Origin of the sequence: Streptomyces virginiae (genome assembly GCF_000720455.1) — a bacterium.
Lineage (GTDB): Bacteria > Actinomycetota > Actinomycetes > Streptomycetales > Streptomycetaceae > Streptomyces > Streptomyces virginiae.
This window is the reverse complement of sequence record NZ_JOAK01000034.1, coordinates 1-55,907: the sequence shown is the minus strand read 5'-3', so window position 1 is coordinate 55,907 and position 55,907 is coordinate 1. Positions and strand designations below refer to the sequence as shown.

53 protein-coding genes, 2 tRNA genes and 1 pseudogene are annotated in these 55,907 nt (G+C 73.6%); 29 read left to right on the top strand and 27 right to left on the bottom strand.

All coding sequences use genetic code 11. The features are described from left to right. Window positions 1-26 precede the first annotated feature (26 nt). On the top strand, window positions 27-416 hold the full coding sequence (locus IG86_RS0133265) for a GntR family transcriptional regulator (RefSeq protein WP_244306219.1): 390 nt from the start codon (window positions 27-29) through the stop codon (window positions 414-416). 79 nt (window positions 417-495) lie between these two features. Here the strand turns inward: IG86_RS0133265 and IG86_RS0133260 are convergent, their stop codons facing one another. Then, window positions 496-1,626 (bottom strand): DUF5925 domain-containing protein, encoded by a 1,131-nt coding sequence (locus IG86_RS0133260; protein WP_385873539.1) that lies wholly within the window; start codon window positions 1,624-1,626, stop codon window positions 496-498. A gap of 169 nt (window positions 1,627-1,795) precedes the next feature. Between IG86_RS0133260 and IG86_RS0133255 the strand changes: the two genes are divergently transcribed. After that, window positions 1,796-2,599, top strand: coding sequence for an SGNH/GDSL hydrolase family protein (locus IG86_RS0133255; RefSeq protein WP_030901966.1), 804 nt, complete (start codon window positions 1,796-1,798; stop codon window positions 2,597-2,599). On the opposite strand, the gene IG86_RS0133250 is transcribed toward IG86_RS0133255, so the two are convergent. After that, a complete protein-coding gene (locus IG86_RS0133250; protein WP_051785552.1) occupies window positions 2,569-4,281 on the bottom strand; it encodes a serine/threonine-protein kinase in 1,713 nt (570 codons plus the stop codon). The two genes, IG86_RS0133255 and IG86_RS0133250, sit on opposite strands and share 31 nt — an antisense overlap. Window positions 4,282-4,571: 290 nt before the next feature. Between IG86_RS0133250 and IG86_RS0133245 the strand changes: the two genes are divergently transcribed. Next, a complete protein-coding gene (locus tag IG86_RS0133245) occupies window positions 4,572-4,841 on the top strand; it encodes a hypothetical protein (protein WP_172671376.1) in 270 nt (89 codons plus the stop codon). Between the two features lie 50 nt (window positions 4,842-4,891). On the opposite strand, the gene IG86_RS0133240 is transcribed toward IG86_RS0133245, so the two are convergent. From IG86_RS0133240 to IG86_RS0133230, 3 genes are all read right to left on the bottom strand, one after another. Then, window positions 4,892-6,088, bottom strand: a complete 1,197-nt coding sequence (locus tag IG86_RS0133240; protein ID WP_030901961.1) for a CaiB/BaiF CoA transferase family protein — start codon at window positions 6,086-6,088, stop codon at window positions 4,892-4,894. A 101-nt stretch (window positions 6,089-6,189) separates the two neighbouring features. Beyond that, on the bottom strand, window positions 6,190-6,978 hold the full coding sequence (locus IG86_RS0133235) for an ABC transporter permease (RefSeq protein WP_030831708.1): 789 nt from the start codon (window positions 6,976-6,978) through the stop codon (window positions 6,190-6,192). Then, window positions 6,975-7,943: a daunorubicin resistance protein DrrA family ABC transporter ATP-binding protein gene (locus tag IG86_RS0133230; protein ID WP_030831710.1), complete on the bottom strand. Its 969-nt coding sequence runs from the start codon at window positions 7,941-7,943 to the stop codon at window positions 6,975-6,977. Before IG86_RS0133230 ends, IG86_RS0133235 begins: the two co-directional genes overlap by 4 nt. 74 nt (window positions 7,944-8,017) lie before the next feature. On the opposite strand from IG86_RS0133230, the gene IG86_RS0133225 reads away from it, so the two are divergent. After that, window positions 8,018-8,743, top strand: a complete 726-nt coding sequence (locus IG86_RS0133225) for a TetR/AcrR family transcriptional regulator (RefSeq protein ID WP_030831714.1) — start codon at window positions 8,018-8,020, stop codon at window positions 8,741-8,743. A gap of 219 nt (window positions 8,744-8,962) precedes the next feature. Here IG86_RS0133225 and IG86_RS0133220 read toward each other — a convergent pair whose 3' ends face one another. Beyond that, a complete protein-coding gene (locus tag IG86_RS0133220) occupies window positions 8,963-10,087 on the bottom strand; it encodes a type ISP restriction/modification enzyme (RefSeq protein WP_157854956.1) in 1,125 nt (374 codons plus the stop codon). Window positions 10,088-10,234: 147 nt separating this feature from the next. Here IG86_RS0133220 and IG86_RS43790 point away from each other — a divergent pair, with 147 nt between their 5' ends. Then, on the top strand, window positions 10,235-10,396 hold the full coding sequence (locus IG86_RS43790; protein ID WP_167344737.1) for a hypothetical protein: 162 nt from the start codon (window positions 10,235-10,237) through the stop codon (window positions 10,394-10,396). Between the two features lie 38 nt (window positions 10,397-10,434). Here the strand turns inward: IG86_RS43790 and IG86_RS0133210 are convergent, their stop codons facing one another. Both IG86_RS0133210 and hmgA read right to left on the bottom strand, forming a co-directional pair. Continuing rightward, window positions 10,435-11,184, bottom strand: a complete 750-nt coding sequence (locus IG86_RS0133210; RefSeq protein WP_030831725.1) for a GntR family transcriptional regulator — start codon at window positions 11,182-11,184, stop codon at window positions 10,435-10,437. A 68-nt stretch (window positions 11,185-11,252) separates the two neighbouring features. Then, the gene (gene hmgA, locus IG86_RS0133205; RefSeq protein ID WP_030901955.1) at window positions 11,253-12,596 is read right to left on the bottom strand and encodes a homogentisate 1,2-dioxygenase; all 1,344 of its coding nucleotides are present in this window, start codon (window positions 12,594-12,596) and stop codon (window positions 11,253-11,255) included. 210 nt (window positions 12,597-12,806) lie between these two features. Between hmgA and IG86_RS0133200 the strand changes: the two genes are divergently transcribed. The 8 genes from IG86_RS0133200 to IG86_RS0133165 all read left to right on the top strand — a co-directional run bounded on the left by IG86_RS0133200 (window position 12,807) and on the right by IG86_RS0133165 (window position 24,652). Next, window positions 12,807-14,975 carry a right-handed parallel beta-helix repeat-containing protein gene (locus tag IG86_RS0133200; protein ID WP_078906120.1) on the top strand — a complete coding sequence of 723 codons (2,169 nt, stop codon included), beginning with the start codon at window positions 12,807-12,809 and terminating at the stop codon, window positions 14,973-14,975. 107 nt (window positions 14,976-15,082) lie between these two features. Further along, window positions 15,083-15,901, top strand: coding sequence for a cupredoxin domain-containing protein (locus IG86_RS0133195; protein WP_030901951.1), 819 nt, complete (start codon window positions 15,083-15,085; stop codon window positions 15,899-15,901). A 214-nt stretch (window positions 15,902-16,115) separates the two neighbouring features. Continuing rightward, window positions 16,116-17,420: a hypothetical protein gene (locus IG86_RS0133190; RefSeq protein WP_030831737.1), complete on the top strand. Its 1,305-nt coding sequence runs from the start codon at window positions 16,116-16,118 to the stop codon at window positions 17,418-17,420. A gap of 35 nt (window positions 17,421-17,455) precedes the next feature. Next, window positions 17,456-18,082, top strand: coding sequence for a TetR/AcrR family transcriptional regulator (locus tag IG86_RS0133185; RefSeq protein ID WP_030831740.1), 627 nt, complete (start codon window positions 17,456-17,458; stop codon window positions 18,080-18,082). Window positions 18,083-18,251: 169 nt separating this feature from the next. Further along, entirely contained in the window at window positions 18,252-20,450 is a 2,199-nt protein-coding gene (locus IG86_RS0133180; protein ID WP_030901948.1) for a molybdopterin-dependent oxidoreductase, read from the top strand. 73 nt (window positions 20,451-20,523) lie between these two features. Beyond that, the gene (locus IG86_RS0133175) at window positions 20,524-22,026 is read left to right on the top strand and encodes a CitMHS family transporter (protein ID WP_030901946.1); all 1,503 of its coding nucleotides are present in this window, start codon (window positions 20,524-20,526) and stop codon (window positions 22,024-22,026) included. A gap of 98 nt (window positions 22,027-22,124) precedes the next feature. Further along, entirely contained in the window at window positions 22,125-23,537 is a 1,413-nt protein-coding gene (locus IG86_RS0133170) for an aldehyde dehydrogenase family protein (protein ID WP_030901944.1), read from the top strand. Between the two features lie 35 nt (window positions 23,538-23,572). Then, entirely contained in the window at window positions 23,573-24,652 is a 1,080-nt protein-coding gene (locus IG86_RS0133165) for a Zn-dependent alcohol dehydrogenase (protein WP_030901943.1), read from the top strand. 102 nt (window positions 24,653-24,754) lie between these two features. Here IG86_RS0133165 and IG86_RS0133160 read toward each other — a convergent pair whose 3' ends face one another. After that, entirely contained in the window at window positions 24,755-25,405 is a 651-nt protein-coding gene (locus IG86_RS0133160) for a TetR/AcrR family transcriptional regulator (RefSeq protein ID WP_037943469.1), read from the bottom strand. 59 nt (window positions 25,406-25,464) lie between these two features. Here IG86_RS0133160 and IG86_RS0133155 point away from each other — a divergent pair, with 59 nt between their 5' ends. The 3 genes from IG86_RS0133155 to IG86_RS0133145 all read left to right on the top strand — a co-directional run bounded on the left by IG86_RS0133155 (window position 25,465) and on the right by IG86_RS0133145 (window position 27,730). Next, window positions 25,465-26,625 (top strand): acyl-CoA dehydrogenase family protein, encoded by a 1,161-nt coding sequence (locus IG86_RS0133155; RefSeq protein ID WP_030831753.1) that lies wholly within the window; start codon window positions 25,465-25,467, stop codon window positions 26,623-26,625. 85 nt (window positions 26,626-26,710) lie between these two features. Beyond that, window positions 26,711-26,998, top strand: coding sequence for a YiaA/YiaB family inner membrane protein (locus IG86_RS0133150; RefSeq protein WP_030831758.1), 288 nt, complete (start codon window positions 26,711-26,713; stop codon window positions 26,996-26,998). A 96-nt stretch (window positions 26,999-27,094) separates the two neighbouring features. Further along, the gene (locus tag IG86_RS0133145) at window positions 27,095-27,730 is read left to right on the top strand and encodes a TetR/AcrR family transcriptional regulator (RefSeq protein WP_030831764.1); all 636 of its coding nucleotides are present in this window, start codon (window positions 27,095-27,097) and stop codon (window positions 27,728-27,730) included. Here IG86_RS0133145 and IG86_RS0133140 read toward each other — a convergent pair. Then, on the bottom strand, window positions 27,721-28,182 hold the full coding sequence (locus tag IG86_RS0133140; protein WP_030901938.1) for a MaoC family dehydratase: 462 nt from the start codon (window positions 28,180-28,182) through the stop codon (window positions 27,721-27,723). The genes IG86_RS0133145 and IG86_RS0133140 overlap by 10 nt on opposite strands. Window positions 28,183-28,290: 108 nt before the next feature. On the opposite strand from IG86_RS0133140, the gene soxR reads away from it, so the two are divergent. Continuing rightward, the gene (soxR, locus tag IG86_RS0133135; RefSeq protein WP_030661486.1) at window positions 28,291-28,734 is read left to right on the top strand and encodes a redox-sensitive transcriptional activator SoxR; all 444 of its coding nucleotides are present in this window, start codon (window positions 28,291-28,293) and stop codon (window positions 28,732-28,734) included. On the opposite strand, the gene IG86_RS0133130 is transcribed toward soxR, so the two are convergent. From IG86_RS0133130 to IG86_RS0133115, 4 genes are all read right to left on the bottom strand, one after another. Then, window positions 28,731-29,507 (bottom strand): 3-keto-5-aminohexanoate cleavage protein, encoded by a 777-nt coding sequence (locus IG86_RS0133130; protein WP_030831778.1) that lies wholly within the window; start codon window positions 29,505-29,507, stop codon window positions 28,731-28,733. The two genes, soxR and IG86_RS0133130, sit on opposite strands and share 4 nt — an antisense overlap. Then, complete coding sequence (locus IG86_RS0133125) at window positions 29,504-30,085, bottom strand: hypothetical protein (RefSeq protein WP_030901934.1); 582 nt, start codon at window positions 30,083-30,085, stop codon at window positions 29,504-29,506. Before IG86_RS0133125 ends, IG86_RS0133130 begins: the two co-directional genes overlap by 4 nt. Before the next feature lie 95 nt (window positions 30,086-30,180). After that, window positions 30,181-31,524, bottom strand: a complete 1,344-nt coding sequence (locus IG86_RS0133120) for a hypothetical protein (RefSeq protein WP_051785553.1) — start codon at window positions 31,522-31,524, stop codon at window positions 30,181-30,183. A gap of 83 nt (window positions 31,525-31,607) precedes the next feature. Next, complete coding sequence (locus IG86_RS0133115) at window positions 31,608-32,891, bottom strand: exo-beta-N-acetylmuramidase NamZ family protein (RefSeq protein ID WP_030901929.1); 1,284 nt, start codon at window positions 32,889-32,891, stop codon at window positions 31,608-31,610. Between the two features lie 95 nt (window positions 32,892-32,986). Here IG86_RS0133115 and IG86_RS0133110 point away from each other — a divergent pair, with 95 nt between their 5' ends. The 3 genes from IG86_RS0133110 (at window position 32,987) to IG86_RS0133100 (ending at window position 36,157) form a co-directional block, all read left to right on the top strand. Continuing rightward, entirely contained in the window at window positions 32,987-33,751 is a 765-nt protein-coding gene (locus IG86_RS0133110; protein WP_030901926.1) for an SDR family oxidoreductase, read from the top strand. Further along, on the top strand, window positions 33,736-35,484 hold the full coding sequence (locus IG86_RS0133105; protein ID WP_030901923.1) for an AMP-binding protein: 1,749 nt from the start codon (window positions 33,736-33,738) through the stop codon (window positions 35,482-35,484). Before IG86_RS0133110 ends, IG86_RS0133105 begins: the two co-directional genes overlap by 16 nt. A 67-nt stretch (window positions 35,485-35,551) precedes the next feature. Next, on the top strand, window positions 35,552-36,157 hold the full coding sequence (locus tag IG86_RS0133100) for a TetR/AcrR family transcriptional regulator (RefSeq protein WP_030661506.1): 606 nt from the start codon (window positions 35,552-35,554) through the stop codon (window positions 36,155-36,157). On the opposite strand, the gene IG86_RS0133095 is transcribed toward IG86_RS0133100, so the two are convergent. Beyond that, window positions 36,096-37,268 (bottom strand): alkene reductase, encoded by a 1,173-nt coding sequence (locus tag IG86_RS0133095; protein ID WP_030831796.1) that lies wholly within the window; start codon window positions 37,266-37,268, stop codon window positions 36,096-36,098. The two genes, IG86_RS0133100 and IG86_RS0133095, sit on opposite strands and share 62 nt — an antisense overlap. A gap of 53 nt (window positions 37,269-37,321) precedes the next feature. Between IG86_RS0133095 and IG86_RS0133090 the strand changes: the two genes are divergently transcribed. After that, window positions 37,322-37,693 (top strand): MerR family transcriptional regulator, encoded by a 372-nt coding sequence (locus tag IG86_RS0133090; RefSeq protein WP_030831799.1) that lies wholly within the window; start codon window positions 37,322-37,324, stop codon window positions 37,691-37,693. 9 nt (window positions 37,694-37,702) lie between these two features. Here IG86_RS0133090 and IG86_RS0133085 read toward each other — a convergent pair whose 3' ends face one another. The 7 genes from IG86_RS0133085 to IG86_RS0133055 form a co-directional block, all read right to left on the bottom strand. Continuing rightward, complete coding sequence (locus tag IG86_RS0133085) at window positions 37,703-38,917, bottom strand: acyl-CoA dehydrogenase family protein (protein WP_030831802.1); 1,215 nt, start codon at window positions 38,915-38,917, stop codon at window positions 37,703-37,705. 10 nt (window positions 38,918-38,927) lie between these two features. Then, on the bottom strand, window positions 38,928-39,986 hold the full coding sequence (locus tag IG86_RS0133080) for a phosphotransferase family protein (RefSeq protein WP_030831805.1): 1,059 nt from the start codon (window positions 39,984-39,986) through the stop codon (window positions 38,928-38,930). Window positions 39,987-40,126: 140 nt separating this feature from the next. Next, window positions 40,127-41,038, bottom strand: a complete 912-nt coding sequence (locus tag IG86_RS0133075; RefSeq protein ID WP_030831806.1) for an MBL fold metallo-hydrolase — start codon at window positions 41,036-41,038, stop codon at window positions 40,127-40,129. Between the two features lie 147 nt (window positions 41,039-41,185). Continuing rightward, window positions 41,186-41,482, bottom strand: coding sequence for a hypothetical protein (locus IG86_RS0133070; protein WP_030831809.1), 297 nt, complete (start codon window positions 41,480-41,482; stop codon window positions 41,186-41,188). Between the two features lie 82 nt (window positions 41,483-41,564). Next, complete coding sequence (locus IG86_RS0133065; RefSeq protein WP_030831812.1) at window positions 41,565-41,882, bottom strand: DUF202 domain-containing protein; 318 nt, start codon at window positions 41,880-41,882, stop codon at window positions 41,565-41,567. After that, on the bottom strand, window positions 41,879-42,277 hold the full coding sequence (locus IG86_RS0133060; protein WP_030661533.1) for a YidH family protein: 399 nt from the start codon (window positions 42,275-42,277) through the stop codon (window positions 41,879-41,881). The genes IG86_RS0133065 and IG86_RS0133060 overlap by 4 nt, the downstream gene beginning before the upstream one ends. A gap of 9 nt (window positions 42,278-42,286) precedes the next feature. Then, entirely contained in the window at window positions 42,287-42,808 is a 522-nt protein-coding gene (locus IG86_RS0133055; RefSeq protein WP_030831815.1) for an NUDIX hydrolase, read from the bottom strand. Window positions 42,809-42,892: 84 nt separating this feature from the next. Between IG86_RS0133055 and IG86_RS0133050 the strand changes: the two genes are divergently transcribed. Then, window positions 42,893-44,548, top strand: a complete 1,656-nt coding sequence (locus tag IG86_RS0133050) for an FAD-binding dehydrogenase (RefSeq protein ID WP_030901916.1) — start codon at window positions 42,893-42,895, stop codon at window positions 44,546-44,548. A gap of 42 nt (window positions 44,549-44,590) precedes the next feature. Here the strand turns inward: IG86_RS0133050 and IG86_RS0133045 are convergent, their stop codons facing one another. Next, window positions 44,591-45,016: an ASCH domain-containing protein gene (locus IG86_RS0133045; protein WP_030831820.1), complete on the bottom strand. Its 426-nt coding sequence runs from the start codon at window positions 45,014-45,016 to the stop codon at window positions 44,591-44,593. A gap of 435 nt (window positions 45,017-45,451) precedes the next feature. Between IG86_RS0133045 and IG86_RS0133040 the strand changes: the two genes are divergently transcribed. The 3 genes from IG86_RS0133040 (at window position 45,452) to IG86_RS0133030 (ending at window position 49,695) form a co-directional block, all read left to right on the top strand. Beyond that, entirely contained in the window at window positions 45,452-46,399 is a 948-nt protein-coding gene (locus tag IG86_RS0133040; protein ID WP_030831822.1) for a hypothetical protein, read from the top strand. Between the two features lie 99 nt (window positions 46,400-46,498). Beyond that, a complete protein-coding gene (locus IG86_RS0133035) occupies window positions 46,499-48,043 on the top strand; it encodes an APC family permease (RefSeq protein WP_030831825.1) in 1,545 nt (514 codons plus the stop codon). Window positions 48,044-48,252: 209 nt separating this feature from the next. Then, window positions 48,253-49,695 (top strand): amino acid permease, encoded by a 1,443-nt coding sequence (locus IG86_RS0133030; protein ID WP_030901913.1) that lies wholly within the window; start codon window positions 48,253-48,255, stop codon window positions 49,693-49,695. Window positions 49,696-49,781: 86 nt separating this feature from the next. On the opposite strand, the gene IG86_RS0133025 is transcribed toward IG86_RS0133030, so the two are convergent. Together IG86_RS0133025 and IG86_RS0133020 are read right to left on the bottom strand one after the other, a co-directional pair. After that, a tRNA-Leu gene (locus IG86_RS0133025) sits at window positions 49,782-49,866 on the bottom strand. 77 nt (window positions 49,867-49,943) lie between these two features. Then, a tRNA-Leu gene (locus tag IG86_RS0133020) sits at window positions 49,944-50,028 on the bottom strand. Between the two features lie 172 nt (window positions 50,029-50,200). Here IG86_RS0133020 and IG86_RS0133015 point away from each other — a divergent pair. From IG86_RS0133015 to IG86_RS44800, 3 genes and pseudogenes are all read left to right on the top strand, one after another. Beyond that, on the top strand, window positions 50,201-51,526 hold the full coding sequence (locus tag IG86_RS0133015) for a M20/M25/M40 family metallo-hydrolase (protein ID WP_030655868.1): 1,326 nt from the start codon (window positions 50,201-50,203) through the stop codon (window positions 51,524-51,526). A 131-nt stretch (window positions 51,527-51,657) separates the two neighbouring features. Beyond that, window positions 51,658-51,891, top strand: coding sequence for a chaplin ChpH (chpH, locus tag IG86_RS0133010; protein WP_030655871.1), 234 nt, complete (start codon window positions 51,658-51,660; stop codon window positions 51,889-51,891). A gap of 198 nt (window positions 51,892-52,089) precedes the next feature. After that, window positions 52,090-52,772: pseudogene (locus tag IG86_RS44800) on the top strand (chaplin). A 40-nt stretch (window positions 52,773-52,812) separates the two neighbouring features. On the opposite strand, the gene IG86_RS0133000 reads toward IG86_RS44800, so the two are convergent. Next, window positions 52,813-53,001, bottom strand: coding sequence for a DUF5703 family protein (locus tag IG86_RS0133000; protein ID WP_030037337.1), 189 nt, complete (start codon window positions 52,999-53,001; stop codon window positions 52,813-52,815). Between the two features lie 47 nt (window positions 53,002-53,048). Here IG86_RS0133000 and IG86_RS0132995 point away from each other — a divergent pair, with 47 nt between their 5' ends. Further along, window positions 53,049-53,729, top strand: a complete 681-nt coding sequence (locus tag IG86_RS0132995; RefSeq protein ID WP_037849590.1) for a hypothetical protein — start codon at window positions 53,049-53,051, stop codon at window positions 53,727-53,729. 59 nt (window positions 53,730-53,788) lie between these two features. Here IG86_RS0132995 and IG86_RS0132990 read toward each other — a convergent pair. Then, window positions 53,789-55,907: ATP-binding domain-containing protein (locus tag IG86_RS0132990; RefSeq protein ID WP_030901907.1), on the bottom strand; the 2,119-nt coding region annotated here is incomplete at its 5' end.

Sequence of the window (55,907 nt, the reverse complement as noted above, 5' to 3'; positions counted from 1 at the left end):
ACCGCCGATGGTGGACAATCACCCCCGTGAGCTCGACGAACCTGAAGATCACCATCGACGGCTCGGCCGGGTCGGCCGCCCCGTACGAACAGCTGCGCGCGCAGATCGCCGCCCGGGCCCGCTCCGGGAAGCTGCCGGCCGGCTTCAAGCTGCCGACGGTACGGGGGCTGGCGGAGGAGCTGGGGCTGGCCGCCAACACCGTCGCGAAGGCCTACCGGGCGCTGGAGACCGACGGGGTGATCGAGACGCGGGGCCGCAACGGGACCTTCGTCGCGGCGGCGGGGGAGGGTGAGGCGCGCGAGGCGGCATCGGCCGCGCAGGCGTTCGCGGAGCGGGTGCACCGGCTGGGGCTGACGGAGGCGGAGGCGATCGCCGCCGCCACCGCCGCCCTCCGGGCCCGGTACGCCGCGAAGTAGCCCGGCGCGGCCCGGCGGCCCGGCACCCGGGGGCTCCGCCCCCGGACCCCCGCGCCTCGGACGCCGGCGGGGCTGTCCCCTAGAGGTAGAGCCCCGCCTCCGAGTGGGACTGGGGCGGCAGAACCGCCGCCGGGCCCGTGCCGCGGCGCAGGGCGAAGAGTTCCGCCAGGGTGGCGCCCTCGCGGGGGACGCCCTCCTCGGTGCCCAGCCAGTCCACCGCCTCCCCGTGGGTCAGCCGGCCGACCTCGATGCGGGCCAGGCAGCGGCCCGGGCGGACCACCGCGGGGTGGAGCCGCTCCAGGTCCTCGTTGGTCGTCACGCCGACCAGGACGTTGCGGCCCTGCCCCAGCAGGCCGTCCGTCAGGTTCAGCAGCCGCGACAGCGCCTGGCCCGCCGTGTGCCGGGCCTCGCCGCGGATCAGTTCGTCGCAGTCCTCCAGCAGCAGGAGCCGCCAGCGGCCCTTCGCCGTGCCCTCGTCCTCGCCGATCGCGATGTCCATCAGGTAGCCGACGTCGTTGAACAGCCGCTCCGGGTCCAGGACGCAGTCCACCTGGCACCAGTCCCGCCAGGACCGGGCCAGCGTGCGCAGGGCCGAGGTCTTGCCCGTGCCGGGCGGGCCGTGCAGCAGGAGCAGCCGGCCCGCGATGTCGTCCGGGGTCACCTTCATCAGCCGGTCCATGGCCGAGGCGACCGGCGCGGTGTAGTTGGGCCGCACCTCCGCCCAGGTCCCGGCGGCGATCTGGCGGGTCGTCCGGTACGGGCCGCGGCGCGGGGAGACGTACCAGAAGCCCATCGTGACGTTCTCCGGCTGCGGTTCCGGCTCGTCCTGCACGCCTTCGGTGGCCTGGCCGAGCACGCCGGCGGCGAGTTCGTCGCTGACCGCCGTCACGGTGACGTCCGCGCCCCGGCTCCACCGGGAGACGAGCATGGTCCAGCCCTGTCCCTCGGCGAGGGTGGCGCTGCGGTCGCTGTCGCGCGCCGAGCGCAACACCGTGGCCTCCGGCGGCAGGAGGGTCGCCTCCGCCTTGACCCGCTCGATCGACACGCTGTGCGAGTAGGGCTGCTCGCCCGAGGCGAACCGGCCGAGGAACAGCGCGTCGACGACGTCCGACGGTGAATCGCTGTCGTCGACGTTGAGCCGGATCGGCAGCGCGTCATGCGGGTTGGCTGGCATGGCGCCCATGATCCGGCACGAGGTGCCCTCGTGCACCCGTGTTTCGCCGGATCGGGTGCCAAGTTCCCCCTTCAAACGCAGGGGGAGTGAAGATTCCGGCCGCAACTCCGCCCCGAACATTCTTGGCATGGACACTTCCGGCAACCCTCGGCTGCTTGTACCAACAACTCAGGAGTAACCCCCACAAGGAGCCGCACACATGAGCATGAGAATGTCGCGCTTCGCTGCCCTGACCTCCTCCCTCTTACTCACCGCGAGCGCCGCGCTGTTCGGCGCCGGCCAGGCGTCCGCCGCCCAGGCCGACTTCGGCTACGTCGCCCTCGGCGACTCGTACTCCTCCGGACTCGGCGCCGGCAACTACGACGGCGCGAGCGGCAACTGCAAGCGCACCACCCGCGCCTACCCCGCCCTCTGGGCCGCGGCCCACTCCCCCCAGACCTTCGCCTTCACCGCCTGCTCCGGCGCCCGTACGGGTGATGTGCTCTCTGGCCAGCTCGGCCCGCTCAACTCCGGGACCGACCTCGTCAGCATCACCATCGGCGGCAACGACGCCGGATTCTCCGACGTCATGACGACCTGTGTGCTCCAGTCCGAATCCACCTGCGTCAACCGCGTGAACCAGGCCAAGGCCTACGTGGACTCCACCCTCCCCGGCCAGCTCGACCAGGTCTACGACGCCATCGACAGCCGGGCACCCGCCGCCCGCGTCGTCGTCCTCGGCTATCCCCGCTTCTACAAGCTGAACGGCACCTGCACCACCGGTCTGACCGAGGGCGAGCGCGCCGCCATCAACGGCGCCGCCGACCACCTCAACGCCGCCATCGCCAAACGCGCCGCGAACCACGGCTTCGCCTTCGCCTCCGTCGCCGGCGCCTTCACGGGCCACGAGATCTGCTCCGGCAGTCCGTGGCTGCACAGCGTCAACTGGCTGAACATCGCCGAGTCCTACCACCCGACCGCCTCCGGACAGTCCGGCGGCTACCTGCCCGTCCTCACCAACGCGGCCTGATCCGGCCCGCCGTCCTGCGGGGTCGCCGCCGGACCGGCCGTCGGCGACTGCGCAGACGGGCTCGCGCCGGGGGAGGAGGCCCCGCCCGTCGGGGTCGCCTCCTCGCACGTCACGGAGGTCGCCACCCACTCGGTGGCGACCTCCGCCGGTCCCCGCACCTCCAGCCGGACCGCGTCCTCGGAGACCGCGCCGGGCACGTGCGTCAGCTCGGTGTGCTCCAGCCGCCGGCTCTTCGGCCCGGCCGCCTCGTACGTGACGGTCTGCCAGCCGGGCCCGGAGGTCCGTCCGCTGCGCGTGGCCCAGCGGTACTCCAGCGCCACCGGGACGCTCTCCACCTCGACGGTCGCGGTGAAGAAGGGTGCGCGCCCGGCGGGCGGCGGACAGCTCCCGGTGTACGCGGTGCGCACCGCGTCCACGTACACGGAGACGTGCGGGCCCGCGGTCGGCGAGGCCGGGGTCGGGGCCGATGGCGACGCGGGCGCGGAGGTCGGCGCGCCGGACGCGGGCGCCGTGGTGGCGGCCGGGGCGGTGGCCGAGCCCGTCGGGGCACCCCCGTTCCCGCCGCGGCCGTCCTTGTCCCCGAGGTCCCCCAGCAGCACCCAGCCCAGCGCGGCCAGGGCGAGCAGCAGCAGGGCGATCCCGACGGCGAGCACCGGCCCGGCCGCGCCCCGCCCCTCCCCGGACCCGGCCGAGGGCAGCGGACCGCCCGCCGGCGCCGGCGCCGGCCCGGGTACGCGGGTCGTCGGCGCCCGCGGTCCGTACGGCCCCGCACCGCCGCGCGGTTCGTGCCCGTGGCGGGCCGTCGACATCGGCGCGTCCGGTCCCGACACCGGGCCACCGGACGCCCGTACGGCTCCGCCCGCGCCCACCACCCGCAGCATCCGGGCGGCCTCCGCCGCGTCCAGCCGCTCCGCGGGGTCCTTGCGCAGCAGCCCCTCCAGTACGGGCGCCAGCGGTCCGGCCCGGCGCGCCGGGGGCGGCTCCTCGTCCGCAACCGCCCGCAGCGTGTCCAGCGGGGTCGCCCGCCGGAACGGCGTGACCCCCTCGACGCAGGCGTAGAGCATCACCCCGAGCGACCACAGGTCCGACCCGGGGCCCGGTTCGCGCCCCAACGCCCGCTCGGGCGCCAGGAATTCGGGGGAGCCGACCACCTCGCCCGTCATGGTGATGGCCGAGGAGCCCTCCAGGCTCGCGATCCCGAAGTCGCTGAGCACGACCCGGCCGTCGTTGGCGATCAGCACGTTGGCCGGCTTCACGTCCCGGTGCAGCACCCCCGAGTCGTGAGCGCACCGCAGTGCGGCCAGGACCTGCTCGCCTACGTGCGCGGCACGCTGCGGGGTCATCGGTCCCTCCGCCTCCAGCACGTCCGCCAGCGACAGTCCGCGCACCAGCTCCATCACGATCCAGGGCCGGCCGTCCTCGGAGGCCACGTCGTAGACCGTGACCACCCCCCGGTGCGAGACCCTGGCGGCGGCCCAGGCCTCCCGCTCCAGCCGCCGGTACATGCGCTGGAGTTCGGCGGCGTCCAGGCCGGCCGGTGCGCGTACCTCCTTGACGGCGACGTCGCGGGCCAGCACCTCGTCCCGGGCCCGCCACACCACGCCCATCCCGCCGCGGCCGATCTGCTCCAGCAGCCGGTAGCGGCCCGAGACGACACGATCGGAGTTGGCTTCCTCACTCACGCGAGCCCCCCGAATGCTTCTGTGCGCCCATGTGTCATCGACCGGTCACTCCAAGTTAGCGCAGTGTGCGTCGCGTGACCCCTGTCGTGACGAGACTCGCGCCGAGCTCTTCCGGAGCGTGATTTTCGCGCCCGCTCCTGTGCGGAGAGTAATGGGCGACTCCGCTGAGTAATCGTCAACTGCCCGTCGCCACAGGGGTAATTCACACCACCGGGATACCCGCGGGCAACGCGGGGGCGATAGGGTTAACCTGCCCGGGCCGGGTGCCCTCGTACGGGTGGGGAGAGATCATGGAACAGATAGCAATGCGCAGCAGGCCGCCTCGCGTGCCTGCCATCACCTGCGGCAGTAGTGCGACCAGTTCGCGCCTCGACCGCCACCTCGCCGTGCTGGGCGGACCCGCCGTCCCGCACCGGGAGGCCGCGGAGGCGACGCTGCTGATGCGCGAGCTCACCTCCCGCGACCACACGCACCGTCTGCGGAGCCGGAGCGCGCGCGTCTCGCTCTTCGCCCCGCTGCGCCGTCTGCGTCGCACGCTCTTCGGCAGCCGCCGCTCGTAACAGACCCCGCACCCGCGGCCGTTCGCCTTCCCGGCCTCCGGCCACCGGCCCTACGCGATCACACCGTCCCGGCGCAGTTCCGAGATCCGTGCGCCCGCCATCCCCAGGGCGTGCAAGAGGTCATCGGTGTGCTCACCCAGCGCGGGCACCGCACCCATGTGCGGTGCCGCGCCGCCCGGCAGCCCGATCGGCGGCAGCAGGGCCCGCAGCGGACCCGCCGGCGATCCCACCTCCCGCCACCGGTCCCGGGCCGCGAGCTGCGGATGACCGGCCAGTTGGGCCACCGAGTTCAGCCGCGCGCAGGCGATGCCCGCCGCCTCCAGGCGTCCGATCGCCTCGTCCGCGTCCAGCCGGCCCAGCGCCTCCGCCACGACCGCGTCGGTCTTCTCCCGGTTCCCGGTGCGTGCCGTGTTCGTCGCGTACTCCGGATCCTCGGCCAACTCGGGTCGCTCCAGCACCTGTTGTGCCAGCCGCCGCCACTCGCGGTCGTTCTGCACCGACAGCAGCACCCGGTCCCCGTCCGCCGTCGCGTAGGCGTCGTACGGGGCGATCACCGCATGCGCGAGTCCCGTGCGCTCGGGCTGCTCCCCGCCGTGCATCGTGTGGTGCAGCGGATGCCCCATCCACTCGGCGAGCGCGTCCAGCATGGACACCTCCACCCTGCCCCCGCGCCCGGTGACACCGCGGCGCAGCAGTGCGGCCAGCACCCCCGAGAAGGCGTACATGGCCGCCGCGATGTCGGCCGCCGGGATCCCCGCCTTGACCGGCTGCTCCGGGGTGCCCGTCACCGACACCAGCCCCGCCTCGCACTGCACGAGCATGTCGTAGGCGCGCTTGTGGGCGTACGGGCCCTCCGCGCCGTAGCCGGACACGTCCACGGCGACCAGCCGCGGGTAGCGGGCGCACAGCGCGGTCGAGTCGAGCCCGAGGCGGGCGGCGGCCCCCTGCGCGAGGTTCTGCACGAAGACGTCCGCACCGGCCAGCAGGCCGTGCAGCACCTCACGGCCGCGCGGGTCCTTCAGGTCGAGCGCGATCGACTCCTTGCCCCGGTTGGCCCACACGAAATGGGAGGCCAGGCCGTGCGCGGCGGTGTCGTAGTCACGGGCGAAGTCGCCGCCGTCGGGACGCTCGACCTTGATCACCCTGGCGCCGAGGTCGGCGAGCTGACGGGTGGCGAAGGGGGCCGAGACGGCCTGTTCGACGGCGACGACGGTGATGCCGTCCAGGGGCAGCGGTTCGGTGGTCATGAGGCCCTGCCTACCGGGTCGGACGGGGGTCTGTCACCACTCGGCGGCCGATATGCGCCGTTGATCGCCTATGAGGGCCCGCGTGATCGCCCGAGGGCCCGTCAGGCTCCGCCGCGTCCGAACCTCCGCGTGGTCGGCGGCACGAACACCACGAGGAGCACCACCGACCACAGCAGCGCCCCGGCCACCGGATGCGCGACGGGCCAGGCGGCGTCCGGCGCGGTCCGCGCCCCGGCGTTCCCGCACAGTTCGCGCACGGCGGTGGCGACGGCGCTGATCGGGTTCCACTCGGCGACCGTGCGCAGCCATCCGGGCAGGCCCGCCGTCGGCAGGTACGCGCTGGACAGCATCGGCAGGACGAAGGTGGCGCCGCCCAGCTGGCCCGCCGCCTCCTCGCTGCGGCTCAGCAGGCCCAGGTACGTGCCCACCCATGCGGTGGCGAAGCGGAACAGCAGCAGCACGCCCAGGGCGCCCAGCGCGCCGGGCAGGCCGGTTTCGATCCGCCAGCCCATCGCCAGTCCCACCAGCATCAGCGGCACCATCGACACGCCGGTGGTGAGCAGGTCGGCCGCGGTCTGGCCGAGCGGGACGGCGGTCCGGCTCATCGGCAGGGTGCGGAAGCGGTCCGTCACCCCGCGGTGGGCGTCCTGCGCGGCGGTGAACATTCCGGCCATCAGGCCGTTCGCGGCGGTGGCGGCGAGCAGCCCCGGTACCAGGAACTCCCGGTACTCGGCGCCGGGCATGGCGAGCGCGCTGCCGAAGACGTAGCCGAAGAAGAGCAGCATTGTGATCGGCATGGTCTGGGTGAGGATCAGGAGCGCCGGTGCGTGGCGGGCCTTCTGGAGCTGGCGGGTCAGGACGGCGGCGCCGTCGTACAGCAGGGTGCTCATGCGGCGGGCTCCTGTTCCGGGCGGGCGGTCCGGGCCCGCGTGACGCGGAGGAACACCTCGTCGAGGGTGGGCGGGCGCAGCCGGGCGTCGGTGACCGGGACGCCGGCGGTGTCGAGTTCGCGAATGATCCGCGGCAGGGTGATCCCGCCGTCGAGGACGGTGACGCCGACCGTCAGCCGTTCCTCGTCGAGCACGGGCCGGGCGCCGGTGAGCCGGTCGAGTACGGCGGCGGCGCCCGCGAGTTCCTCCCGCGCGGTCACGGCGACCTCGGCGCGGGACCCGATCAGGGCCTTCAGGCGGGCCGGGGCGCCGCCGGCGAGGACCCGGCCCTCGGAGACGACCGCGATGTCGTCGGCCAGGCGGTCCGCCTCCTCCAGGTACTGGGTGGTGAGCAGCACCGTGGTGCCCTCCTCGGAGAGCGCGCGCACCGCGGTCCAGATGTGCTCGCGGGCGGCCGGGTCCAGGCCGGTGGTGGGTTCGTCGAGGAAGAGCACCCGGGGGCGGGTGACGAGCCCGGCGGCCAGGTCCAGGCGCCGCCGCATGCCGCCGGACCAGGTGGAGGCCACCCGGTCGGCGGCCTCGCCGAGCCCGAAGCGCTCGATCAGGCCGTCGGCGGTGGAGCGGGCCCGCGAGCCGCGCAGTCCGGCGAGCCGCGCGAACAGCCGGAGGTTCTCCCGGCCCGTCAGGTCCCCGTCCACGGAGGCGTACTGGCCGGTCACGCCGATGGCGCGGCGGACCGCCGCCGGGTCGCGGGTGACGTCGTGGCCGGCGACGAGGGCGCGGCCGCCGGTGGGCGCGGTGAGGGTGGTCAGGATCCGGACGGCTGTGGTCTTGCCCGCGCCGTTGGGGCCGAGGAGGCCGCAGACCGAGCCCTCGGGGACGGCGAGGTCGAGCCCGCGCAGGGCGTGGGTCCGGCCGTAACTCTTCTCCAAGCCCTCACTAAGTACAGCGTACGTAGTTGTCATACGCGTCACCGTACCCCATTACGTACGGCGTACGTAACTAAGATGGTGTCGAGACGACTGAGGTGATCTGAGCGATGACAGCCGGCGGGCGACCCGCTGAACCCGAAGTGATCTGGTCCCGCCCCCAGCGGGCCGGCCGCGGCCCCAGGCCCGCGCACAGCCGCGAGTCGATCGCGGCGGAGGCGGTGCGGATCGCCGACGCGGAGGGGATCGAGGCCGTGTCCATGCGGCGCGTCGCCGCCGGGATCGGCGCGGGGACCATGTCCCTCTACAACTACGTGCCGCGCAAGGAGGAGCTCTACGAGCTGATGGTCGACGCCGTCAGCGGCGAGTACGAGTTCACCGCGCCGACCGGCGACTGGCGCGCCGACCTGCTGGCCCTCGCCCGCCAGACACGGGCACTGATGCACCGCCATCCGTGGCTTCCGCGCCTGCTGAGCCCCGTGTACGGCTTCAGCCCGAACGCCCTGCGCTACCTGGAGCACAGCCTGGAGTGCCTGGCGCCGCTGGACGTGCCCGACGCCGAGAAGCTGGAACTCGTGGCCGCCGTCAACGGCACCGTCGCGACCTACGTGGCCGGGGAACTGGCCCTGGCCGAGCGGGCCCGAGCGCTGCCCTGGAGCGAGGACGAGGAGCAGGGCGTACGGACGGCCTGGCTCGGCTCCCGCCTGGCCTCGGGGGAGTACCCGCGGTTGGCGGCGGCCGTCTCGGGCACCGGCCCGGTCCCCGGCGCGGGCCTGGACATGGCCGCGGTCTTCGACCGCTCGGTGTCCCGGCTGCTGGGCGCCTGGGGGACGTAGAACCGGGGCCGGGGCCTGCGGTCCGTGGCGTACGGTCCGGGCCTGCGGTGCGTGGCGTGCGGTGCGTGGCGTACGGTCCGGGCCTGCGGTGCGTGGCGTACGGTCCGGGCCTGCGGTGCGTGGCGTGCGGTGCGTGGCGTGCGGTCGTGGCCTGCGGTGCGTGGTGCGGTCCGGGCCTGCGGTCCGCGGTCCTTGGCGTGCGGGCCGGGGTCCGGCCGGTCAGAGCAGCGCGAACTGGCCGCCCGGGCCCTCCTCCTGGTGGTCCAGCACCGAGGCCGGGCGCCGGCTCCACGCCGGCGGCGGCAGCACCCCGGCCGCGCGCAGCTCCGCGGTGGGCAGACCCGGGCCGGGCTCGAACGCGGCCCGTTCCGGGGTCAGTTCGGCCAGCAGCGCCAGGGTGGTCACCAGCGCGAGCAGCTCCGAGGTCCAGCTCTGCGGCCACTCGGCCGGGCCCAGCGCCGCCAGGCCGTCCGCCTCGGGTCCGCGGTGCGCCGTACGCGCGGCGAACCAGCTCTCCAGCACGCGCACGCCCTGCACCTCGTACTCCCACGCCCCGGCCGGAACGGGGGAGACCGTCCCGCTCCCGAGCGCCAGCGTCTCGGTCTCCGCGTCGTACGCGAGCCCGCCCGGCCACCCCCCGACCGCCGAGCGGACGTACGGGCGGCGGCCGCCGGGCAGCCGCGGCGCCTCCCCGCCGCGAGCCCCGCGCAGCTGGACGGTGAGCATCCGGTGCCCCAGCTCCAGCCCGGCCCGCCAGCGCCCGGGATCGGCGGCGAGCGGGACCTCGTACCCCCGCGGCCCGGGCCGGCCGGCCGCCAGGATCCAGCACAGCACGTCCTCCGGGGTCACCCAGCCGCCGTGGCGCTCGCCCAGCAGCGTCAGCAGGCCGGGGGCGAGGTTCGGCTCGGCGCCGCCCGGGCGCCGGTGCAGGGGACGGATCCGGCCGAGCCGGCCGGCCGGGAGGTGCGCGGTGACCAGCGGATCCGGGGCCTCGACGAGGAACAGCTGGTGCTCGTCGAGGACCCGCCACAGCTCCGGGCGGGCGGTGTCGATCAGTCGCTGGTCGGGCAGGAGCCACTGCTCGTCGAAGGGCTCGCGCAGCACGCGTACGGGGTCTGGGCAGGGGCCGGGAGCGTCGGCGAAACGTGCCGTCCCCGCCGAGCGCTGCCCCGGCAGCGCGGCCGCCGAGGCGGTGGGCGTGCGGCTGCGGCTCGGGCGGAACAGCCGGTCCCGCTCGGCGCCTTCGGCGCCCGCCAGGACGGACCAGCGGGTGCGCAGGGCCGCCGGATCGGGCGAAGCCACCCAGTCCCGGCCCAGGCGCAGGCCGCCCACGGCCCAGGGCATCAGATCGTCCAGCAGCGGGTCCGGCTGCGGTGTGTCAGCGCTCACGCCGCCGATGGTAGCGACGGGCTCCGATGCCCGGGCTGCGTCCAGGCCGACGAGCTACGCTGCTTATGTATGGATACGTACGGTATCGACCGAGGAGCGGTCATGAGCCAGTACGACGAATACTCGACTCCGTCCCAGGCCGAGGGCGAACGCCTCGACGAGGACATGGACGAGGCGCAGCGCAAGGAACGCCACCCCCAGACGATGCGCACCACGCCGTCCCAGGCGGAGGGCGAGCGCACCGCCGACGACGAGAAGAAGTGACGACGAGCGGGAGCGGTGTGGGGACGTGACGCCGCCGGTCAGTGCGCGTCGACCGTCACCGTGAAGGAGAACCGGTCGCCCCGGTAGCGGATCCGCGCCACGTCCACCACCCGGCCGTCCTCGTCGTAGGTCACGCCCGTGTAGTGCAGGATCGGGCTGAGCAGCGGGACCTGGAGCAGTTCGGCCGTCTCCGGGTCCGCCAGCCGGGCCTCCACGGTGTCCGTGATCCGGCTGATGCGCACCCCCACGACGTCCCGCAGCACCTTCGTCATCGGCCAGCGCTCCAGGTCGGCGAGGTCGACGGCCTCGGCGAACTCCGGCAGGACCGCGTTCTCCGCCCAGTTGGTCGGCTCGCCGCTCTCCCGGTCGCGCCGCAGACGCCGGTAGGTGACCACCTCGGGCGTGCCGGGGAAGTGCTCCAGCAGCTCCCCGGCCACGGGTGTGCGTCCGTGGCCGAGGACGGTGGTGCTGTCGCCCGACTGCTGGGCCACGATCGCGTCGACCGAACCCAGCAGCCGGACCGGGGTGCTGCGCAGTGCGCCCGGCTCGATGAAGGTGCCGCGCCGCCGGTGCCGGCTGATCAGGCCCTCGCCCTCCAGCTCCTTGAGCGCCTGCCGCATGGTCAGCACGCTCACCCCGTAGTGCTCGGCCAGCTGCTCCTCGGTGGGCAGGCGCAGCGAGGCGTCCGGGGTCCGCCCCAGTATCGAGGCGCGCAGTGACTGCGAGACCTGGTACCAGAGCGGGAGCTTCCGGTTCAGTACCAGCGAGTCGGGGGCGAAGGCGGTCACGGGTGGATCTCCGAACGGCTGGACGGTGCTGACGTGCGGCGGCGCATGCGCAGGGTATGCAGTGCGGGTCAGGCGCGGAAGTGGCGCTGCAGACCCTGCCACACGTCGTCGTAACCACGCTGGAGGTGGTCCGCGCCGGCCGCCTGGGCGGTGGCGGTGATCGGCCAGCGGGTCTCGAACATGAAGGCCAGGCCGTCGTCGATCTTCTGCGGCTTCAGGTCGGCGGCGCTGGCCCTGTCGAAGGTCTCGTGGTCGGGGCCGTGCGCGGACATCATGTTGTGGAGCGAGCCGCCGCCGGGGACGAAGCCCTCCGCCTTGGCGTCGTAGGCGCCCTCGATCAGGCCCATGTACTCGCTCATCACGTTGCGGTGGAAATACGGCGGACGGAAGGTGTCCTCGCCGACCAGCCAGCGCGGCGCGAAGACCACGAAGTCCACGCCCGCCAGGCCCGGGGTGTCCGACGGCGAGGTCAGGACGGTGAAGATCGACGGGTCCGGGTGGTCGTAGCTGATGGAGCCCAGGACGTTGAAGCGGCGCATGTCGTACACGTACGGGACGTGGCTGCCGTGCCAGGCGACCACGTCGAGCGGGGAGTGGTCGTAGGTGGCGGACCAGAGGTTGCCGCAGAACTTGTTGATCACCTCGGTCGGGCGCTCGATGTCCTCGTACGCCGCCACGGGGGCCTGGAAGTCGCGCGCGGCGGCCAGGCCGTTGGCGCCGATCGGGCCCAGGTTCGGCAGCTCGAAGGGCTGGCCGTAGTTCTCGCAGACGTAGCCGCGGGCATCGGCGTCCAGCAGCTCGACGCGGAAGCGGACGCCGCGGGGAACGAGGGCCATGTCGCCCGGGTGGGCGGCGAGCAGCCCCAGCTCGGTGCGCAGGAGCAGTCCCCCGCGCTCGGGGACGATCAGCAGCTCGCCGTCGGAGTCGCTGAAGACCCGGTCGGTCATGTCGGCGTTGGCGGCGTAGAGGTGGATGGCCATGCCGGCGCGCTGGGCGGCGTCGCCGTTGCCGCCGAGGGTCCACAGGCCGGACAGGAAGTCGGTGCCGGGGGCCGGGTCGGGCAGCGGGTTCCAGCGGAGCCGGTTGGGGTCCGGTACGGCCTCGGTGAAGGGGGCGGAGCGCAGGGCCCCGTTGTCGATCCGGGTGAAGGGCGGGTGCGCGGCCGAAGGACGGATCCGGTAGAGCCACGAGCGGCGGTTGTGGGTGCGGGGCTCGGTGAAGGCGCTGCCGCTGAGCTGTTCGGCGTAGAGGCCGAGGGGGGCGCGCTGGGGCGAGTTCCGGCCGATCGGCAGTGCGCCGGGGACGGCCTCGGAGCTGTGTTCGTTGCCGAAACCGGTGAGGTACTCCAGTGCCTCGGCCGTCTTCCTGGCCTGCTCACTGCCGGCGTGCGCGCTGTCGGCCTGCTCGCTCATGTGCTGCTCCCGCTCCGTCGAAGGAATCCTATGGTCGACAGTAGGATTCCCCGGCCCGCGCGTCAACGGCGTCCCTCGGGGGTCCGGGGGCGGCCGGGCGGGAGGAAACGGCGGGATCCGGGAGGAAGGGGCGCGGGGCGTCCGGGAGGGGGTGCGGATTCGCTCCCGGGGGGGATCACAAAAGATGAACATTGCTCTACTCTCACGCGCATGTCGTGGACCCGCAGGTTCCCTGCCGTGCCGGCGGCGCTCCTCGCCGCCCTCCTCGCCCTCCTGTCCCTCTTCGCCGCCGCCCCCGCCGCCACCGCGCACGAAGAGCGCCCGGTCACCTTCCCGGACGGCTCCGGATCCGTCCCGCAGTACCGCGAGGCCGACCCCGACCTCATCGTCTGCAAGACGGACCGGCCCGCCTTCGAACGCCGGATATCCGCCTTCCCCGAGGAGCTCAAGGCCCGCAACCTCGCCCTGTACGAGCGGTGCGAGAAGAACGGCTACCGCCACCTCCAGGAAGCCGTCGACGCCGTCGACCGCCCCGGGATGAACATCGCGATCCTCCCCGGCCTCTACGAGGAGGAGCCGTCGCTGCCCGAACCGGCGGGGGAGTGCGCCGCGCTCAAGGCACCCGACTCCGCGCTCGGCTACCAGATCCTGACGTACGAGCAGCAGACGCAGTGCCGGCACAACCAGAACCTCGTCGCCGTCCTCGGCAAGAAGAACCTGCAGATCGAGGGCACCGGCGCGTCCCGGCTCGACGTGGTGATCGACGCCAAGTACCAGAAGCTGAACGCCATCCGCGCCGACAAGTCCGACGGCGTCTACTTCCGCAACTTCACCGCCCAGCGCACCACCTTCAACTCGCTGTACGTCCTCGCCGCCGACGGCTTCGTCATCGACGACGTGCTGACCCGCTGGAACGACGAGTACGGCTTCCTGACCTTCGCCAGCGACCACGGGCTCTACAAGAACTGCGAGTCCTACGGGAACGGCGACTCCGGCATCTACCCCGGCAGCGCGTCCGACATCAACGACGGCCGCGGCTACGAGGTCCCCCGCTACTCCATCGAGATCACCGGCTGCCGCAGCCACCACAACATGGTCGGCTACTCCGGCACCGCCGGCGACTCGGTGTGGGTGCACGACAACGAGTTCGACCACAACATGGGCGGCGCCTCGATGGACAGCGCCTTCCCCGGACACCCCGGACTCCCGCAGAACCACGCCAAGTTCCAGCGGAACCTGATCCACGACAACAACCAGGACTACTACCGCCACGTCGCCGACGGAACGTGCGCCAAGCCCCCGATCGAGCGCGGCTACGAACGCGGAGTGGTCTGCCCGCAGATCTCCATGCCGCCGGGCACCGGCATCATCACCGCGGGCGGCAACTGGAACCTCTACGAGGACAACTGGGTCTACGGGCACGAGCGCGCCGGCTTCTTCCTCAGCGCCGTCCCCGCCTTCATCCGCGGCGAGGAGGCCTGGTCGAAGCAGACCGACACCTCCCACCACAACCGGTACGCCGGCAACGTGCTCGGCAAGGACAAGTCCGGCGCCGCCCGCCCCAACGGCATGGACGTCTGGTGGGACGGCCAGGGCAGCGGCAACTGCTGGCAGGACGGCCCCGACGGCTCCACCCCGGGCACGGTCCCGCGGTGCGGGGAGCGACGGGGCACCGTCTCGGGGGCGTCGGCCCGCCTGGTCGGCGAGCCGGTCAAGCTGGTCCAGCTCCTCGTCTGCGCCGACTACAACGTCCAGGCGCGCAAACTCCCGGCCGGCTGCGACTGGTACGGCGCGCGCGGACTGCAGCGGGTCGAGACCCAGCTCGCCCTGGCCGTGGCCGCGGTGCTGCTCCTGGTCGGCGGGGTCCTGTGGTGGCGCCGCCTGCGCGGCTCCCGCCTGGGCACGGCCGCCACCCTGGCCGGGCTGGCGGGCCTGGTCCTGGACGTGGCCGGCTCCACCATGCCCCTGACCGCCACCTTCGTCCCGGCGCTCGCCCTCCTGCTGCTCGGCCTGTGGTGGACGGGAGCCGGCCTGGTGCTGCGCCCCACGCGCCCCTGGCTGGCCCGCCTGACCCTGCTGCTGGCCGGACTCACCCTGCTGGACGCCTTCGACAAGGCCGTCCTGATGATCCCGTGGACCCCCCTCAGCCCCGCCTGGGTGCGGTCCCTGGTGGCCGTGGTCTGGATCCTGTGGACGGTCGTCGCCTCGGCCCGCCCGGCCGCCACCCCCGATCCGGGCGCCGCCCGCGGTCCGGCTGCCACCCGCGAGGGCGGCGACCCGCCCGTCCCGGCCGGCAGGGCCGCGGCCCCGCACGAGCCCCAGGCGGCCGAGGCGGCTCAGGAACCGCAGACGCCCGAGGCAACCGGAGGCCAGGCGTGACCGCCCGGACCGACGACCGGATCCCGTGCGACGCCGGCCGCACGCCGCCCCGCGCGGCCCGCGGGCCCCGCGGGGCGGCGCACCGCCGACCCGCCCGCGGCGCGGCCCTGCTCGCCCTCGCCCTGCTCCTCGCGGGCGGCGCGGCGACGGGCTGCGGCGGGCGGGCCACCACCCACCACAAGCCCGGCACCAGCCACGAGCAGGCCTCCGGCAGCGTCGGCACCCTGCTCCCCGCCGCCGACGCGGCCGGCCACAAGCTCCGCGAGGTCCCGGCCGAGGGCGCCCCGGAAGTCCAACTGGCCACCCGCCCCGACTCCGAGGACGGCTGGAACCTCCAACTGAGCGTGAAGAACTTCCGCTTCACCCCCGACAGCACCGGCGGCGCCGCCCTCCCGGGCGCCGGCCACGCCCACCTGGAACTCGACGGACGCAAGATCGCCCGGCTGTACGGCCCCTGGTTCCACCTGCCCGCAGCGCAGGTCCCCGAGGGCGCGCACACCCTGACCGTCCGCCTCTACGCGGACGACCACACCGCCTGGGCGGTGTCCGGCAAAGCCGTCGAGGGCACGACGCAGCTCACCGCCCCCGCCCCGGGCCGGTCCGGAGGCCACGGTCACGGCGACTCCCAGCCCACGCAGTCGCCGACGCCCGGCCAGGAGCAGGCGGACCGCACGGTCAGCATCACCGTCCGGGACGGCAAGGTCAGCCCCGCCCCGGCCCGCACCGAGCTGCGGCGCGGCGAACGCGTCGCCCTGCGCGTCACCAGCGACCACGCGGACACCCTGCACGTCCACGGCTACGACAAGGAACTCGCCCTGCCCGCAGGCCAGGAGGCCACCCTGATCCTGACGGCCGACCGCACGGGCCTCTTCGAGGTCGAGACCCACGAGTCCGCCCTCGTCCTGACCCAGCTCCTCGTCCGATGACCGCCCGCCACCCCCGTCCCGACCCCGCCGAGCCCCCGGCCCCCACGCGCGAACCCTCGCCCCCACACCACCCCGGGGCCCTGCCGGGGCCCGGGCCCAGGCCCGGCGCGCTCGGCCGGTCCCTCGGCGGTGGCGTGCGGTGGCCGGCGGTCCGACGGTGAGCGCGGCCCCGCTCGGCCCGGGCGCCTCTCCGGTGACCGGCCACGGCCAGGGCGTGGTCCTTCACCCGGCCGAACCGTTCACCGTGCTCGCGCACGGAATCGGCTCCCAGCACGATCTGCCGATCTCTCCCTTCTACGCCTTCGCCGGAGCCTTCGCCGCGTTGTTCGTCTCCTTCCTCGCGCTCGGCCTGCTCTGGTCCACCTCCCGCTTCCGCGGAGAGCGCTCGGGCCTCGCCCTGCCCGCCGCCCTCCAGCGGGTGGCCGACGCGCCGGCCACCCGAACCACGCTGCGCGGGCTGGGACTCGCCGCCGCGCTCCTCGTCCTGCTCCACCTCCTCCTCGGTCCCGACGACCCCGCTCACAACCCCGCTCCCGGAGCCGTCTACGTCCTCCTCTGGGTCGGACTCGTGCCCGCCTCCCTCCTCCTCGGCCCCGTCTGGCGCCTGCTCAACCCGCTGCGCACCCTGCACCGCCTGCTCTCCCGGGCCCTGAACCGTTCCGGTACCGGCCACCACCCCCTCCCCGCCCGGCTGGGGCTGTGGCCCGCCGCCGCCGGACTCCTCGCATTCACCTGGCTCGAACTCGTCTCACCCGATCCCGCATCCACCACCACCCTCCTGATCGCGCTCGCCACCTACACCACCGCCCACCTGCTGCTCGCCGCCCGCTACGGCGAGAGCTGGTTCGCCGAAGGCGACGCCTTCGAGGCGTACTCCGCCCTCCTCGCCCGCCTCTCCCCCCTCGGCCGCCGCGACGACGGCCGCCTCGTCCTGCGCAACCCCTTCCACGGACTCGACGCGACGCCCGAGCGGCCCGGACTCGTCGCCACCGTCTGCGTCCTCCTCGGGTCCACCGCCTACGACGGCTTCTCCGACAACCCCTCCTGGATCAACACCCTTCAGACCTCCCCCCTCGGCCGCACCCCCACGGCCACACTCGGACTGCTCGGCTCCATCGCCCTCGTCGCCACCCTCTACTGCCTGTGCGCCGCGGCCACCCGCCTCGTCAGCGGCCCGCACCCCGGCCCGCTGACCGCCTTCGCGCACTCACTCGTCCCGATCGCCCTCGGCTATCTCATCGCCCACTACTTCTCCCTCCTGGTAGTCGAAGGACCACGCACGGTAAGCATGGCAGTCGGCACTGACAACGCCCCCGGACCCGCTCCACCACTGGGCCCCGGCGGCCTCGCCGCCCTCCAGGTCATCGCCGTCGTCACCGGCCACGTCCTCGGTGTGGTCGCCGCCCACGACCGCTCCGTACGCCTCTTCCCGCCCGCCAAGGCGGTGGCCGGACAGCTGCCGCTGCTCGCGCTGATGATCACCTACACGATCGGGGGCCTCAGCCTCCTGCTGAACTGAGGCCCCCGCCCGACCCGGAAGCGAGGAGCGGCATGATGGACCCCGTGCCTCCCGCCCACTCCCTGCGCCGTACGCCGATCCAGCAGCGCAGCGCCGACCGGCTCGCCCGGATCCTCGACGCCTGCGCCGAACTGCTCGACGAGACCGGGTACGAGAACCTCAGCACCCGCGCCGTCGCCCAGCGCGCCGGTGTGCCGATCGGCTCCGTCTACCGCTTCTTCGGCAACAAGCGGGCCATGGCCATCGCCCTCGCGCACCGCAACCTGGACCGTTACGCCGACGGCATCGCGGACCGCCTCGCCGGCCTCCCCGCCACCCACTGGCGGCCGGTGGTGGACGCCGTACTGGACGAGTACCTGGCGATGAAACGCGGAGTGCCCGGTTTCGCGCTCGTCGACTTCGGCGTGCCCGCGCCGCCGGCCGACGACCCCGAAGGCGACGGCGACCCCAACCACCAGGTCGCCGCCCGGCTGACCGAACTGCTCTCCGCGCACCTCGGCCTGACCCCCGACGCCACGCTGGAACGCGCGGTCCTCGTCGCGGTCGAGGCCACCGACGCGCTGATCCAACTGGCCTTCCGGACCGACCCGGCCGGAGACCCCGGCATCGTCGCCGAGACCCGCGCGATGATGCACGCGTACCTGGCCCGCGTCCTGGACTGAAGCCGCACCTCCCCACCCGTCCCCGAGCGCCCCACCTCCTGCCGGGTACCTGCCCCCGCACGCCCCGCGTGCCGCCACCGCGCACGCCCTCGCCACCGTGCCTACCGGTCGGTATGCTCGGTGGTCCCCGCATGCCCGTGCCGCCGCCTGCCGCCGCCCTGGAGGGCCCATGCCCCGCACCGCCCTGCGTATCTGCCCCCTCTGCGAAGCCACCTGCGGCCTCACCCTCACCATCGAAGGCACCACGGTCACGGGCGCCCGCGGTGACCGCGACGACGTCTTCAGTCGCGGCTTCATCTGCCCCAAGGGCGCCGCCTTCGGGCAGATCGACGCCGATCCCGACCGCCTGCGCACCCCCCTCGTCCGCCGCGACGGCCGGCTCCGGGAGGCCACCTGGGAGGAGGCCTACGACGCCATCGCCGCCGCCGTACCCGGCCTGGTCCGGGAGCACGGGCCCCAGTCCGTCGGCGTGGTCCTCGGCAATCCGAACGTGCACACCATGGCCGGCGCCCTCTACCCGCCGCTCCTCCTCAAGGCCCTCGGCACCCGCAACCTCTTCACCGCCAGCACGCTCGACCAGATGCCCAAGCACGTCTCCAGCGGCTTCCTCTTCGGCGACCCCCTGGCCATCCCGGTCCCCGACCTCGACCGGACGGACTTCCTGCTGCTCTTGGGCGCCAATCCGGTCGAGTCCAACGGCTCCCTCTGCACGGCCCCCGACTTCCCCGGCAGGCTCAAAGCCCTGCGCGCCCGCGGCGGCACCCTCGTCGTCGTCGACCCGCGCCGCACCCGCACCGCAGCCCTCGCCGACCTCCACCTCGCGCCGCGCCCCGGCAGCGACGTGCTCCTGCTCGCCGCCCTCGCGCACACCCTGCTCGCCGAGCGGCTCGCCGCCCCCGGAGGGCTGGAGGAACACGTCGAAGGACTCGGGGAACTCGGCGCCGCCCTCGGGAGTTTCACTCCTGAGGCCGTCGCACCCGCCTGCGACCTCACGGCCGACGAGATCCGCAGCCTCGCCCGCGAACTCGCCGCCGCACCCACCGCCGCCGTCTACGGGCGGATCGGCAGCTGCACCGTCGAGCACGGCACCCTCGCCAGCTGGCTCGTCGACGTACTGAACATCCTCACCGGCAACCTCGACCGGCCCGGCGGAGCCCTCTTCCCGCTCTCCGCCACCGACCGCACCCCACGGCCGGCCGGTCCCGGCAAGGGCTTCACGACCGGCCGCTGGCACAGCCGGGTCAGCGGTCACCCCGAGGCCAAGAGCGAACTGCCCATCGCGGCACTGGCCGAGGAGATCGAGACGCCGGGGGAGGGGCGGATCCGCACCCTGATCGCCATCGCCGCCAACCCCGTCCTCTCCGCACCCGACGGCGACCGCCTCGACCGGGCGCTGGCCGGCCTCGACTTCATGGTCTCGGTCGACCCGTACCTGAACGAGACCTCCCGTCATGCTCACGTCGTGCTGCCCCCGCCGCCGCCCGCGCAGAGCGCGCACTTCGACTTCGCGTTCAACGCCTTCGCCGTACGCAACCAGGCCCGCTACTCGCCGCCCGCCATCCCCCTGGAAGAGGGGCGGATGGACGAGTGCGAGATCCACGCGCGCCTGATCCTCGCCGTGTCGGGGCTGCACGGAGCCCCGCCGGAGGCCGTGGACGAGCGCGTCATCGACGACACCCTCGCCCGGGCCGTCACCGATGCGCACTCGCCGCTGCACGGCGCCGACCCGAACGCGCAGGCGCTCCGGTTGGCGGGGCGCACCGGCCCGGAGCGGCGGCTGGACCTGATGCTGCGTCTCGGACCGTACGAGCTGGGCCTGGAGGAGCTGCTGGAGGCGCCGCACGGCATCGACCTGGGCCCGCTGCGGCCCCGCCTCCCGGAGGTGCTGAGGACGTGCAGCGGCAGGATCGAGCTGCTCCCGGAACCGATCGCGGCCGAGCTCCCCGCGCTGCGCGCGACCCTCGCCGACCGCCCCGCCGCCCTGGTGCTCGTGGGCCGCCGCCACCTGCGGTCCAACAACAGCTGGTTGCACAACGTCCCGGCCCTCACCGGAGGTTCCAACCGCTGCACCCTCCACGTCCACCCGCAGGACGCGGCCCGGCTGGGTCTCACCGACGGCGGACGGGCCAGGATCGCCGCCGACGGGGGCAGTCTGGAGGTCCCGGTCGAGGTCACCGACGCCGTCCGCACAGGAGTGGTGAGCCTCCCGCACGGCTGGGGCCACGACCGCGCCGGCGTCCGCCTCGGCGTGGCGTCCGCCGCGCCCGGAGCCAACGTCAACCAGCTCCTCGACGGCACCCGGATCGACCGGCTCTCCGGCACGGCGGTGCTCAACGCCTTCCCCGTCGAGCTGACACCCCTGCCCTGAGCTGGGGTTTTGCTCGTATTGCTCACGCGTCGACGTCTTGTTGGCGAAAGGAGGCGGCACCTACCTTCCCCCCATGCTGACCTTCCTCGGCTTCGCCATGATCGCGACCTTCCTGGTCCTGATCATGATGAAGAAAATGTCGCCCATCGCGGCGCTCGTCCTCATCCCCGCACTGTTCTGCGTGTTCGCAGGAAAGGGCGCACACCTCGGCGACTACGTCATCGAAGGCGTCGGCAAGCTCGCACCGACCGCCGCCATGCTGATGTTCGCCATCGTCTACTTCGGCCTGATGATCGACGTCGGCCTCTTCGACCCGATCGTCCGGGGCATCCTGCGCTTCTGCAAGGCAGACCCGGTGCGCGTCGTGGTCGGCACGGCCGTCCTCGCCGCGATCGTCTCGCTCGACGGCGACGGGTCGACCACCTTCATGATCACGGTCTCCGCCATGTACCCGCTCTACAAGCGGCTCGGCCTCAGCCTGGTGGTCATGACGGGCGTCGCGGCCACGGCCAACGGCGTGATGAACACCCTGCCCTGGGGCGGCCCCACGGCTCGCGCCGCGACCGCCCTCAAGCTCGACGCCGCCGACATCTTCGTCCCGATGATCCCGGCCCTCGCGGTGGGTCTGCTCTTCGTGTTCGCCCTGGCGTACGTCCTCGGCCTGCGGGAACGGCGCCGCGTCGGAGTGCTGGCGCTCCCCGGCCAGAAGACGCCCGAGGACGTCGATGACGTCGAGGGGGACCTGGTCGGGGCCACCGCAGGGAGCACAGACCAGTCGGTCCCCGCCGCTTCCGCCGCTTCCGCCGCTTCCGCCGGCTCCGCGGGTTCTGCCGCGTCTGCCGCGTCTGGCACGGTCGCCGCGCCGTCGCCCGCCACGCCGTCCCTTTCCGCCTCCGCTCCCGCCGGCGGCCGCGACGACGCCCCCGAGGACGGGTTCCAGGGCCTCGACCCCCACCGGCCCACCCTGCGCCCCCGCCTCTACTGGTTCAACGCGGGCCTCACCGTCGCCCTCCTCGCCGCGATGATCATGGAGCTGCTGCCGATCCCGGTGCTGTTCCTGCTCGGCGCCGCCCTCGCCCTCACGGTCAACTTCCCGCACATGCCCGACCAGAAGGCCCGGATCGCCGCCCACGCCGACAACGTCCTGAACGTCGCCGGCATGGTCTTCGCGGCCGCCGTCTTCACCGGGGTCCTCACCGGCACCGGCATGGTCAAGCACATGGCCGACTGGCTGGTCGGCGCCATCCCCGAGGGCATGGGCCCGCACATGGCACTGGTCACCGGCCTGCTCAGCCTGCCGCTCACCTACTTCATGTCCAACGACGGCTTCTACTTCGGGGTCCTGCCCGTCCTGGCCGAGGCCGGCGCCGCCCACGGGGTCTCCCCGCTGGAGATCGCCCGCGCCTCCCTCGTCGGCCAGGCGGTGCACATGTCGAGCCCGCTGGTTCCGGCCGTCTACGTCCTCGTCGGCATGGCCAAGGTCGAGTTCGGCGACCACACCCGCTTCACCGTGAAGTGGGCGGCCCTCACCTCGCTCGTCGTCCTCGCGGCAGGGATGCTTTTCGGCATCATCTGATGTCCGGCAGCCCCTGGCCGACGAAAACTACCGCCGCTAGTTTGTAGGGTGGCTCGGAGGTCGGATCCACGCGCACGTGCGTACTCGGGAGGAATGCCATGAAGGCCCAGGACGGGATGTACATCGACGGCGCATGGCGGCCCGCCGTCGGAACCGGCCGGATCGAGGTCGTCAACCCCGCCGACGGTCAGGTCATCGCCGAGGTCCCGGCCGGCACCGAAGAGGACGTGGACGCGGCCGTACGCGCGGCCCGTGCGGCCCTGCCCGGCTGGGCGGCGACGCCGCCGGCCGAGCGGGCGGCGCTGATCGGCGCGCTCCGCGACGCACTGCAGGCCCGCAAGGGCGAGCTGACGGAGACCGTCACCGCCGAACTCGGCGCCCCCCTCGGCTTCGCCAAGGCGGTCCACGTCGGCTCGTCGCTCGCCGTGGTCTCCTCCTACGTGGAACTCGCCGCCTCCTACGCCTTCGAGGAGCGCATCGGGAACTCCACCGTCCTGATGGAGCCGGTCGGTGTGGTCGGGGCCATCACGCCCTGGAACTTCCCGCTGTACCAAGTCGTTGCGAAGGTGGCACCCGCTCTCGCCGCCGGCTGCACCCTCGTCCTCAAGCCGGCGGAGGACACCCCGCTGACCGCGCAGCTCTTCGCCGAGGCCGTGCACGAGGCGGGGATCCCGGCCGGGGTCTTCAACCTGGTGACCGGCACCGGCCCGGTCGCAGGTCAGGCCCTGGCCGCCCACGAGGGAGTCGACTTCGTCTCCTTCACCGGCTCGACCGCCGTCGGCAGGCAGGTCGGAGCCACGGCCGGCGCCGCGGTCAAGCGCGTCGCCCTCGAACTGGGCGGCAAGTCGGCGAACGTCATCCTGCCCGGCGCCGACCTGCCCAAGGCCGTCGCCGCGGGCGTCGGCCACGTCATGAACAACACCGGCCAGAGGTGCAACGCGCTCACCCGGATGCTCGTCCACCGGGACCAGTACGAGGAGGCCGTCTCGCTCGCGGTCGCCGCCGTCGCCGACCACCCCACCGGCGACCCCCGCACGGCGGGCACCCGCGTCGGCCCCGTCGTCAACGCCAAGCAGCACGAGCGCGTCCGCGGCTTCATCGCCAAGGGCGTGGAGGAGGGCGCGCGCCTGGTCGCCGGCGGGCCGGACGCGCCGTACGAGCACGGGTACTTCGTCGCCCCGACCGTGTTCGCCGACGTGACCCCCGACATGACCATCGCCCAGGAGGAGATCTTCGGCCCGGTGCTGTCGATCCTCGCCTACGAGGACGAGGAGGAGGCCCTGCGCATCGCCAACGGCACCGTCTACGGCCTGGGCGGCGCCGTCTGGGCCGCGGACGAGGAGACGGCCGCGGCCTTCGCCCGCCGCATGGACACCGGGCAGGTGGACATCAACGGCGGCCGCTACAACGTCCTCGCGCCCTTCGGCGGCCACAAGCAGTCGGGCGTCGGCCGTGAGCTGGGCCCCCACGGCCTGGCGGAGTACCTCCAGACCAAGTCCCTGCAGTTCTGAACCCGCCCCCGCACCGGAAAGTCGAGACGACGCCCATGGTCCGCGCCGCCATCCTGCCCGCCGTCGGAGCACCGCTGGAGATAAGGGAGATCGTGCTGCCCGATCCCGGCCCCGGGCAGGTCCGCGTCCGGCTCGCGGCGGCCGGCGTCTGTCACTCGGACCTCTCCCTCACCAACGGCACCATGCGGGTCCCGGTACCCGCCGTCCTCGGCCACGAGGGCGCGGGCACGGTCCTCGCCGTCGGTGAAGGCGTCACCCACGTCGCTCCCGGCGACGGCGTGGTGCTCAACTGGGCCCCGTCCTGCGGGACGTGCCACCACTGCTCCATCGGCGAGGTCTGGCTCTGCGCGACGGCGCTCGCCGGGGTCGGGAACGTCTACGCCCACGACGCGCAGGGCACGGCACTGCACCCCGGGCTGAACGTGGCCGCCTTCGCCGAGGAGACGGTCGTCGCGGCCAACTGCGTGCTGCCCGCACCCGCCGGGATCCCCCTCGCCGAGGCCGCCCTGCTCGGCTGCGCCGTCCTCACCGGCTACGGGGCCGTCCACCACAGCGCCCAGGTCCGCCCGGGCGAATCGGTGGCCGTCTTCGGAGTCGGCGGGGTCGGCCTGGCCGCGCTCCAGGCCGCCCGGATCGCGCAGGCGGGCCCGGTCGTCGCCGTCGACGTCTCGCCGGCCAAGGAGGAACTGGCCCGCGCGGCCGGGGCCACCGAGTTCGTGCTCGCGTCGGACACCACCGCCCAGCAGATCCGTGCGCTGATCGGCGGGCACGGCGCGGACGTGGCCGTCGAGTGCGTCGGCCGGGCCGACACCATCCGCGGCGCCTGGGAGTCGACCCGCCGCGGCGGCCGCACCACCGTCGTCGGCATCGGCGGCAAGGAGCAGCGGGTCACCTTCCACGCCCTGGAGATCTTCCACTTCGCCCGCACCCTCACCGGCTGCGTCTACGGCAACAGCGACCCCGCCCGCGACCTGCCGGTGATCGCCGAACACGTCCGCGCGGGCCGCCTCGACCTGGGCGCCCTCGTCACCGACCGCATCACCCTGGACGACATCCCGGCCGCGTTCGACGCCATGCTGGCGGGCAAGGGCGGCCGCTCCCTCGTCATCTTCTAGACAGACCCCCTGGACCGGGGCTCGGGCCGCAAGAACCGGTCCGGGCCCTGGTCCCCGGCCCCCGGCCCGCCACGCCCCCGGCGCCCCCGGGGCCGCGGCGGCTCAGGCGCCCCGGTCCGCGTGCGCCAGCGCCTCGTACTGCAGGGCCAGGCCGTCCAGCAGCGCCTCCAGGCCCGTCTCGAAGGCGCCCTCGTCCACCTCGCGCTGCCGCTCCGCCAACAGGTGGGCCTGGCCCAGGTGCGGGTAGTCCGCCGGGTCGTAGGCCGCCCGGTCGTCCACGAAGCCCCGGGCGAAGGAGCCCACCGCCGAGCCCAGGATGAAGTACCGCATGAGCGCGCCGATCCGGGTCGCCTGCGCCGCCGGCCAGCCGGCCTCCGTCATCGCGCCGAACACCGCGTCCGCCAGCCGGAGCCCGGCCGGGCGGCGCCCGGGGCCGCGGGCCAGCACGGGCACGATGTTGGGATGGTCCGCGAGGGCGTCCCGGTAGGAGTGCGCCCACGCGTGCAGGGCCGCCCGCCAGTCCTGACCGCCGTCGAACATCGACAAGTCGACTCGTGAGCTCACCGCGTCCGCCACCGCGTCCAGGATCTCGTCCTTGGTGCGGAAGTGGTTGTAGAGCGAGGGCCCGCTGACGCCGAGCGCGGCCGCCAGCCGCCGGGTCGACACCGCCTCCAGCCCCTCCGCGTCGACCAGCGACCCGGCCGCCTCGACGATCCGGTCCCGGCTGAGAAGGGGCTTGCGCGGTCTGGCCATGCGCCACATAGTAGGCCCTGCCCCCAATAAACTACCGGCGCTAGTTAAAGGAGGTTCCGGTGAACCTGGAGCTGAGCGAGGAACAGAGCGCCGTACGCCGGCTCGCCCGCGAGTTCGCCGAGCGCGAGATCGTCCCGTACGCCGCCGAGTGGGACCGCGCCGAGAGCGTGGACCGGGCCGTCGTGAAGAAGCTGGGCGCGCTCGGCTTCCTCGGCCTGACCGTCCCCGAGGAGTACGGGGGCTCCGGCGGCGACCACCTCGCCTACGTCCTGGTCACCGAGGAGCTCGGCCGCGCCGACTCCGCCGTGCGCGGGATCGTCTCGGTCTCCCTCGGCCTGGTCGCGAAGACGATCGCCGCCTGGGGTACCGAGGAGCACAAGCGCGCCTGGCTGCCGCGCCTGTGCTCCGGCGACGCGCTCGGCTGCTTCGGGCTGACCGAGCCCGGCACCGGCTCCGACGCCGCGAACCTCACCACCCGCGCCGTGCGCGAGGGGGACTCCTACGTCCTCCACGGGAACAAGATGTTCATCAGCAACGGCACCTGGGCCGACGTCGTGCTGCTCTTCGCCCGCACCGGCGCGGAACCGGGCGAACCGGCCCACCGCGGGATCTCCGCCTTCCTCGTCCCCGCCGACGCCCCCGGCCTGACGCGCAGCGAGGTCCACGGCAAGCTGGGCCTGCGCGGCCAGGCCACCGCCGAACTCGTCCTCGACGGCGTCCGCGTGCCCGCCTCCGCGATGCTCGGTCCGGAGGGCAAGGGCTTCTCGGTGGCCATGTCCGCGCTCGCCAAGGGCCGCATGTCGGTCGCCGCCGGCTGCGTCGGGATCGCACAGGCCGCCCTGGACGCGGCCGTCTCGTACGCCGCCCACCGCGAGCAGTTCGGCAAGCCGATCGCCCACCACCAGCTGGTCCAGGAACTCATCGCCGACATATCGGTCGACGTGGACGCGGCCCGGCTGCTGACCTGGCGCGTCGCGGACCTCATCGACCGCGGGCGGCCCTTCGCCACCGAGTCCTCCACCGCCAAGCTCTTCGCCTCCGAGGCCGCCGTGCGCGCCGCGGGCAACGCCCTCCAGGTGCACGGCGGTTACGGATACATCGACGAGTACCCGACCGGGAAGCTGCTCCGCGACGCCCGCGTGGCGACCCTGTACGAGGGGACCAGCCAGATCCAGAAGCTCCTCATCGGCCGCGCCCTCACCGGGGTTTCGGCCTTCTAGCGGGTCCGGCGCCCCCGCGGCCTGAGTACCGGTATGAGTACGCGTGCGGATGTGCTCCGCGCCACCGCGGCCCGATGCTCGACGCATGAACGAGACACCGGTCAAGCAGCAGAACACGGGGGCGTACTACGGACAGGCCGTCGCCTCCTTCGCCATCGCCCTCATCGCCGTGGCCGTCGGGATCTACCGTCTGGAGGCCGACGGCTGGGTCCGCGCCTTCCTCGGGATCGCGGTCCTCTACCTCACCACCTCCGCCTTCACCCTCGCCAAGGTGATCCGCGACCGTCAGGAGGTCACGCAGATCGTCAGCCGGGTGGATCAGGCCAGAATGGAGAAGATCATGGCCGAGTACGACCCGTTCGCGCCGAAGTAGCCCGGGTGGCCGGAGCGGCCGGCCCGGGAACGCTAAGCGCTTGCTCACCCACCCTGTAGGGTGTTCACTCCCGAACGGTGAAGAGGTGAGTGAGCGATGGACAGCGCGGAGGACACGGTCGACGGCTACCGGCCGTGGTCCGAGGTCACCCCGGACGCCGCACGGCGGCTGCTCGTCGCCGCCGTCGAAGCCTTCGCCGAGCGCGGCTACCACGCCACCACCACCCGTGACATCGCGGGCCGCGCCGGCATGAGCCCGGCCGCGCTCTACATCCACTACAAGACCAAGGAAGAGCTGCTCCACCGGATCAGCCGGATCGGGCACGACAAGGCCCTCGACATCCTCACCACCGCCGCCGACGGTTCCGGCTGCGCCGCCGAGCGCCTCGACGCCGCCGTGCGCTCCTTCGTGCGGTGGCACGCCGCGCACCACACCACCGCGCGCGTGGTCCAGTACGAACTCGACGCCCTCGCTCCGGAACACCGCTCCGAGATCGTGACGCTGCGCCGGCAGAGCGACGCCGCCGTGCGCCGCATCCTCACCGACGGGGTCGCGGCGGGGGAGTTCGACGTCCCCGACGTCCCCGGCACCACCCTCGCCGTCCTGTCGCTGTGCATCGACGTGGCCCGCTGGTTCAGCGTGGCCGGACAGCGCACGCCCGACGAGGTCGGCGCGCTCTACGCCGACCTCGTGCTCCGCATGGTGGGCGCGCGGCCGCGCCCTCAGAAGTAGTAGCGGGACACCGACTCCGCCACGCACACCGGCTTCTCGCCGCCCTCGCGTTCCACCGTCACCGTGGCCGTGACCTGTACGCCGCCACCCGCCTCGGCGACCTCCGTGATCACGGCGGTGGCGCGCAGCCGCGAACCGACCGGCACCGTCGCCGGGAAACGCACCTTGTTCGTGCCGTAGTTGAGGCCCATCCGCATCCCCTCGACCCGCATGACCTGCGGCACCAGGCTGGGCAGCAGCGACAGGGTCAGATAGCCGTGCGCGATGGTGGAACCGAAGGGTCCGGTCGCGGCGCGCTCCGGGTCCACGTGGATCCACTGGTGGTCGCCGGTGGCGTCCGCGAAGAGGTCGATCCGCTTCTGGTCCACCTCCAGCCACCCGCTCGGACCGAGCGGTTCGCCGATACCGGCGTGCAGTTCCTCGGCGGACGTGAAGACCCTCGGCTCGGCCATGCCTGTTCCTGTCTCTCGCGGACCACTCACTGACGGACGAATAAGCGCTTGCTCAGCATGCTGGGACCGTATGTGTATGTCAACGGACCTCCGGCTACCCTCGGCCGGGTGCCGCAGATTCCCGAGAAAGTCCACGAGCTCACCGTCGGCCAGCTGTCCGCCCGCAGCGGCGCCGCCGTCTCCGCGCTCCACTTCTACGAGGCCAAGGGCCTGATCAGCAGCCGCCGTACGTCCGGCAACCAGCGCCGCTACACCCGTGACGCGCTGCGCCGGGTGGCCTTCGTGCGCGCGGCCCAGCGGGTGGGCATCCCGCTCGCCAGCATCCGTGAGGCACTGGCCCAGCTTCCCGAGGAGCGCACCCCCAACCGGGAGGACTGGGCCCGTCTGTCCGAGGCCTGGCGCACCGAACTCGACGAACGGATCGGCCGGCTCGCCCGGCTGCGGGACCACCTGACGGACTGCATCGGCTGCGGCTGCCTCTCGATGGAGACCTGCGCCCTGTCCAACCCCGACGACGTCTTCGGCGAACGGCTCACCGGCTCGCGGCTCTAACGGCCCCGGCCCTCCGCCCGGGGCAGCAGTTCCCGGGCCGCCGCGACCAGTTCGGCGTTCGACCGCGCCGGCCGCCCGTCCGGCAGGTGCAGCACGTCTCCTGCGCCGGTGCGCGCGGCCGTGCCGCACCGGCCGGCCAGCCGCAGCGCCGGCCAGGAGGCCCCGTCGCGCCCGAACAGCAGCACCGCCTCCGGCGGCAGCCCGCGCAGAGCGGCCGGCAGGGCCGGCCCGGTCGCCCGTTCGTCCCCCGGCCCCGCCGCGATCTCGGCCACCACCCGGACCCCGCCGCGGCCGACGCCCGGGCCCCGCACCAGCCAGGACCGCAGACGCTCCAGCGCCTTCGGCCCGGCCGGGTCCCCGAGCGGCACCACCGCGTCCACCACGACCCCCCGCTCCAGCAGGGCCCGCGCGAGGTCGGCCGCCCCCGGCTCCGCGAAGTGCACCACCGCCCGGTCCGGCAGCACCGTCCACGCCCGGACCCGCGCCAGCCGCTCCGCCGGATCCGGTTCCGCCCCGATGCTCGCCGGCACCGCCAGCGGTACGTCCACCCCCGCGCCCCGCAGCACCTCCAGCACCGGCCCGACCACCCGGGGCGAGAGGCTCTCCCGCCCGCACGGGGTCCGGGGGTGCACCAGTACCTCGTCCGCCCCGGCGGCGACCGCCCGTACCGCCGACTCCGCAAGGTCCTGCGGGGACAGGGGCACTGCGGGCCCGTCGGCGGCACCACGCGAACCGTTCAGCGACACCACCGCCGGCCGGCCCGCTTCGCTCACGCCGCGCCCGCCGAGGGGAAGTCCGCCAGGGCCGGTCTCGGCACCACGATCCCGCAGCCCGCGCACACCGGCCCGTCCCACGCCAGCGCCCCCGCCCAGGGGCCCACCGGAGCCACCTCCGGCCAGCGCAGCTCGGGGTCCCCGCAGACCGGGCACCCCGTCCCCGGCTCCGACTCCAGCGCCCGGACCAGCCGCCGCAGCACCTCGCCCAGCGCCCCCTCCGGCCGCACCCCCGGATCCGCGCAGCGCACCACCGCGTCCCCGCTGCCGCCCCACGCCCACTCCGGGCGGCGCAGCCCGTGGTGCTTCTCCCGGCGGCGCCGTTCCGCGAACTGGCGCTCGTACTCCAGCCAGACCGTCCGCGCGTCCTCCAGCTCCTCCAGCGCGGCGACCAGCCGCAGCGGGTCGGCCCCCCGGTCCTCGGGGGCGATCCCGTGCCGGTCGCACAGGTGCCACCAGGTGGCCCGGTGCCCGTAGGGCGCGAATCGCTCCAGGCAGCGGCGCAGCGAGTGGCGCCGCAGGGCCCGGTCATTGCGTGCATCGCGCACCTGATAGGCCAGACTCCGGAATCCCGCCATCACACCATCACCTCCGCCGATGTGCCCAACATGCCCGGTCCGGTGCGGGCGCATGCGGGGGCGGACGAGGCGTGCCGGTGGCACATGGCCGGAAGTCAGCGCCCCATGCGCCCCGCGGTCACCACCACGCGGGCCAGTTCCTCGTGGCAGATGTCGCTGTGCGCCCCCGAGGGGGCGCCGCCGCGCCGTACGACGGAGCCCGCGTCCACGCTGACGCAACCGGCCGTGGGCACCCCCTCGCGCAGGGCGGTGTCCAGGCTCAGCCGGGGCGCTCCCGGCACGGCCTGGACCCCGTCGTGCCCGATCGCGCCCCACCGCTCGTCGAAACCGAGCAGACCGGCCGAATCACCCGCCATCCGGGACGCCAGCGGATAGAAGACCTTCAGGGCCGAGTCGTGGGGGGAGTGGCAGGCCACCACCGGCCCGTCGACCTTCCGGTGGAGGCCGCGCAGGGCCCCGCCGCGGCCCTTGTCGTGCGGCAGCCGGTCGGCGAACGCGTAGTGGGAGAAGGCCCCCTGGAGCAGGGTCACGGACCTCACGTACCGGGCGCCGTCCGGCACCGCGCGCAGCGAGAAGGACACCACCCGCGCCCCGAAGCTGTGGCCGATCAGATGGAACCGCATCGCCGGACGGCCCGCCGCCAGCTCCGCCAGTACCGGCCCCAGCCCCCGCTCGCCGACCACCCCCGCCCGCTTCTTCATCTTGTAGTACGTCGCCTGCCGGAGCAGTTCCTTGGCGCCGCCCCACAGTCCGCCGGGGCCCCCGCCGACCGTGAGCCCGGGCCCCTCACCGCCGGCGGCCACGGCCCCGGACGCAGCCCCGGCCCCCGCCCCGGCCCTCGCCAGCGCGAGGGAGAGGGCCCGGCAGACCTCCAGCACATCGTCCGTGAAGATCGCGGGGACCGCCGGCGCGGCCAGCGCGTGCACCGCGTCCACCCCGGCCAGCTCCCGTACGAGCGCCCCGAACTCGATGAAGGCCGCCGCCGACTCCGGCCGCTCCGCCAGCAGTTCCGCCAGCCGGTCCAGCTCCGTGCCCCGCCCCGGCCAGAACCCTTCGAGAGCCTGCCGGGTGACGGGGTCGAGCGCGCAGCCGTAGCCCGGTTCCGCGAGGGCGCCGGGCGCCTCGAAGTCGGGTATCGGCTCGTCGGAGAACCGCATCGAAGGCCACACGACACCCACGTACCCCAGCCGCACCCCTGGCCCCACCAGCGCGGGGAAGGGTGCGAAGAACCGGTCGTAGAGCCGGACCGCCGTGGACCGGTCGCTGTTCCAGCCGTGCGCGAAGACGAGCACGTCCGTCGCCTCCATCCGGGCCACCGCTCCCTGCGTGGCGCGGTCCACGTCCCCTTCGGAGTCGAAGGTCAGCTCCGCGTACGGCCCCACCCCGATCCCGGCTGCGCTCCCCGCCCTGAAGCCGAACCCGCCAACGACGTCCGCCATGACGTCCCCCTTCACGCCGTGCCTCCGGTGCGGCCAGCATCCTGCTGCGGCGCCCGCCCGGCCAGCCCCCCGGCGCGACCGCCTCAGGCATAGAGCAGGTACTGCGCGCGCACCGCCTCGAAACGCGCCAGCCCCGCCGCCCAGTCGCCCGCGACGTCCTCCACCCCGGCGCCCGCGTCCACCAGCACGCGCACCCGGTCCGAGCCCGTCAGCCGGTCGATGAAGTGGTCCGCGCGCCAGCCGAAGCCGCTCCACACCCTGCGTGCGGTGACCAGCAGCCCGATGCCGGACCGTACCGGGTCGAAGGCCTCCCGGTCGTGCACGATCAGCCGGACCCCGCCGCACACCTTCCCCACGTGCTTGGAGAAGGTGGGCGTGAAGTACGCCTCCCGGAACCACACCCCGGGCAGGCCCAGCCCGTTCGCCGCCTCCGCCCAGCGCCGGTCGACGCCCTCCGCGCCCAGCACCTCGAAGGGCGTGGTCGTCCCGCGCCCCTCGGAGAGGTTCGTCCCTTCGAACAGGCAGGTGCCGGCGTACGCGAGGGCCGTGTCCGGCGTCGGCATGTTCGGGCTCGGCGGCACCCACGGCAGCCCGGTCTCCCCGAAGAACGACCCGCGCCGCCATCCGGACATCGCCACCGTGGTCAGCCGGACCGGGGCGTCGCCCAGGAACTCGCCGTTGAAGAGCCGCGCCAGCTCGGCCGCCGTCATCCCGTGCGCGAGCGCGATCGGCTCCCGGCCCACGAAGCTCGCGTACGGCCGCTCCAGCACCGGCCCCGCGGCCCGCCGGCCGCCCACCGGATTCGGCCGGTCCAGGACCACCACCGCCTTGCCGGCGAGGGCGGCCGCGCGCATGCAGTCGTAGAGCGTCCAGATGTAGGTGTAGAAGCGCGCCCCGACGTCCTGGACGTCGAAGACGACGGTGTCGATCCCGGCCGCCGTGAACACGTCGGCGAGCCGCTGCGCGCTCTTGTCGTACGTGTCGTACACCGGCAGCCCGGTCGCCGGGTCCCGCGAGGCCCCCTCGGCGTCCCCGGCCTGCGCCGTCCCGCGGAAGCCGTGCTCGGGCCCGAACACCGCGACGAGGTCGACCCGTTCGTCCGCGTGCAGTACGTCCACCAGGTGGCGGGCGTCGGCGGTGATCCCGGTGGGGTTGGTGACCACCCCCACCTTCTGCCCGGCCAGGACGGCGTATCCGTCCGCCGCGAGCCGCTCGAAGCCGGTACGCACCCGGCCTGCCGCCCGCGGCGCGCCGACCCCGCCCGCACCGGCGGCTCCGGCGGTACCCGCCGCGCCCAGGGCGCCCACCCCGCCCGCCGATCCCACGGCCCCGGCAAGCCCCAGCACCCCGCGTCGCGACAACGTCATCCCGGGATGCTAAGTCACCGCGCCCCTTTCGCCCCGACATACCGACTGGTTAGTCTGCCCAGATCCGCAACCGGCCGTACGAGAGGTGTGATCCCGTGAGCGCGTACCAGGACCAGCGAGTCGTCGTCACCGGCGCGGGCGGCGGCATCGGCGCCGCGCTCGCCCAACGCTTCGCGGCCGAGGGCGCCACGGTCGTCGTCAACGACCTCGACCCCGCCCGGGCCGCCGCGGTCGCGGGCGGGATCGGCGCCCGCGCGATCCCGCTCCCGGGCGACGCCTCCCAGGTCGTGGCCGAGGCCCGCGAGGCCCTCGGCGGAACGGTCGACGTCTACTGCGCCAACGCCGGACTCGCCTCGGGCGGCGACGCCGGAGCCGAAGAGGCCGTCTGGGAAGCGGCCTGGGACGTCAACGTCATGGCTCATGTCCGCGCCGCCCGGCTGCTGCTGCCCGACTGGCTGGAGCGGGGGAGCGGCCGGTTCGTGTCCACCGTCTCGGCCGCCGGCCTGCTGACCATGATCGGAGCGGCCCCGTACAGTGTCACCAAGCACGGTGCGCTCGCCTTCGCCGAATGGCTCTCGCTGACCTACCGGCACCGCGGTGTCCAGGTCCACGCCATCTGCCCGCAAGGAGTGCGCACCGACATGCTGACCGCCGCGGGCTCGGCGGGCGAACTCGTCCTCGCGCCGACCGCGATCGAGCCGGAAGCGGTCGCGGACGCGCTGTTCGACGGCATGGAGAAGGGCCGCTTCTTGATCCTCCCGCACCCCGAGGTCGCGGACTACTACGCGGTCCGCGCCACCGACCCGGACCGCTGGCTGAGCGGCATGAACCACCTCCAGCAGACATGGGAGACCCGGTGACGTCCACCTCCACCTATGCCGCCCAGCCCTGGCTCGGCCTGCTCTCGCCGGCCCAGCGGGCGCCCGTCGCGCCGCCGCCCACCGTCCTGCACGCCTTCCGCGAGGCCGCCGCCCGCGCCCCCGAACGCACCGCGCTCGCCTACTTCGACGGCCGGATCGGTTATGCCGAGGCCGACGCGCTCTCCGACTCCGTGGCCGGCCACCTCGCGGCCCGGGGGGTCCGCCGCGGCGACCGGGTCGCGGTCATGCTCCAGAACACCCCGCACTTCGCGCTCTCCGTCCTCGGTGCCTGGAAGGCCGGGGCCGTCGTCGTCCCCCTGAACCCCATGTACAAGGCGGGGGAGGTCGGCCACGTCCTGCACGACTCCGGGGCCGCCGCCCTCGTGTGCGACGGCCGCGCGTGGACGCAGTACCTGGGGGAGGCCGTGCGGGGCAGCGCCGTCCGCAGCGTCCTGACCGCCTCGGACCGCGACTTCCAGACGCGTGACGACCCGCGGATCTTCGAACCGGGACCCCAGGACCCCGCGCCGGTTGCGGCCTCCATACCGCACCAGCAGACCGGGCCCGCGGACGACACCGCCGCCGGACCCGCCCGGCCCGCCGGCCCGCACACCGCCGACCTCGCGACCGTGGCCCGCCGGGGCCACCGCGCCCCCGACGGCCCCGACCTCACCGCCGCCGACATCGCCCTCATCAGCTACACCTCCGGCACCAGCGGCACCCCCAAGGGCGCGATGAACCCGCACGGCGCGCTCACCTACAACGCCGTACGCCAGGTCACCTCCCACCCCATCCCCGAGGGCGCCGGCTACTTCGCCCTCGCGCCCCTCTTCCACATCACCGGCATGGTCTGCGAGCTGGCCGCCTGCTTCGTCAACGCCGGCACCCTCGTCGTCGCCCACCGCTTCGACGCCGGCGCCGTCCTCGACGCCTTCCTGGAGCACCGCCCCGCCTACACCGTGGGCCCGGCCACCGCCTTCATGGCCCTCGCCGCCCACCCCGCCGTCACCCCCGACCACTTCGCCTCCTTCCAGATCATCTCCTCCGGCGGCGCCCCGCTCCCGCCCGCGCTCGTCGAACGCCTGCGAGCGGCCTTCGGCTTCTACCTGCGCAACGGCTACGGCCTGACCGAGTGCACCGCCCCCTGCGCCACCGTGCCCGCGCACCTCGAAGCCCCCGTCGACCCCGCCTCCGGCACCCTCTCCGTGGGCCTGCCCGGCGCCGACACGGTCGTGCGCATCCTCGACGAGCACGGGGACGAACTCCCCATCGGCCGGACCGGCGAGATCGCCGTCCGCGGCCCCCAGGTCGTGCCCGGCTACTGGGGACTGCCCGCCGAAACCGCCGAGGCCTTCCCGGACGGCGAACTGCGCACCGGGGACGTCGGCTTCATGGACCCGGACGGCTGGCTGTACGTGGTCGACCGCAAGAAGGACATGATCAACGCCTCCGGCTTCAAGGTCTGGCCGCGCGAGGTCGAGGACGTGCTCTACACCCACCCCGCCGTCCGCGAGGCCGCGGTGGTCGGCGTCCCCGACCCGTACCGCGGGGAGAACGTCAAGGCGTACGTGAGCCTGCGCCCCGGCACCTCGGCCGGGCCCGAGGAGCTGTCCGCGTACTGCGCCGAGCGCCTCGCCGCGTACAAATACCCGCGCCAGGTCGAGATCCTGCCTGTCCTTCCCAAGACGACCAGTGGCAAGATCCTGCGACGGGAACTGCGCGACCGCGGCTGAAAACAGTCGGACGGTCGTACAGCTGGTCGCAGCGACCAGGCAGAACGAGAAGAGGAAGGTCAGCACCATGGCGGCCAGGACCACGGAACCCGCAGGCACGCACGAGGCCCCGGTACCGCAGCGGCTGCTGGCCGTCGCCACCCGGCTGTTCGCCGAGCGCGGCTACGACCGCACGTCCGTCCAGGAGATCGTCGAGGCGGCCGGGGTCACCAAGGGCGCGCTCTACCACTACTTCGGCTCCAAGGACGACCTGCTGCACGAGGTGTACGCGCGGATGCTGCGCCTGCAGCAGCAGCGTCTCGACGCGGTGGCCGCCTCCGACGCCCCCGTCGAGGAACGCCTGCGGGCGGCGGCCGCCGACGTCGTCGTCACCACCATCGAGAACCTCGACGACGCCATGATCTTCTTCCGGTCGATGCACCAGCTCAGCCCGGAGAAGTTCAAGCAGGTGCGGGCGGAGCGCCGGCGCTACCACGAGCGCTTCCGGGCGCTGATCGAGGAGGGGCAGCGGACCGGCGTGTTCTCCACCGCCACCCCCGCCGACCTGGTGGTGGACTACCACTTCGGCTCCGTGCACCACCTGTCCACCTGGTACCGGGCGGACGGCCCGCTCACACCGCAGCAGGTCGCCGACCACCTCGCGGACCTGCTGCTGCGGGCACTGCGGCCCTGATCCCGGCCGGATCCAGCGACGGGTAGTCGGTGTAGCCCTCCGGCCCCTGGACGTACATCAGGAACTCCGGCCGCACCTCGTTGAGCGGCGCGCCCGTGCGCAGCCGCTCCACGAGGTCGGGGTTGGCGAGGAAGCCGCGGCCCAGCGCGATCAGGTCGGCGCCGGCGGCCAGCAGGCGTTCGCCGCGCCGCGCGCCGCCGTCGGCCGCCACCTCCTCGCGGGAGAGCGCCGGGTTGGCGATCAGCGTGCCGGGCCAGGCCCTGCGGATCTCCCCGAAGAGCGGCAGGTCCGGGTCGGCGTACACCTGGTGCAGGTAGACCGGCCCGAGCTGCGCCAGCGCCGGGACCAGCGCCCGGTAGACCGCCTCGGTGTCGCCCTCCTCGATGCCGTTGACGTCCAGCCCGGGGGAGATCCGGACGCCGACGCGCTCCGCCCCGACGGCCTCGATCACCGCCCGCACCACCTCCACGGTGAAGCGGATGCGGCCCTCGACGGACCCGCCCCAGCCGTCGGTGCGGCGGTTGGTGTTCCGTGCGAGGAACTGGTGGAGCAGGTGGCCGTTGGCGGAGTGCACCTCCACGCCCGCGAACCCGGCCTCGACGGCGGCGCGCGCGGCCTCCGCGAAGTCGGCGATGGTGGACCGGATGTCCTCGTCCGTCATCTCCCGGGGCGTCACCGCGTCCCGGAGCCCGCCGGGCGTGTGCAGCGGCTCGGGGAACCGCACCGCAGACGGGGCGAGCGGGACGTGCCCGCTGGTGTCGGGGTGGCCGACCCGGCCGCCGTGCTGGAGCTGGAGGAACATCCGCCCGCCCGCCGCGTGCACGGCGTCGGTGACCCGGCGCCACCCCGCTACCTGCGCCGGTGTGTGGATGCCGGGGATGTGGGGGTAGGTCTGGCCGACGGCGTTCGGTGTCGCCGCCTCGGCGATGATCAGACCGGCCGAGGCGCGCTGCGCGTAGTAGGTGGCCATCAGCTCGCCGGGGACGCCGTCGGCGCCGGCGCGGTTGCGCGTCAGCGGGGCCATCACCAGGCGGCTGGGGAGATCGAGGGCGCCGAGGCGGGCGGGGGAGAAGAGTCGGGATGCGGCGGGAACCCACTGTGTCTGCGTCATGCCCGGTACCGTAAAACCTGACACTGATGTCAGATTCAAGACCTGGGGGGACCGTGCGGATCGGGGAACTGGCGGCGCGCACCGGCGTGGGCGAGCGTTCGCTGCGCTACTACGAGGCACAGGGGCTGCTGGCCTCCGACCGCACCCCCGGCGGCCACCGGGACTTCTCCGAGCGGGCCGTCGACCGGGTCATCCGCATCCAGGAGCTCTACGCGGCCGGTCTGAACAGCGCGAAGATCGGGCAGATCCTGCCCTGCATGCGGGACGAGGACGGCGGCCCGTCGGTGCGCGCCACACCGGCGCTGGTGGCCGAACTGGCCGGGGAGCGGGAGCGGATCGACCGGATGATCGGCGAGCTGATCCGCTCCCGCGAGGTGCTGGACGAGGTCATCGCGGCCGCGGCGGGCCGCACCACGACGCCCTGACGGACCTCTCTACATGTAACGCTTCAGTTCGCGCCGGGCCAGGGACCGCTGGTGCACCTCGTCCGGTCCGTCGGCCAGCCGCAGGGTCCGCGCCGCCGCCCACAGTTCGGCCAGCGGGTAGTCCTGGCTCACCCCGCCCGCACCGTACAGCTGCACCGCGTCGTCCAGGATCCGCACCACCGCCCGCGGAGTCGCGATCTTGATGGCCTGGATCTCGGTGTGCGCCCCCCGGTTCCCGACCGTGTCCATCAGCCAGGCCGTCTTCAGCACCAGCAGCCGCGACTGCTCCACCGTCACCCGGGCGTCCGCGATCCAGTTCTGCACGACGCCCTGCGCGGCCAGCGGCTTGCCGAAGGCCGTACGTTCCACCGCCCGCCGGCACATCAGCTCGACGGCCCGCTCCGCCATGCCGATCAGGCGCATGCAGTGGTGGATGCGGCCCGGGCCGAGCCGCGCCTGGGCGATGGCGAAGCCGCCGCCCTCCTCGCCGATCAGGTTCGCCGCCGGGACCCGCGCCCCGTCGAACACCACCTCGGCGTGGCCGCCGTGGTCGTGGTCCTCGTACCCGTACACCGTCATGGCCCGGCGCACCTCGACGCCCGGGGTGTCCCGCGGGACCAGGACCATCGACTGCTGACGGCGCGGATCGGCGCCCTCCGGGGCGGTCTTGCCCATCACGATGAAGACCGCGCAGTCCGGGTTCATGGCGCCGGAGATGAACCACTTGCGGCCCGTGATCGCATATTCGTCCCCCACCCGCTCGATCCGGGTCTCGATGTTCGTCGCGTCCGAGGACGCCACCTCGGGCTCCGTCATGGCGAACGCGGAGCGGATCTCGCCGTTCAGCAGCGGCTGGAGCCACTGCTTCTTCTGCTCCTCGCTCCCGAACTGCGCCAGCAGCTCCATGTTCCCGGTGTCCGGGGCCGCGCAGTTCGTCGCCATGGGCGCCAGGTGCGGGCTGCGGCCGGTGATCTCCGCCAGCGGGGCGTACTGGAGGTTGGTCAGCCCCGCGCCGTACTCCGAGTCGGGCAGGAAGAGGTTCCACAGGCCCTGACGGCGTGCCTCGGCCTTCAGTTCACCGAAGACGGCCGGGGTTTCCCAGGGCGAGGCCAGCCGTGCGCGCTGCTCGGCGGCGACGGGCTCCGCCGGATAGACGTGGTCCTCCATGAACGCGAGCAGCCGCTCGCGGAGTTCCTCGGTCCGGGCGTCGAATGCGAAGTCCATGCTGCGTGCCTCAGCCTTCCTGGCCGTTTTCGAATGGATGGAGGCCCTGGAGGGTGGTCAGTCCGTGTTCGATGAAGACCGGAACCAGCTCGCCGATCCGGTCGAAACCCGCACCGACGGTCTGCCCGAGCGTGTAGCGGTAGTGGATGCCCTCGAGGATCACCGCGAGCTTGAACCAGGCGAAGGCCGTGTACCAGGCGATCGCACCGGTGTCCCGGCCGGACCGGGCGGCGTACCGCTCGACCAGCTCGGCGGGTGTCGGATGGCCGGGAGCCCCGCTCGTCGTGCTGACCGGGGACGCGGTCAGGCCCAGATCGGAGCTGTACATCACCAGCAGCCCCAGGTCGGTCAGCGGATCCCCGAGCGTGGACATCTCCCAGTCCAGGACCGCCCGGATCGTGTCGTCCGGGCCGCCGATCAGCACGTTGTCCAGCCGGTAGTCGCCGTGCACCACGGTCGGGGCGGGGGAGGCGGGCAGCCTGCGGCCCAGGGCGCCGTGCAGCTCGTCGATCCCGGCGAGCTCGCGCCCCCGGGAGGCCGCGAGCTGCTTGCCCCAGCGCCGCAGCTGCCGGTCGAGGAAGCCCTCCGGCCGGCCGAAGTCGCCCAGACCCACCGCCTCCGGGTCCACCGCGTGCAGCTCGACCAGCGTGTCCACCAGCCCGAACACCGCCCTCCGGGTGCGCTCCGGACCGATCGCGGCGAGCTCGCCGGCCGTGCGGTACGGCACCCCGTCCACGTACTCCATGACGTAGAACGGCGCCCCGAGCACGGACTCGTCCTCGCACAGCAGCACCGGCTCCGGCACCGGCACGGCCGTGTCGTGCAGCGCCGCGATGACCCGGTGCTCGCGGCGCATGTCGTGGGCGGTGGCCAGAACGTGCCCGAGCGGCGGCCTGCGCACCACCCAGCGGGCGGACCCGTCGGTGATCTCGTACGTGAGATTCGACCGGCCGCCCTCGATCAGACGGCCGCGCAGCGCACCGGACACGAGTCCCGGCCGGGCCCGGTCGAGATGACCGCGCAGCCGCTCCAGGTCCAGGCCTCGGGGATCGGCCGGGGCTGAGGTCATGGTGCGCACCTCCGTGCGGGGAGTTGACGACGAGGGAACGAACGGGCGGTGCGTCGGCGCACCACCCGCACGCCATCATGCCGACCAGTCGGTATGCCGTCCAGAGGGCGGGCCGAAAGAACACCTCCGGCCCGCCGGCCTCACGCGTGACAGAGGATCGGCGTACCGCCGTTCATCACCGTCATGTCCCGCAGGACCGCCAGGATGTCCAGCGGCGCGCCCTCCGGCTCCCCGGCCAGCTCCGCGTACGCCCGGTGCACGTTCGCCACGAGCCGCTCGCTCTCCCGCCACGCGGCGAACTCGCCGAGATCGGCCTGCCGGGCCACCTCCAGCGGGCTCAGCCCCTTGGCGTGCCCCTCCCGGGCCAGCTCGGCCACGTACCGCAGGTAGCGCTCGGTGGAGTCGTAGGCCGACGGGTCGGTCAGCGGTCCGTGGCCCGGTACGACGGTCTCCGCGTCCAGCGACCGCAGCAGCTCCAGCGCCCGCAGGGAGCCGGCGAGCGAGCCCATCGCCAGGAACGGCGTGCCCCCGGCGAAGACCAGGTCCCCGGTGAAGACGACCCGCTGGGCGGGCAGCCACACGACCGAGTCCCCGGTGGTGTGCGCGACGCCCGGGTGGACGATCCGCACCTCGGTCCCGCCCACGTGCACGGTCGCCCGGTCGCCGTAGGTGAGGTCGGGAGCGGTGATGTCTATCGCGCCGAAGTCCGTCGCGGGCCAGATCATCTCCAGCTGGTGCCCGGCGGCGAGCTGCTCGGCCCGCGCGTTCTCGTGCCCGAGGACCAGCGCCTCGGGGGTGAAGACGGAGTTGCCGTAGGTGTGGTCGCCGTGGTGGTGGGTGTTGACCACGGTCCGGGGGAGCGGCACCCCGGCCGCCACGACCGCCTCGCGCAGCGCCAGGGCCCGCCGCTCGGTGGCGGCGGTGTCCACGAGCAGGGTCCGGCCGCCGTCGCTCACGAAGCCGGCGTTGTTCAGGCACCAGCCCCCGTCCGGCTGGACGTAGGCGTACACCCCCGGCGCGGGCTGGACGAGGTACGGGTCATCGACGGACATCTGCGCTCTCCCCGGGTCGCTTTGACAGGCGCTCAGCATCCTGTCAGCCGTCGCCGCGCCGGGGGAGAGCGGGTCGCCGCCCCGGCCGGAGGGGCCCCGGTCGGGGCGGCCACCCCCTGGAGCGGCGCCGGTCAGGAGCGGCGCCGGTCAGTGGTCGTCGTAGTGCCCGTCGTGCTCGGCGTGCCGGTGACCGTCGTGCAGGTAGTCGACGTGGTCGCCGTGCCGGACCGTCTCGTGCCCGCAGTCCGCGCCGTGCGCGTGGGCGTGGCCCTCGTGAGCGGTGTGCCCGGCCGGCTCGCACTCGTCCCAGTGCCCCGAGTGCTCCCGGTGCAGGTGGCCGTCGTGCGCGTAGTCGACGTGGTCGCCGTGCGGGACCGCCTGGTGGCCGCAGTCCGCGCCGTGGGCGTGCTGGTGCGTGGGGTGTTCGTGGTGGAGGGTCGTCATGGCGCCGAGACTAGTGCGAATGGTCGGCTATCGCCCGTTGTGTCCCGATCGGTGGGAGAAGTGGGACGATCCGGCAGTCGGGTCAGAGGATGACCGCCATCGCGAAGACCGCCAGCGCCACCGTGCACCCCACCACGGCCAGCGCCGACCGGGGCGCCAGCCCCGGCGGCCGGCCGGTCGCCAGCGCCCGGATCCTGCGGTGCGCCACCCACAGGAACACCAGCCAGATCAGCACGATCACCGCAGCCCCGGCCACCTCCGTCGACGAACCGGACCCGCGCAGCGCCTGCCGCAGCGCCAGCACCGCCACCACCGAGGACGCCAGCGTCGTACGCCGCCACGCGAGCCGGGTCCGCTCGGGCTGCAGCCCGGCATCGCGGTCCGTGCCCGGACCGCTCACCGCCCCGACGTCCAGCCCAGCAGCACGACCACCACCATCGCCACCGCGACCAGCCCGACGCCCAGGCTCAGCACCACCGGGAACCGCGACAGCGGCAGGTCCTCGTGCCGCCGCATCGCCCGCTCGCAGCGCACCCAGTGGTTCACCGCGCGCAGCGCGCAGGCGGCGCCGACCGCGAGCAGTGCGAAGGCCATCCCGACCCGCACCCCCCACCGCAGGTCGGGCAGGAACTGGTCGACGGCGAAACCGCCGCCGACCAGGGCCAGCGCGGTCCGGATCCAGGCGAGGAAGGTGCGCTCGTTGGCCAGCGAGAAGCGGTAGTCGGGGGTGTCGCCCTCGTCCTTCAGCCGCGACGGCGCGAACCACAGGCGTACGTCCTTGGCGAAGTCGATCACCTGATCAATCTACTGGCGGGAACCGCGATGCGCGCGCAGCCGCCGGTAGGCCTCCAGCCCGTCCGGGACCCAGGGCCACTGCCCGTCCGCGACCCGCCGGTCCAGCTCCTCCCGCGTGAGGAAGGTGTGCCAGTCCACCTCCGAGACCTGCGGGGACACCGGCAGGTCGCACCGCACCTCGTGCACGTACGACCACCAGGCCCCGCCCGGGCCCTCGTACAGGAACTTCAGCAGCGGCTCCGGCTGCGCCAGCCCCCGCACCCCCAGCTCCTCCTCGGCCTCCCGCAGCGCGGCCCGCCCGTAGCTCTCGCCGGTGCCCAGCACCCCGCCCACGAACATGTCGTAGTGCGAGGGAAAGACGAGCTTCGACGCGGTGCGCCGGTGCACGAAGATCCGGTCCTCCGCGTCCCTGGCCAGCACGAACACGCAGCGGTGGATCAGCCCGCGGGCGTACACCTCGCCCCGCGGGGCCTGCCCGGTGACCCGGTCCTGCCGGTCCACCACGTCCAGCACTTCATCAGCGGCGCTCACGGGTTCATCCAACCACCGCTGTTGACTGGTTACCGCTCCGTAGCAAAGGATCTGCCCCACCATCGACGGAGGACGGGTATCCGCATGACGTACGACGCAGACGTGATCGTGATCGGAGCCGGGCTCGCGGGCCTCGTGGCCACCGCCGAGCTCGTCGACGCGGGCCGCAAGGTCATCCTGCTCGACCAGGAGCCGGAGCAGTCCATCGGCGGCCAGGCGCACTGGTCCTTCGGCGGTCTGTTCTTCGTGGACTCGCCCGAGCAGCGCCGGATGCGGATCAAGGACAGCCACGCCCTCGCCCTCCAGGACTGGCTGGGCACCGCCGGGTTCGACCGCGAGGAGGACGCCTGGCCACGCCGCTGGGCCGAGGCCTACGTCGACTTCGCGGCCGGCGAGAAGCGCCCCTGGCTGCACCGGCAGGGCGTCCGCTTCTTCCCCGTCGTCGGCTGGGCGGAGCGCGGCGGCTACGACGCCAACGGACACGGCAACTCCGTCCCCCGCTTCCACATCACCTGGGGCACCGGCCCCGGCCTGGTGGAGCCGTTCGAACGGCGGGTCCGGGCAGGCGTGGCCCGCGGCCTGGTCCGCCTGGCGTTCCGCCACCGGGTGACCGGGCTGTCCGCCACCGCCGGCGCCGTGGACACCGTGACCGGCGAGATCCTGGAGCCCTCCGACGCCGTACGGGGCACCGCCAGCGGCCGCGAGGCCACCGGGTCCTTCTCCCTGCGGGCCCAGGCCGTGATCGTCACCAGCGGCGGCATCGGCGGCAACCACGACCTCGTGCGCGCTCAGTGGCCCGCCCGGCTCGGCACCCCGCCGCAGCGGATGCTCTCCGGGGTCCCCGCGCACGTCGACGGCCTGATGCTGGGCATCGCCGAAGCGGCGGGCGCCAGTCACATCAACAAGGACCGGATGTGGCACTACACCGAGGGCATCCAGAACTGGAACCCGATCTGGGCCAAGCACGGCATCCGCATCCTCCCCGGCCCGTCCCCGCTCTGGCTGGACGCCACGGGCAAGCGCCTGCCCGTACCGCTCTTCCCCGGCTTCGACACCCTCGGCACGCTCGACCACATCATGAAGACCGGCCACGACCACACCTGGTTCGTGCTCAACCAGCGCATCATCGGCAAGGAGTTCGCCCTCTCCGGCTCCGAACAGAACCCGGACCTCACCGGCAAGTCGGTGCGCGACGTCATCACCCGGGCCCGCCAGGCCGTACCCGGCCCGGTCAAGGCCTTCATGGACAACGGCGCCGACTTCGTCGTCGAGCGCGACCTCTCCGCCCTCGTGCGCGGCATGAACGCGGTCACCAAGGAGGACCTCCTCGACGAGGCCGCCGTCCGGCGCGAGATCGTGGCCCGCGACCGGGAGATCGCCAACCCCTTCACCAAGGACCTCCAGGTGACCGCCATCCACGGCGCCCGCAGGTACCTCGGCGACAAGCTGATCCGCACCGCCGCCCCGCACCGCATCCTCGACCCCGGGGCCGGCCCGCTGATCGCCGTACGGCTCTCCATCCTCACCCGCAAGTCCCTCGGCGGCCTGGAGACCGACCTCTCCTCCCGGGTCCTGACCGGGACGGGCGAACCGCTGCCGGGCGTCTACGCCGCCGGCGAGGCGGCCGGATTCGGCGGCGGCGGGGTCCACGGCTACCGCGCCCTGGAGGGCACCTTCCTCGGCGGGTGCATCTTCTCGGGCCGCGCGGCGGGCCGGGCCGCGGCCCGGGCGGTGGGCTGAGACTCGGCCCCGCCCCCGGGTCTGCGCCCCCGTCCGGGGGCGTCAGACCAGTCGCTCGGTGACCCGGAACCGCTCCGCGACGACGAGGGTGTCGTCGTCGACCGTGAACCCCGGGTCGCCGATCACCGTGCGCACCGGCTCGCTGTGCCAGAACTCCTCGTGTGCCGTACGCCATTCGGCCACCGACGTGTATCCCTCCCCCTCGTCGAGGGCGTGCCCCAGCCCCACGTCGGCGAGCCGCAGCACCTCCACGGCCGTCACCTCCACCACCGCCACCCCGCGCTCGCCGGAGTCGACCAGCAGGGACCGCGTGCCGGGCTCCGGCAGCGGTTCGCGCTCCGCCTCGTACTCCGCGAGCAGGCCGGTGGTGCTGGTCTTCGCCCCGCTCAGCACGGCCGCGACCAGCTGGTCGCGCAACGGGCCGGGGAAGCCCAGCAGGTACGGGGGAAGATCGTCATATGCAGTCATACGGCCACCCTACGGCGCGGCCCGAGGCCGCCCGGAACGAATATCGCCCGCCCAACTGGTACGACCGCCAAAGCAGTTGAAACCCGCCACGCAGTGGACTGGACCTTGACTCGGAGCTGCGCGTACCGCTTTGCTGTGCGTGATCACCGGAGTGCTCACCGGAGTCCCGCCCGAATCCGCCCGAGCACCCGGCGCCCCGTCGCAGTCCCCTCGGAACTCCACCGCGGTCCCACCCGCAGCCCCACCGGAGATCCGTCACAGCTCCACCGGCACGATCCCGCGGCCTCGCGGCCGAGCCACGCGCGTGCTCCCTGCGCGCGGGCGGCCGCCGCAGCCCCGCCCCCCGACCCGACCCGACCGCCGATCCGCGATCCACACCCCACGATCCCCACCCCCGACCCCCGTCCGCCCGCGTCCTGGAGGGAAACCCCGCGGATGTCCCCGCCTCCGCCGCCCCTCGGCCGCGCCCGCAAGCGGGAAGCCCAGCTCTTCGACCCGGCCCTCTGCGACGCCGAACTCATCGACGTGCGCTCCCAGTTCGCCCAGGGGCGCTGGGCCAGGGTCCGTTCCCTCCTCGTCGGCACCGGCGACGACTGGGACCGCCGGGGCCACCGCGTCGTCGTCCTCGCCCAGACCCCGGCGGCCACCGCCTGGGCCCGCGAATGGCTGCTGGCCGAACCGGACAGCGCCGACGCCGCCACCCTCCTCGCCTGCGCCGCCGTCTTCAGCGCCCTGCGCCACAAGGGCACGCCGGCCGCCGCCGACGAGGCCTGCCGCCGGGCCGCCGCACTGCTCCCCGACGACCCGACCCCGTGGCTCGGACTGCTCCTGCTCTCCCGCGGCTTCGGCACCGAGGAGGAGTTCAGCCGCCACTTCGACCAGGTCCGGGCCCGCCACCGCGAGCACCACCACGCCCACCACCTCATGGTGGCGAAGCTGGCCGAGCGCACCCTCGCTCCCGGCCAGGACCCGCTCCACGAGGTCTACGACTTCGCGGCCTGGGCCGCCGAGGAGTCCCCGGCCGACTCACCGCTGGCCGTGCTCCCCGTCGTCGCGCACGCCGAGCGCTACCGCGTGCTCGCCGCCACGCACGGCCACACCCCCGAGGCGGCCGCGGCCCACTGGGCGGGCCGCCGCGCCCGCCAGGTCCTGCGCTCCGCCTTCGACTGGTGGCTGGAGTGGGAGCGCGACGACCACCCCCGCAACCGGGTCGACCTGAACTTCCTCGCCCACGCCAAACTCTGCGAGGGCCGCCCCGCCGAGGCCGCCGCGCTCTTCCACCGCATCGGCAGCCACGCGACCCGTGCCCCCTGGTCCTATCCCGACCGGGACCCGCAGAAGGCCTTCCTCGCCGCGCGCAACGTCGCGCTCGGCACCGCCTGACCCCCACAGCGCCCCACCCACGGAACGACCGCAGGCACGACCCCCAGGCACCACCCCGCTCCGCCCCCGAGAGAACCGCGCCCCCGAAAGGACGCCGCCATGCCGACGGGCAGATCCACCACGCTCCAGGAACCGGCCGAGATACGCACCTACAAGGGCCAGGACCGCGCGCTGCGCGCCGACCGCCTCGGCACCGCCGGCCTGCTGCTCTCCGTACTCGCCGCGAGCGCCCCCCTGATGGTGGTCGCGGGCGTCATGCCGACGACCTTCGGTCTGATGGGTGTGGTCGGCCAGCCCCTGCTCTTCGTCATCCTGGGCCTCGTCCTCGCGCTGTTCAGCGTCGGCTACGCCGAGATGAGCCGCCACGTCCACAACGCCGGCGCCTTCTACGCGTACATCGCCCGCGGCCTCGGCCCCACCGCCGGCGCGGCCGCCTCGCTCGTCGCCCTCGTCGCGTACAGCGCCATGCAGGTCGGCGTCTACGGCATCCTCGGCTTCGAGATCTCCGGCCTCTTCGCCACCTACCTGGACACCGAGCTCGCCTGGTGGATCCCCGCCCTGCTCGCCGTAGCCGTCACCGGCGCGCTCGGCTGGCTCAAGATCGACCTCAACGCCAAGGTCCTCGGCGTCCTCCTCCTGATCGAGTGCGCCCTCGTCGTCGTCTTCGACGCCGCCGCCCTCGCCGAGCCCGGACCCGAGGGCCTCTCGCTGCACGCCTTCAACCCCGAGACCCTCAGCGGGGCCGGCCTCGGCACCGCCCTGTGCTTCTGCATCGCCGCCTTCGTCGGCTTCGAGCAGTCCCCGGTGTACGCCGAGGAGACCAGCAGGCCGCACATCGTCGTCTCCCGCGTGATGTTCCTCGCAGTCGGCTTCGTCGCCCTCTTCTTCGCCTTCAGCGCCTGGGCCCTCACCGTCGCCACCGGCCCCGGCGAAGTCGTCAGGACCGCCGGCGAAGCCGGCCCCGGCCTGCTCTTCCAGCTCACCGAGTCCCGCCTCGGCGCCACCTTCACCGACGTCCTGCACGTCCTCTTCGTGACCGGCATGTTCGCCGCCATGCTCAGCTTCCACAACGTCGTCGCCCGCTACGCCTTCGCCATGGGCCGCGAGGGCCTGCTCCCCGCCGCCTTCGGCCGCACCAACGCCGGGACCGGCGCCCCCGCCACCGGCTCGCTGCTCCAGACCGGCATCGCGGCCCTCGTCGTCATCGCCTTCGCCGTCACCGACGACCTGCCGGCCGGCGACCCCACCGCGCCCGTCCTGCACCTGTTCACCTGGATGGGCAGCGTCGGCGCCCTCGGTGTGACGCTCCTCATGGCCGCCGCCTCCTTCGCCGTGATCGCCTTCTTCGTCCGCCGCGGCACCGCCGGCGCCCAGGTCTGGCGGCTCGTCGCGGCCGGCGCCGCAGGCCTCGCCCTGCTCGCCATCGCCGCCTACACCGTCAAGGACTTCGGCGTCCTCGTCGGCGCCGAGAAGGGCTCCGCCCTCAGCTGGGTCCTGCCGGGCATCATCGGCGCCGCCGTCGTGGGCGGACTGCTGTACGGGGCCCTCCTGCGCCGCAGCCGCCCCGAGGTCCACGCCCGCATCGGCCTCGGCAACGAGGCCTTCCGCCTCGACCAGGCGGCCGAGGGCACACCCGGCGACTGACCTCGCTTTCCAGCTCCGACGAAGCCCCCGACGCCCGTTTCCAAGGTCGTCGGGGGCTTCGGCGTACAGGGGGCGATTTTGGCGGCTGGCCGAGCCTCGTGGTCTCCTATGGCGATCAAAACACCCGGAACGCGTCACAGGGGACACCACCCAGCTCCCCTGCGAGGCCGTCCGGGCTGCCTGTCCCACCCACGAAGGCGAAGTCATAGATGAGTGACCGCACCATGACCGAGGCACCCGCCCCGGCGTCCTCCCGCCATGTCGACGCGGGTGACGAGGGCTACAGCAAGGACCTGAAGTCCCGCCACATCAACATGATCGCGATCGGCGGAGCGATAGGCACCGGCCTGTTCCTCGGAGCCGGCGGCCGCCTCGCCGGCGCGGGCCCCTCGCTCGCGATCGCCTACGCGGTGTGCGGCGTCTTCGCCTTCTTCGTGGTCCGGGCCCTCGGCGAGCTCGTCCTCTACCGGCCCTCCTCCGGCGCCTTCGTCTCCTACGCCCGCGAGTTCATGGGCGAGAAGGGCGCCTACACGGCCGGCTGGCTGTACTTCCTGAACTGGTCCACGACCACCGTGGCGGACATCACGGCCGCCGCGGTGTTCGCCCACTACTGGTCCGCGTTCACCGACGTCCCCCAGTGGGTCCTGGCGTTCATCGCCCTCGCCATCGTCCTCACCGCGAACCTGATCTCGGTGAAGTACTTCGGCGAGATGGAGTTCTGGTTCTCGATCGTCAAGGTCAGCGCCCTGGTGATCTTCATGGTCGTCGCCATCTACCTGGTCGCCACCAGCCACCCGATCGACGGCCACACCCCCGGCCTCGCGACGATCACCGACAACGGCGGCCTCTTCCCCTCCGGCGTGATCCCGATGCTCATGGTGGTCCAGGGCGTCGTCTTCGCGTACGCCTCCGTCGAGCTGTGCGGCGTCGCCGCGGGCGAGACCGAGAACCCCGAGAAGATCATGCCGAAGGCGATCAACTCCATCATGTGGCGCGTCGGCGTCTTCTACGTGGGCTCGGTCGTCCTGCTGGCCCTGCTGCTCCCGTACACCGCCTACTCCGCCGACCAGTCCCCGTTCGTGACCGTCTTCGACAAGCTGGGCATCCCCGGCACCGCCGGCATCATGAACCTGGTCGTCCTGACCGCCGCCCTCTCCTCGCTGAACTCGGGCCTGTACTCCACCGGCCGCATCCTGCGCTCGATGGCCCTGTCCGGCTCCGCCCCCAAGTTCACCGGCGTCATGAACAAGGGCAAGGTCCCCTACGGCGGCGTCCTGTTCACCGCCGCCTTCGGCGTCGCCGGCGTCGGCCTGAACTACTGGATGCCCGGCGAGGCCTTCGAGATCGTCCTCAACCTCGCCTCCATCGGCATCCTCGGCACCTGGGGCATGGTCATGCTCTGCTCGCTCTTCTTCTGGCACCGCTCGAAGAACGGCCTGGTCTCCCGCCCGTCCTACCGCCTGCCCTGGGCCCCCTACACCCAGATCGTGACCCTGCTCTTCCTCGTCACGGTCCTGGTCCTGATGTGGAGCGACGGCGGCGTCGGCCGCACCACGGTCATGCTCCTCCCGGTCATCGCCGCCGCCCTGGTCGGCGGCTGGTTCCTGGTCCGCGGCCGAGTGGCGGCCCTCTCCGCCGCCTCCCGCGACTGACGTCCCCCGGACGCCCCACGAGGCCCCCCGAGCCGTGCCGGCGCGGGGGGCCTCGCCGCTGCCGTGGCACCCCGCCCGAGCCCCGGTGTCCGAGGGGGGACTTGAACCCCCACGCCCGATAAAGGGCACTAGCACCTCAAGCTAGCGCGTCTGCCATTCCGCCACCCGGACCGGGTGTGTGTCCTGCGTCCCTCGCGGGCCGTTGCGACGAGCGAAACACTACCAAACATTCCGGGGCCGCCGCCGGGTGTCCGAGGGGGGACTTGAACCCCCACGCCCGATAAAGGGCACTAGCACCTCAAGCTAGCGCGTCTGCCATTCCGCCACCCGGACCGGGTGTGTGTCTCGCGTCCCTCACGGGCCGTTGCGACGTGGAAAACATTACCAAACGGCGGGGGGTCCTCGATCACACCCCCCGACGGCCGGGGATCGCCCTTGGGGAGAGCGGCCCGGGGCGCGAGGATGGGGACGTTCGGTACTGAGTGGATCAGTGGGAGGAAGCAGCGTGAGCGAGTCGAGCGCGGGCAAGACCGTTTCCGGCGAGGACGAGGTCGTCGACCTCTGCCGGGACCTCATCCGGATCGACACCAGCAACTACGGGGACCACTCGGGCCCCGGGGAGCGCAAGGCGGCGGAGTGGGTCGCCGAGAAGCTCGCCGAGGTCGGGCTGGAGCCGCAGATCTTCGAATCGCACAAGGGCCGCGCCTCGACGGTGGCGCGGATCGAGGGCGAGGACCCCTCGCGGCCCGCGCTGCTGATCCACGGGCACACCGACGTGGTTCCGGCCAACGCCGCGGACTGGACGTACGACCCGTTCGCGGGCGAGATCGCCGACGGCTGCCTGTGGGGCCGCGGCGCCGTCGACATGAAGGACATGGACGCGATGACGCTGGCCGTCGTCCGCGACCGGATGCGCAGCGGCCGCAAGCCCCCGCGTGACATCGTGCTGGCCTTCCTCGCCGACGAGGAGGCCGGCGGCATCTACGGGGCCCGGCACCTCGTCGACAAGCACCCGGGGCTGTTCGAAGGCGTCACCGAGGCGATCGGCGAGGTCGGCGGCTTCTCCTTCACGGTGAACGAGAACCTGCGGCTCTACCTCGTGGAGACGGCGCAGAAGGGCATGCACTGGATGCGGCTCACGGTGGAGGGCACCGCGGGCCACGGCTCCATGACCAACAACGACAACGCCATCACGGAGCTGTGCGAGGCCGTGGGCCGGCTCGGCCGCCACCAGTGGCCGGTGCGCGTGACCAAGACCGTACGGTCCTTCCTGGACGAGCTCTCGGACGCCCTGGGCACCCCCCTGGACCCGGACAACATGGACGCCACGCTCGCCAAGCTCGGCGGCATCGCCAAGATGGTCGGCGCGACCCTGCGCAACTCGGCCGCCCCGACGATGCTCGGCGCCGGCTACAAGGTCAACGTCATCCCGGGCCAGGCGACGGCCCACGTCGACGGCCGCTTCCTGCCGGGCTACGAGGAGGAGTTCTTCGCGGACCTGGACCGCATCCTCGGCCCCCGCGTGAAGCGCGAGGACGTGCATGGCGACAAGGCGCTGGAGACGGACTTCGACGGCCGGCTGGTCGAAGCGATGCAGGGCGCCCTGAAGGCGGAGGACCCGATCGCGCGTGCGGTCCCGTACATGCTCTCGGGCGGCACGGACGCCAAGTCCTTCGACGACCTCGGCATCCGCTGCTTCGGCTTCGCGCCGCTGCAGCTGCCGCCGGAGCTGGACTTCGCCGGGATGTTCCACGGCGTGGACGAGCGGGTGCCGGTGGAAGGACTGAAGTTCGGGGCGCGGGTGCTCGACCGATTCATCGACAACGCCTGACATTCGAGAAGGTGTGCGCATTCCACTGAGAAGAGTGAATGCACTCATACGCTCGTAGCCCTGGTGATCCCTCCTCGTTACAGGTGGTGCGGTCCGCGGCTGGGACCGCACTTTGCCTACTAGGAGGAACAATGCTCAAGAAGGTTGTCGCCGCTGCGGCTGCCACCGGTGGTCTGGTTCTCGCGGGTGCGGGTCTGGCCGTCGCCGACGCGGGTGCCCAGGGTGCGGCCATCGGCTCCCCCGGCGTCCTGTCCGGCAACGTCGTCCAGGTCCCGGTCCACATCCCGGTCAACGTCTGCGGTAACACCGTGAACGTCATCGGCCTGCTGAACCCGGCCTTCGGCAACACCTGCGTCAACGCCTGACGCATCTGAAGTCTTCGGCCCCGGAGCGCATTCCAGCGCTCCGGGGCCACCGGGCTTTTCCGGCCCGGAACCACTTTTCGGCGTACCAGGCGGGGGAGCCTGGACGGCCGGCCTCCGAGTGCCGGCCGACACGTACACACCAGGGGACGAGTACAGATGCGACGACCGGCACAGGTCACCAGGAAGACCCTGATCACCATGGCTGCCGCGGGGGGTGTCCTCGCTCTGGGCGGGGGCTACGCACACGCGGACGCCGGCGCGACGGGGCATGCGAAGAACTCTCCGGGCCTGCTGTCCGGGAACACCGTGCAGGCGCCCGTGGAGGCGCCGGTGAACGCCTGCGGCAACACCGTGGACGTCATCGCCTTGCTGAACCCGGCCTTCGGCAACAACTGAACCCCGGGAACCCCGGGAACCCCGGGAACCCCGGGAACCCCGGGAACCCCGGGAACCCCGGGAACCCCGGGAACCCCGGGAACCCCGGGAACCCCGGTAACCCGGGCAATCCCGGTAACCCCGGTAACCCCGGGAATCCGGGTAACCCCGGGAACCCGGGCAATCCAGGTAACCCCGGTACCCCGGGCAACCCCGGCAACCCGGGTACGCCCGGTAACCCCGGCACCCCGGGCAACCCGGGTACGCCCGGAAACCCCGGCACTCCGGGCACCCCCGGCACTCCGGGCAACCCGGGTACGCCCGGAAACCCGGGTACGGGTTCGGTCACCCCCGTCACGCACCCCGGCCCGGGCAGCGGTACCGAGGCGCACCCCGGGCTCGCCGCCACCGGTGCCGGTGACGTCCTGACCGCAGGCCTCCCGATCGCGGGCGGCCTGCTGCTGGCCGGCACCGTGCTCTACCGGCGTTCCCGGAACGCCGCCTGACGGTTGCCCACGACGCGGGCCCCGCCCCCGGGGCCCGCGTTCACCAGGTCGCGCGGACCTGGCGGATGATCCGGCGGCGCAGCCGCACGCGGCGGCTGCCGTCCCGGTGCAGGCTCAGCCGGTCGATCTCCCAGTTCCCGTACTCGGCATGGTCGGTCAGCAGGCGGGTCGCCTCCTTGCGAGGGACCCCGCGGGGCACGTACACGTCGACAAATTCGTATTCCGGCATCGCATCTATTGTGCGGGCAGAGCCCTGCTACGGATAGCGTCTGCTCTATGTCTGATGCCGCTCTGCCCACTGTTGCCGAGGTCCGCGCCGCCGCCGAGGCGGTCAAGGCCGCGCTCGACCGCCACCTCGCCGCGGTCGAGCGCAGGATCGGGGACGAGGATCCGGACGTCTACGCCGCCTTCAACGAACTCGCCGCCGCCGCCGAGGAGTACGACGAACTCCTCTACGACCGCTACGACGAAGTCACTCCCTTCGAGATCCCGACGCCCGAGGACGGCGTCCCGTACACCGGCCCCGCCGAACCGGCCGCCTTCAGCGTGCTCATCCGCCGCGACTACGCCGTCGTCGAACCGGCGCGCCTGATCGCGCAGGCGGAACGGGTCGCCGCACACGACCGGGACGCCGACTTCGTCCAGGACGGAGGCACCGCCGACGCCCTCGGCGTCCTCTTCGGGGAGTACGAGCCCGACGAGATCGCCTCCCGCTACAAGGACTTCGGACTGGAGGAGGGCGACTCCACGCTCTGGATCGCCGCCTCGGAGGACATGGCGGAACCGGGGGAGTGGCTGGGCTCGCCCTTCGGGCACATCGACCCGCAGGACGTGCTGCACCGCTTCGACGTCAGCTCCGTCTTCGACGAGGAGGCCGACGAGTTCGAGGACGCCGACGACGCCGACGACGCCCGGGAGGAGGACGAAACCGCCCGGCCGGGCCTGACCCCCGCCTGACCCCCGACGCGTGCCGGCACCGCGGCCTCCCTCCCCTCGGGGCGGGAGGCCGCTGCCGTCTACTGCTCCGGCTGTCCGCCCGCCGCCGCGAGCGCCTTCAGCAGGCCCGTCAGCCGCGTCGTACGCGGCTTCGGCAGCACCTCGGCGACCGCGCGCGGCAGGGCCTGGTCGACACCGTGCACCACCGACAGGTGCCGCTCGGCCCGCCCGAACGCCGTGTAGACCCAGTCCCGCGACAGGGCCTGCGCCGCGTCGCCCGGCAGCACGACCACCACGGCCGGCCAGCGCGCCCCGACCGCCTGGTGCGCCGTCACCGCCCAGCCGTGCCGCACCTGGGACTCGACGAGATCCTTCGGTACGACGACCAGTGCTCCCGCGCGGTCCAGGTGCAGCCCCTGGGCGTCGGCCGACACCACACGGGCCGGCAGGGCCCGCCCCGGGGACGGCACATGGACCACCCGGTCGCCGGGGTCGAAACCGCCGAACCGGCCCGGGCCGGGGTTGAGCCGCTCCTTGAGCGCGGCGTTCAGCGCCCGTGTCCCCGCGGACCCGCCGTGCCCCGGGGTGATCACCTGCACGCTGTCCGCCGGGATCCCGAAGGCCCGCGGCACCGACTCGGCCACCAGCTGCACCGCGCGGTGCACGGCCTCCCCCGCGTCCTGCACCGGGACGATGACGACCTCCTTGCCGGGGGCGTCGACCTGGTTCAGCTCTCCGATCCCCACGCCGGAGACGAGCTCGCCCACGGGTCCGGGGTCCGGGGTGCGGGAGACCAGCTGGGGGCACGTGCGCGCCGCCAGCACATCGGCGAACACCCGGCCCGCGCCCGCGGAGCCGAGCACCGCGGGGTCTCCGGACAGGACCAGCCGGGCCCCGTCCGCCACGCCCTCGACCAGCGCGGCCGCGTTCTCCACGTCCAGCTGCGGAGCGTCCAGCACGACCAGCAGGTCCAGCGCGAACTGCCCGTCCGCGTCCCGCCCGGGCCCCTCCTGGCCGGACAGCAGCTCCGCCACCGTCACCGAATCGGCGCCACCGGGGGCGTGCGCCGCCACGCAGACGCGCAGGCCCATGTCACGGGCCGCGGCGGCCAGCGCGAGCGGTTCGGCCCGGGCGGCCTCGCCACCCGTATGAGTGACCAGACCATGGCCGGCGACCGCACGGATCAGCTCGGCGGAGGACCGGTCCGGTGCGGCCGCGGCGGCCTGCTCCCAGTCCGCCGGGCCGTCGAAGGTGCCGGCCAGCCGGGCCAGGCCGTCGGCCAGGCTCTCCTCGGCCATCGCGGCGCCCTCCAGGCCCACGAGGATCCGTACGGGCTGCTCCTCGCCCTCCTCCACCGGCGGGCCGAGGGGTTCGTGGAAGACCAGTACCGAGGCCTCCGCGATGGACTGCTCCAGCGCCTCGGCCGGATCCGGCACGCCGTACTGGGCCAGGGCCTTCTCCAGGACCGGAGCCTCCAGCGCGGTGTGTCCCTTCAGGCCCGCCTGGGCCAGCAGCCAGCCCACCAGGACGGTCGTGCGGCGCCCGTCCCCGGGCCCGGCCGCCGCGCCCAGCAGGGCGCGGGCGAAGCCGTCCGCCTGTGTCGGACGCACGGCCGGGACGGCCAGCAGCCGCCACGGGTTCTCCGCGAGCTCCTGCGCGGCGCCGTCGCCGAGGGCCGCCGCGACCGGGCCCGCCAGCGACTCGGGCGCGCCACCGCGGGCCAGGACGGCCCGTACGCCGTCCACGGCGTCGGCGGAGGGTGCGGCGGGCGCGGCCGCCGGCGCCGGGGCGGCCGGGCGTGGCGCCGGGGGAGCGGGGGCCGCCTTGCGGGGGGCGGCCGGCGCGTCGTCGAAGTAGGCGGCGGAGGGCTTGCCGCCGCTCTCCACGGCCCGTACGGCGGCCAGCAGGTCGGCGGCCTTGCCGCTGAGCTTCGCGCCGGCCTCGACGGGGCCTTCGCGTTCGGCCTTGCGCCGGGCGATCCGCTCGCGCTCGATCTTCTGCGCGGCCAGTTCGGCCTGGGCCTCGCTGAGGCCGCCGCCCGCGGCGGGCTCGGCCCCGGCCGTGTCCGCGCCTGTGGCGGTCTCGGCCTCCGGCCCGCCCTGCGCTCCGGCCGAGTCGCCGGCGTCAGCGGTACCGGCCTCGGGGGTGGGCCCTGCGGGGCTTTCCCCCACCCCGCCCCTTCCCGAAACCCCGGGGGGC

Coding starts and splice junctions, on each gene's coding strand:
- IG86_RS0133150 (WP_030831758.1), top strand. CDS start 26,711: ATGAACGAGACACCGGTCAAGCAGCAGAACACGGGGGCGTACTACGGA.
- IG86_RS0133180 (WP_030901948.1), top strand. CDS start 18,252: ATGCCCCGCACCGCCCTGCGTATCTGCCCCCTCTGCGAAGCCACCTGC.
- IG86_RS43790 (WP_167344737.1), top strand. CDS start 10,235: ATGAGCCAGTACGACGAATACTCGACTCCGTCCCAGGCCGAGGGCGAA.
- IG86_RS0133105 (WP_030901923.1), top strand. CDS start 33,736: ATGGGAGACCCGGTGACGTCCACCTCCACCTATGCCGCCCAGCCCTGG.
- IG86_RS0133115 (WP_030901929.1), bottom strand. CDS start 32,891: ATGACGTTGTCGCGACGCGGGGTGCTGGGGCTTGCCGGGGCCGTGGGA.
- IG86_RS0133175 (WP_030901946.1), top strand. CDS start 20,524: ATGCTGACCTTCCTCGGCTTCGCCATGATCGCGACCTTCCTGGTCCTG.
- IG86_RS0133145 (WP_030831764.1), top strand. CDS start 27,095: ATGGACAGCGCGGAGGACACGGTCGACGGCTACCGGCCGTGGTCCGAG.
- IG86_RS0133235 (WP_030831708.1), bottom strand. CDS start 6,978: ATGAGCACCCTGCTGTACGACGGCGCCGCCGTCCTGACCCGCCAGCTC.
- IG86_RS0133120 (WP_051785553.1), bottom strand. CDS start 31,524: ATGGCGGACGTCGTTGGCGGGTTCGGCTTCAGGGCGGGGAGCGCAGCC.
- chpH (WP_030655871.1), top strand. CDS start 51,658: ATGCTCAAGAAGGTTGTCGCCGCTGCGGCTGCCACCGGTGGTCTGGTT.
- IG86_RS0133240 (WP_030901961.1), bottom strand. CDS start 6,088: ATGACCACCGAACCGCTGCCCCTGGACGGCATCACCGTCGTCGCCGTC.
- IG86_RS0133100 (WP_030661506.1), top strand. CDS start 35,552: ATGGCGGCCAGGACCACGGAACCCGCAGGCACGCACGAGGCCCCGGTA.
- IG86_RS0133230 (WP_030831710.1), bottom strand. CDS start 7,943: ATGACAACTACGTACGCTGTACTTAGTGAGGGCTTGGAGAAGAGTTAC.
- IG86_RS0133220 (WP_157854956.1), bottom strand. CDS start 10,087: ATGCCCTGGGCCGTGGGCGGCCTGCGCCTGGGCCGGGACTGGGTGGCT.
- hmgA (WP_030901955.1), bottom strand. CDS start 12,596: ATGAGCGAGCAGGCCGACAGCGCGCACGCCGGCAGTGAGCAGGCCAGG.
- IG86_RS0133125 (WP_030901934.1), bottom strand. CDS start 30,085: ATGGCGGGATTCCGGAGTCTGGCCTATCAGGTGCGCGATGCACGCAAT.
- IG86_RS0133085 (WP_030831802.1), bottom strand. CDS start 38,917: ATGGACTTCGCATTCGACGCCCGGACCGAGGAACTCCGCGAGCGGCTG.
- IG86_RS0133045 (WP_030831820.1), bottom strand. CDS start 45,016: ATGACTGCATATGACGATCTTCCCCCGTACCTGCTGGGCTTCCCCGGC.
- IG86_RS0133070 (WP_030831809.1), bottom strand. CDS start 41,482: ATGACGACCCTCCACCACGAACACCCCACGCACCAGCACGCCCACGGC.
- IG86_RS0132995 (WP_037849590.1), top strand. CDS start 53,049: ATGTCTGATGCCGCTCTGCCCACTGTTGCCGAGGTCCGCGCCGCCGCC.
- IG86_RS0133200 (WP_078906120.1), top strand. CDS start 12,807: ATGTCGTGGACCCGCAGGTTCCCTGCCGTGCCGGCGGCGCTCCTCGCC.
- IG86_RS0133255 (WP_030901966.1), top strand. CDS start 1,796: ATGAGAATGTCGCGCTTCGCTGCCCTGACCTCCTCCCTCTTACTCACC.
- IG86_RS0133035 (WP_030831825.1), top strand. CDS start 46,499: ATGCCGACGGGCAGATCCACCACGCTCCAGGAACCGGCCGAGATACGC.
- IG86_RS0133040 (WP_030831822.1), top strand. CDS start 45,452: ATGTCCCCGCCTCCGCCGCCCCTCGGCCGCGCCCGCAAGCGGGAAGCC.
- IG86_RS0133000 (WP_030037337.1), bottom strand. CDS start 53,001: ATGCCGGAATACGAATTTGTCGACGTGTACGTGCCCCGCGGGGTCCCT.
- IG86_RS0133140 (WP_030901938.1), bottom strand. CDS start 28,182: ATGGCCGAGCCGAGGGTCTTCACGTCCGCCGAGGAACTGCACGCCGGT.
- IG86_RS0133095 (WP_030831796.1), bottom strand. CDS start 37,268: ATGACGCAGACACAGTGGGTTCCCGCCGCATCCCGACTCTTCTCCCCC.
- IG86_RS0133185 (WP_030831740.1), top strand. CDS start 17,456: ATGGACCCCGTGCCTCCCGCCCACTCCCTGCGCCGTACGCCGATCCAG.
- IG86_RS0133030 (WP_030901913.1), top strand. CDS start 48,253: ATGAGTGACCGCACCATGACCGAGGCACCCGCCCCGGCGTCCTCCCGC.
- IG86_RS0133160 (WP_037943469.1), bottom strand. CDS start 25,405: ATGGCCAGACCGCGCAAGCCCCTTCTCAGCCGGGACCGGATCGTCGAG.
- IG86_RS0133170 (WP_030901944.1), top strand. CDS start 22,125: ATGAAGGCCCAGGACGGGATGTACATCGACGGCGCATGGCGGCCCGCC.
- IG86_RS0133225 (WP_030831714.1), top strand. CDS start 8,018: ATGACAGCCGGCGGGCGACCCGCTGAACCCGAAGTGATCTGGTCCCGC.
- IG86_RS0133245 (WP_172671376.1), top strand. CDS start 4,572: ATGGAACAGATAGCAATGCGCAGCAGGCCGCCTCGCGTGCCTGCCATC.
- IG86_RS0133050 (WP_030901916.1), top strand. CDS start 42,893: ATGACGTACGACGCAGACGTGATCGTGATCGGAGCCGGGCTCGCGGGC.
- IG86_RS0133165 (WP_030901943.1), top strand. CDS start 23,573: ATGGTCCGCGCCGCCATCCTGCCCGCCGTCGGAGCACCGCTGGAGATA.
- IG86_RS0133080 (WP_030831805.1), bottom strand. CDS start 39,986: ATGACCTCAGCCCCGGCCGATCCCCGAGGCCTGGACCTGGAGCGGCTG.
- IG86_RS0133075 (WP_030831806.1), bottom strand. CDS start 41,038: ATGTCCGTCGATGACCCGTACCTCGTCCAGCCCGCGCCGGGGGTGTAC.